Origin of the sequence: Streptomyces sp. NPDC052225 (assembly GCF_040679615.1) — a bacterium.
Classification (GTDB): domain Bacteria; phylum Actinomycetota; class Actinomycetes; order Streptomycetales; family Streptomycetaceae; genus Streptomyces.
In genome coordinates this window covers 1-48,513 of the sequence record NZ_JBFAVD010000043.1, presented here as the reverse complement: position 1 = coordinate 48,513, position 48,513 = coordinate 1, and the positions used below count along the sequence as shown (strand labels likewise).

General features: G+C 69.1%; 45 protein-coding genes, 1 tRNA gene and 2 pseudogenes. 35 read left to right on the top strand and 13 right to left on the bottom strand.

The features are described from left to right. The first annotated feature begins 230 nt into the window (after positions 1-230). Positions 231-1,412 carry a lactonase family protein gene (locus AB0L37_RS36475; protein ID WP_365515774.1) on the top strand — a complete coding sequence of 394 codons (1,182 nt, stop codon included), beginning with the start codon at positions 231-233 and terminating at the stop codon, positions 1,410-1,412. 99 nt (positions 1,413-1,511) lie between these two features. Here the strand turns inward: AB0L37_RS36475 and AB0L37_RS36470 are convergent, their stop codons facing one another. The 10 genes from AB0L37_RS36470 to AB0L37_RS36425 all read right to left on the bottom strand — a co-directional run bounded on the left by AB0L37_RS36470 (position 1,512) and on the right by AB0L37_RS36425 (position 11,551). Further along, positions 1,512-2,231, bottom strand: a complete 720-nt coding sequence (locus AB0L37_RS36470) for a hypothetical protein (RefSeq protein WP_365515772.1) — start codon at positions 2,229-2,231, stop codon at positions 1,512-1,514. Beyond that, positions 2,228-3,052: an AfsR/SARP family transcriptional regulator gene (locus AB0L37_RS36465; protein ID WP_365515769.1), complete on the bottom strand. Its 825-nt coding sequence runs from the start codon at positions 3,050-3,052 to the stop codon at positions 2,228-2,230. Before AB0L37_RS36465 ends, AB0L37_RS36470 begins: the two co-directional genes overlap by 4 nt. A 63-nt stretch (positions 3,053-3,115) precedes the next feature. Continuing rightward, entirely contained in the window at positions 3,116-4,030 is a 915-nt protein-coding gene (locus tag AB0L37_RS36460; protein ID WP_365515766.1) for a UbiA family prenyltransferase, read from the bottom strand. Positions 4,031-4,116: 86 nt separating this feature from the next. Further along, positions 4,117-4,797: a response regulator transcription factor gene (locus AB0L37_RS36455; RefSeq protein ID WP_365515763.1), complete on the bottom strand. Its 681-nt coding sequence runs from the start codon at positions 4,795-4,797 to the stop codon at positions 4,117-4,119. Then, entirely contained in the window at positions 4,754-5,917 is a 1,164-nt protein-coding gene (locus AB0L37_RS36450) for an ATP-binding protein (protein ID WP_365515761.1), read from the bottom strand. The genes AB0L37_RS36455 and AB0L37_RS36450 overlap by 44 nt, the downstream gene beginning before the upstream one ends. Before the next feature lie 209 nt (positions 5,918-6,126). Continuing rightward, positions 6,127-6,816, bottom strand: coding sequence for a MerR family transcriptional regulator (locus tag AB0L37_RS36445; protein ID WP_365515758.1), 690 nt, complete (start codon positions 6,814-6,816; stop codon positions 6,127-6,129). Positions 6,817-6,988: 172 nt separating this feature from the next. Further along, complete coding sequence (locus AB0L37_RS36440; RefSeq protein WP_365515755.1) at positions 6,989-8,122, bottom strand: acyltransferase family protein; 1,134 nt, start codon at positions 8,120-8,122, stop codon at positions 6,989-6,991. Between the two features lie 188 nt (positions 8,123-8,310). Continuing rightward, positions 8,311-9,657, bottom strand: coding sequence for a prolyl oligopeptidase family serine peptidase (locus tag AB0L37_RS36435; protein ID WP_365515752.1), 1,347 nt, complete (start codon positions 9,655-9,657; stop codon positions 8,311-8,313). After that, positions 9,654-10,985: an MFS transporter gene (locus AB0L37_RS36430; RefSeq protein WP_365515749.1), complete on the bottom strand. Its 1,332-nt coding sequence runs from the start codon at positions 10,983-10,985 to the stop codon at positions 9,654-9,656. The genes AB0L37_RS36435 and AB0L37_RS36430 overlap by 4 nt, the downstream gene beginning before the upstream one ends. A gap of 95 nt (positions 10,986-11,080) precedes the next feature. Further along, positions 11,081-11,551, bottom strand: coding sequence for a MarR family transcriptional regulator (locus AB0L37_RS36425; protein ID WP_365515746.1), 471 nt, complete (start codon positions 11,549-11,551; stop codon positions 11,081-11,083). 164 nt (positions 11,552-11,715) lie between these two features. Between AB0L37_RS36425 and AB0L37_RS36420 the strand changes: the two genes are divergently transcribed. Genes AB0L37_RS36420 through AB0L37_RS36405 form a run of 4 tightly spaced genes read left to right on the top strand, consistent with a single transcriptional unit; the run spans position 11,716 to position 15,552 of the window. After that, positions 11,716-12,642: an SDR family oxidoreductase gene (locus AB0L37_RS36420; RefSeq protein ID WP_365515743.1), complete on the top strand. Its 927-nt coding sequence runs from the start codon at positions 11,716-11,718 to the stop codon at positions 12,640-12,642. Then, positions 12,642-13,514 carry an amidohydrolase family protein gene (locus tag AB0L37_RS36415; RefSeq protein ID WP_365515741.1) on the top strand — a complete coding sequence of 291 codons (873 nt, stop codon included), beginning with the start codon at positions 12,642-12,644 and terminating at the stop codon, positions 13,512-13,514. The genes AB0L37_RS36420 and AB0L37_RS36415 overlap by 1 nt, the downstream gene beginning before the upstream one ends. A gap of 13 nt (positions 13,515-13,527) precedes the next feature. Beyond that, entirely contained in the window at positions 13,528-15,048 is a 1,521-nt protein-coding gene (gene menE, locus AB0L37_RS36410) for an o-succinylbenzoate--CoA ligase (RefSeq protein ID WP_365515738.1), read from the top strand. Between the two features lie 30 nt (positions 15,049-15,078). Next, positions 15,079-15,552 carry a MaoC family dehydratase gene (locus AB0L37_RS36405; RefSeq protein WP_365515735.1) on the top strand — a complete coding sequence of 158 codons (474 nt, stop codon included), beginning with the start codon at positions 15,079-15,081 and terminating at the stop codon, positions 15,550-15,552. Here AB0L37_RS36405 and AB0L37_RS36400 read toward each other — a convergent pair. Continuing rightward, positions 15,543-16,382 carry a PaaX family transcriptional regulator C-terminal domain-containing protein gene (locus AB0L37_RS36400; protein ID WP_365515732.1) on the bottom strand — a complete coding sequence of 280 codons (840 nt, stop codon included), beginning with the start codon at positions 16,380-16,382 and terminating at the stop codon, positions 15,543-15,545. The genes AB0L37_RS36405 and AB0L37_RS36400 overlap by 10 nt on opposite strands. A gap of 104 nt (positions 16,383-16,486) precedes the next feature. Between AB0L37_RS36400 and AB0L37_RS36395 the strand changes: the two genes are divergently transcribed. The 4 genes from AB0L37_RS36395 (at position 16,487) to AB0L37_RS36380 (ending at position 19,527) form a co-directional block, all read left to right on the top strand. Beyond that, positions 16,487-16,831: a hypothetical protein gene (locus tag AB0L37_RS36395; protein ID WP_365515729.1), complete on the top strand. Its 345-nt coding sequence runs from the start codon at positions 16,487-16,489 to the stop codon at positions 16,829-16,831. A gap of 366 nt (positions 16,832-17,197) precedes the next feature. Further along, positions 17,198-18,256, top strand: a complete 1,059-nt coding sequence (locus tag AB0L37_RS36390) for a DUF262 domain-containing protein (RefSeq protein ID WP_365515726.1) — start codon at positions 17,198-17,200, stop codon at positions 18,254-18,256. Then, positions 18,243-18,959, top strand: coding sequence for a HEPN domain-containing protein (locus AB0L37_RS36385; protein WP_365515723.1), 717 nt, complete (start codon positions 18,243-18,245; stop codon positions 18,957-18,959). The genes AB0L37_RS36390 and AB0L37_RS36385 overlap by 14 nt, the downstream gene beginning before the upstream one ends. 133 nt (positions 18,960-19,092) lie before the next feature. Next, a complete protein-coding gene (locus tag AB0L37_RS36380; protein WP_365515720.1) occupies positions 19,093-19,527 on the top strand; it encodes a hypothetical protein in 435 nt (144 codons plus the stop codon). Here AB0L37_RS36380 and AB0L37_RS36375 read toward each other — a convergent pair. Next, positions 19,522-20,352, bottom strand: a pseudogene (locus tag AB0L37_RS36375) (IS5 family transposase). The gene AB0L37_RS36380 and the pseudogene AB0L37_RS36375 overlap by 6 nt on opposite strands. Positions 20,353-20,426: 74 nt before the next feature. Between AB0L37_RS36375 and AB0L37_RS36370 the strand changes: the two are divergent. Continuing rightward, a pseudogene (locus AB0L37_RS36370) lies at positions 20,427-21,085 on the top strand (tyrosine-type recombinase/integrase); the annotation flags it as partial. 1,108 nt (positions 21,086-22,193) lie between these two features. On the opposite strand, the gene AB0L37_RS36365 reads toward AB0L37_RS36370, so the two are convergent. Continuing rightward, a tRNA-Arg gene (locus tag AB0L37_RS36365) sits at positions 22,194-22,265 on the bottom strand. A 125-nt stretch (positions 22,266-22,390) separates the two neighbouring features. Here AB0L37_RS36365 and AB0L37_RS36360 point away from each other — a divergent pair. From AB0L37_RS36360 to AB0L37_RS36240, 25 genes are all read left to right on the top strand, one after another. Then, a complete protein-coding gene (locus tag AB0L37_RS36360) occupies positions 22,391-22,888 on the top strand; it encodes a response regulator (RefSeq protein WP_365515717.1) in 498 nt (165 codons plus the stop codon). A 94-nt stretch (positions 22,889-22,982) separates the two neighbouring features. After that, positions 22,983-23,981, top strand: a complete 999-nt coding sequence (nrtL, locus tag AB0L37_RS36355) for an ArgS-related anticodon-binding protein NrtL (RefSeq protein WP_365515714.1) — start codon at positions 22,983-22,985, stop codon at positions 23,979-23,981. A 29-nt stretch (positions 23,982-24,010) separates the two neighbouring features. Continuing rightward, positions 24,011-25,402, top strand: a complete 1,392-nt coding sequence (gene lysA / locus AB0L37_RS36350; protein ID WP_365515712.1) for a diaminopimelate decarboxylase — start codon at positions 24,011-24,013, stop codon at positions 25,400-25,402. A 141-nt stretch (positions 25,403-25,543) separates the two neighbouring features. Then, a complete protein-coding gene (locus AB0L37_RS36345) occupies positions 25,544-26,833 on the top strand; it encodes a homoserine dehydrogenase (RefSeq protein WP_365515782.1) in 1,290 nt (429 codons plus the stop codon). Between the two features lie 14 nt (positions 26,834-26,847). Beyond that, positions 26,848-27,906, top strand: a complete 1,059-nt coding sequence (gene thrC, locus AB0L37_RS36340; protein ID WP_365515779.1) for a threonine synthase — start codon at positions 26,848-26,850, stop codon at positions 27,904-27,906. 364 nt (positions 27,907-28,270) lie between these two features. Beyond that, positions 28,271-29,197: a homoserine kinase gene (gene thrB, locus AB0L37_RS36335; RefSeq protein ID WP_365515709.1), complete on the top strand. Its 927-nt coding sequence runs from the start codon at positions 28,271-28,273 to the stop codon at positions 29,195-29,197. Positions 29,198-29,601: 404 nt separating this feature from the next. Next, positions 29,602-31,644, top strand: coding sequence for a transcription termination factor Rho (gene rho, locus AB0L37_RS36330; protein ID WP_365515705.1), 2,043 nt, complete (start codon positions 29,602-29,604; stop codon positions 31,642-31,644). A 284-nt stretch (positions 31,645-31,928) separates the two neighbouring features. Further along, a complete protein-coding gene (locus AB0L37_RS36325; RefSeq protein WP_365515701.1) occupies positions 31,929-33,029 on the top strand; it encodes an LCP family protein in 1,101 nt (366 codons plus the stop codon). 155 nt (positions 33,030-33,184) lie between these two features. After that, entirely contained in the window at positions 33,185-33,406 is a 222-nt protein-coding gene (gene rpmE, locus AB0L37_RS36320) for a 50S ribosomal protein L31 (protein WP_100595864.1), read from the top strand. A gap of 106 nt (positions 33,407-33,512) precedes the next feature. Next, positions 33,513-34,589: a peptide chain release factor 1 gene (prfA, locus tag AB0L37_RS36315; protein WP_365515698.1), complete on the top strand. Its 1,077-nt coding sequence runs from the start codon at positions 33,513-33,515 to the stop codon at positions 34,587-34,589. 46 nt (positions 34,590-34,635) lie between these two features. Further along, positions 34,636-35,481, top strand: a complete 846-nt coding sequence (prmC, locus tag AB0L37_RS36310) for a peptide chain release factor N(5)-glutamine methyltransferase (protein WP_365515695.1) — start codon at positions 34,636-34,638, stop codon at positions 35,479-35,481. 44 nt (positions 35,482-35,525) lie between these two features. Beyond that, positions 35,526-36,173, top strand: a complete 648-nt coding sequence (locus AB0L37_RS36305) for an L-threonylcarbamoyladenylate synthase (protein ID WP_365515692.1) — start codon at positions 35,526-35,528, stop codon at positions 36,171-36,173. A 38-nt stretch (positions 36,174-36,211) separates the two neighbouring features. Beyond that, entirely contained in the window at positions 36,212-36,841 is a 630-nt protein-coding gene (locus AB0L37_RS36300; RefSeq protein WP_365515777.1) for a protein-tyrosine-phosphatase, read from the top strand. A 134-nt stretch (positions 36,842-36,975) separates the two neighbouring features. Next, entirely contained in the window at positions 36,976-38,220 is a 1,245-nt protein-coding gene (gene glyA, locus AB0L37_RS36295) for a serine hydroxymethyltransferase (RefSeq protein WP_365515689.1), read from the top strand. 168 nt (positions 38,221-38,388) lie between these two features. Beyond that, complete coding sequence (locus AB0L37_RS36290) at positions 38,389-39,708, top strand: MraY family glycosyltransferase (RefSeq protein ID WP_365515687.1); 1,320 nt, start codon at positions 38,389-38,391, stop codon at positions 39,706-39,708. 272 nt (positions 39,709-39,980) lie between these two features. Beyond that, positions 39,981-40,430: a hypothetical protein gene (locus tag AB0L37_RS36285; RefSeq protein ID WP_365515684.1), complete on the top strand. Its 450-nt coding sequence runs from the start codon at positions 39,981-39,983 to the stop codon at positions 40,428-40,430. Between the two features lie 273 nt (positions 40,431-40,703). Then, positions 40,704-41,474, top strand: coding sequence for a F0F1 ATP synthase subunit A (gene atpB / locus AB0L37_RS36280; protein ID WP_365515681.1), 771 nt, complete (start codon positions 40,704-40,706; stop codon positions 41,472-41,474). Positions 41,475-41,552: 78 nt separating this feature from the next. Continuing rightward, positions 41,553-41,795 (top strand): ATP synthase F0 subunit C, encoded by a 243-nt coding sequence (atpE, locus tag AB0L37_RS36275; RefSeq protein WP_255975775.1) that lies wholly within the window; start codon positions 41,553-41,555, stop codon positions 41,793-41,795. 38 nt (positions 41,796-41,833) lie between these two features. Continuing rightward, complete coding sequence (locus AB0L37_RS36270; RefSeq protein WP_338700574.1) at positions 41,834-42,382, top strand: F0F1 ATP synthase subunit B; 549 nt, start codon at positions 41,834-41,836, stop codon at positions 42,380-42,382. After that, positions 42,379-43,200: a F0F1 ATP synthase subunit delta gene (locus AB0L37_RS36265; protein WP_365515676.1), complete on the top strand. Its 822-nt coding sequence runs from the start codon at positions 42,379-42,381 to the stop codon at positions 43,198-43,200. The genes AB0L37_RS36270 and AB0L37_RS36265 overlap by 4 nt, the downstream gene beginning before the upstream one ends. Positions 43,201-43,312: 112 nt before the next feature. After that, positions 43,313-44,905 (top strand): F0F1 ATP synthase subunit alpha, encoded by a 1,593-nt coding sequence (gene atpA / locus AB0L37_RS36260; protein WP_365515673.1) that lies wholly within the window; start codon positions 43,313-43,315, stop codon positions 44,903-44,905. 20 nt (positions 44,906-44,925) lie between these two features. Further along, positions 44,926-45,843, top strand: coding sequence for a F0F1 ATP synthase subunit gamma (locus AB0L37_RS36255; RefSeq protein WP_365515671.1), 918 nt, complete (start codon positions 44,926-44,928; stop codon positions 45,841-45,843). Continuing rightward, entirely contained in the window at positions 45,843-47,279 is a 1,437-nt protein-coding gene (atpD, locus tag AB0L37_RS36250) for a F0F1 ATP synthase subunit beta (protein ID WP_365515668.1), read from the top strand. Before AB0L37_RS36255 ends, atpD begins: the two co-directional genes overlap by 1 nt. 114 nt (positions 47,280-47,393) lie before the next feature. Next, positions 47,394-47,768 carry a F0F1 ATP synthase subunit epsilon gene (locus AB0L37_RS36245; protein ID WP_365515665.1) on the top strand — a complete coding sequence of 125 codons (375 nt, stop codon included), beginning with the start codon at positions 47,394-47,396 and terminating at the stop codon, positions 47,766-47,768. A gap of 147 nt (positions 47,769-47,915) precedes the next feature. Next, positions 47,916-48,371, top strand: a complete 456-nt coding sequence (locus tag AB0L37_RS36240; RefSeq protein WP_365515662.1) for a DUF2550 domain-containing protein — start codon at positions 47,916-47,918, stop codon at positions 48,369-48,371. Positions 48,372-48,513 lie beyond the last annotated feature (142 nt).

The window sequence follows — 48,513 nt, the reverse complement described above, 5'->3', positions numbered from 1 at the left end:
CGCGACGGTGTAGACGCGGACCCTTCGTCTGCGGGTGCGTGGGGGCCGGTCGCGCAGTTCCCCGCGCCCCTGAAGGCATGCGCTGCGCGCAGCCTTCATAGGGGAAATGCGACGCGAAGCGTCTGCATTTCAGGGGCGCGGGGAACTGCGCGACCAGCCCCCACCGCACCCGCACCCGGCAACGAACCCCCCACCCCACGGCGAGAAGCCACAGCACCCCCGGAGCCCCGATGAACCCCACCCGCCGAAACCTCCTCACCCTCGCAGCGACCACCGTCACCTCCACAGCCGCGTGGACCGCGACCCGCACCCTGGCCCCCCGGCCCCCCAGACCCCACGCCCGCCTCGCCTACATCGGCGGCTTCACCAAGGGCGAGTACGGCCTCCCGGGCCTCCCGGGCATCGGCATCGCCCGCGTGGGCCCCACCGGCGCACTCCGCGTCACCCGCTGGCAGCGCGACATCGAGAACCCCTCCTACCTGACCCTCTCCCCGGCCCGCGACCGCCTCTACGCCGTGAGCCAACGCCCCGCCGGAGCCCCCGGCGCCCTGCACGCCTACCGCGTCGACGGCGACGAACTGCACCCCCTCGGCACCCCCCGCTCCAGCCAGGGCGCGGCCCCCGTCCACCTCGCCGTCGCCCCCGGCGGCCGCTTCCTGCTCACGGTGAACTACGACTCCGGGCACCTGGCCGTCCTGCCGATCGCCCGCGACGGCTCCCTGGGCGAGGCCGTCCAGGTCATCCGGCACCGCGGCCGCGGCCCGCACCCCGACGAACAGCGCGGCCCGCACCCGCACATGGTCGCCTTCGACCCGAAGGGCCGCCGCGTCCTCGTCCCGGACAAGGGCAACGACCGTATCCATGTCTACGACTTCGACCAGCGCACCGGCCGTCTCGCCGAGGCCCACCGCGCGACCCTGCCGCCCGGCACGGGCCCCCGCCATCTCGTCTTCCACCCCGGCGGCCGGCTCGCCTACGTCACCAACGAGCTCGGCCACACCGTCACGACGTGGACGTACGACGAGGGGACCGGCAGGCTCGCCGCGATCGGGCACGCCTCCGTAGCCCCGGCCGGCATCAACCCGCGCAACGCGCCCTCCGCCGTGCACGTCACCGGTGACGGCGCGTTCCTGGTGACCGCGGACCGCGGGCTGGACACCGTCGAGACGTTCCGCACGGCCGACCGCGGGCGCCGGCTGCGGCTCGTGCAGTCGCAGCCGGTCACCGCGAAGGCGCCGGGCACCGTCTGGCCCCGCGACGTGGCCCTCGACGCGTCCGACCGCTACGTCTACACCGCCAACCAGGCGGGCCAGTCGGTGAGTTCGTTCCGCCTGGACCCGGCCACGGGCCGCCTCACCCCGGCCGCTGCCCCGCTCCCGGTGCCGAGCCCGAGCTGCGTCCTGCTGCGCTGACTGACCAGGCCCGTACACGCGAAGCCAGAGAAAAAAGGGGGGGGCTTCCCGACTCCGGGAAGCCCCCCAGTTCACCTCACGTCACCTCACGTCACACCCCTAAGGCCGCCACTCCCGCACCCCGACCCGCGCTCCCGCGACCCCCGCCGCCACCGAGGCCGCGTACCCCTCGGGCGACCGCACGCTGCGCACGTACCACTCGTGTCCCGAGCCCGGTACCCGCGCCGCGCGCCAGCCGCCGAAGACCTGTCCTGTGTAGCGCGGCGGCGTCCGGCTCAGGCCCGTGCCCGCCGCCTTGACCAGCGCCTCGGCCCGCGTCCACTGCTCGAAGCCGTGGGTCGTGCGGCCGCCCTCGACGCACGGGATGCGGCTCCAGTCCATCCCGGGCCGCACCCGCTCCACGTCGACCCCGACCGGTACGTCCGCGGTGTCCGAGAGCGCGATCAGCGCGTACGCCGCCGAGTGCGACAGGCTCGCCGAGAGCGTGGGTCCGCCCGGCAGGTGGGGCACCGGCTTGCCGTGCCCCTCGTCCCCGCAGCGCGCGCAGTACCGGCGGAACGCCACCTCGGCGGGCGCCGCGCCGAGCGCCTCGCCGAGCAGCAGCCGGAAGACGTGGTGCACCGCGAGGTAGCGCATCCGGTCACCGGTCCTGCGCAGCCGCGCGAACCGTTCCCGCTCCGCCGCGTCCAGGACCGCGTACGCCTCGTCGAAGTCGGCCGCGGCGGACGCGGCGGCGATCGGGACCGTCCAGATCCGGATGCCGACGGGCCCCGGCGCGGCGCCGGGACCCGCGGCGGCTGTCGTGACCGCCGTGCTCACGCCGCCGAACCGCCCGCCAGGATGTCGTGCTGGAGGCGCCGCAGATCGGCGGAGGGTTCGAGGCCCAACTCCTCGGCCAGCACGGCCCGTACGTCGTGGAAGGCGCGCAGCGCGTCCCCGCGCCGGCCGCACCGGTGCAGGGCGTCGATGAGGCGCGCGTGCAGCCACTCGTTGAGCGGGTCGACGGCGATGAGGTGGCGCAGCTCGGGCACCAGCTCGCGGTGCAGGCCGAGACCCATCGCGGCCTCGATGCGCAACTCCTGCGCCCGCACCCGTAGTTCGTCGATCCGGGCGGCGTGCCCGGCGAGCACCCGGCCCTGCGCCACATCGGCGAGCGTGCGCCCGCGCCACAGGCCGAGCGCCGCGTCGAGCCGCTCCAGGGCCCGTTCCCGGCGCCCGGCGCGCAGCTCCGCGCTGCCCTGCGCGTGCAGGCGCGTGAAGGTCTCCAGGTCGAGCATCCCGGGTTCGGTGCGCAGCGAGTAGCCGGTGGCCTCGGTGGTGATGACGCCGCGCGCGATACCGGGGCCGAGCGCCCGCTCCAGCTCCTGGCGCAGGTGGTAGATGTGTGTGCGCACGGTGCTCACCGCGGTGGGCGGCGGCGCGTCGTCCCACAACTCGTCGACCAGCGTGTCCACTTCGACGATGTCGTGGGCGCGCACCGCGAGCAGCGCCAGCAGCTTGCCGACCTTGGGGCCGCGCGGCCGGTGGGTGAGCCCGCCGGTGCCGACCGCCTCCAGGGGGCCGAGGATGCGCAGCGCGAGCGTGGGGCCGGGGGCCGGTGAGATGTCGGGTATTCGGAATCCTGCCTGGGTGTAGTGCATGTGGGGGTCCCCCGTCGTCGCTCTGGGAATCGGCTGGGCGAGCCGGTGAATCGGCTGGCCGGACTACGAGATCGGCTGGGCGAACGTGACCAGGTGCGCCGTGTACTGCGTGACCATGAAGACCCGGTACGGCACCCGGCGCCGGGTGCGTGACGCGCCCGGCCTGGTCGTCAGCGCCGCCACGGACAGCGCGAGCGCCCCGCACAGCACGGTCGCCGCGGGCGCGGCGAGACCGGGCGCGGACAGCAGCACCGCGGCGGCGGCGAGGGAGCCGCCGATGGCCAGCGAGCTGAGGGTCACCAGGACCGCGGTGCGCCGGCTGCCCCACTGGAGCGTCCAGTTGCGGCGTCCGGCCCGCGCGTCGCCCTCCGTGTCGGAGAAGTCCTTGGCGACGGCGCCGACCAGCGTCATCCACAGCGTCAGGGCGACGGCGAAGACGATCAGTTCGGGCGTGAGGCGGCCGGGCCCGTCGGCGGTGCCCGCGAGATAGGTGAGCAGCCCGCTGCCGAAGACCGCGACCATGGTGCCGGGCGTCGTCCGCTTCAGGGCGAACGCGGGCGCGGAGTACGCGTATCCGAGGGCCAGCATGCACAGGGTCAGTACGCAGGTCGTGGGGCCGAGCAGCGCCCCGCCGGTCACGGCGAGCGCCACGAGCAGCAGGCAGACGCGGCGGGCGGTCGGCACGGGCAGCGCGCCGCGGGCGATCGGCCGGACCGAGCCGTTGACCCTGTCCTCCCCGATGTCGCTGATCCCGTTGTAGAGATAGGTGAAGGCCACACAGCACAGCCAGACGGCCGCGCCGGGGACGAGCGCCGCCGCGGCGACCGTGAATCGCAGAAGGAAGATGAGCTGGACCGCGTAGCGGGATTCCTGGGCGCACAGCGCGAGAATCCGGAATGGTCCATTCTGTTTCGCGGCGGTTGTTTCGTCGGGTGTTTCGGTAGGTGCTTCAGTTCTTGTCGTTGTCGCGATGGACATACCGGTGAATCTAATCCGAGTGGCGCCCGGATAAAACGCTCTCCATGGCGCAGGGCGCATACTCCCTTAGATGTACACGCGCCCGTTCACATTCGGGGGCGCCGGATCAACTGCGCGTCAACTGCTTTGTTCACGGCGTCGATTCGGGACACCGCGCCAAGCTTCTCGAAGATGTTACGCAGATGTCGCTTCACCGTCCCTTCGGTAATGGCGAGGCGACTGGCGATCTGACGATTGCTCAGCGCGGCGGCGGCCTGTGTCAGGACTTCGCGTTCGCGCGGCGAAAGCGTCTGCTGCGGTTCACTGAATCCGGACTCTCCCATTCCGCTGAACGGCACGGCAATCGTCATGTGCGGATCGTCCGTCGCCGCGTTGCGGATCGCGGTCAGCAGGGATTCCCGCGGCACGCTCTTGTGGAGATAGCCGCGCGCCCCGCGCGCGATCAGCTCCTGAACCAACTGCGCGTCGTTGTACATCGTGAGAATCAGGATGTGCAGTCGCGGAAAGCGCCGGACCAACTCGCTGACCACGGTGGGCGCGTGGTGCTCCGGCATCTCCACGTCGAGCAGCACGACCTCGGCCCGGTGGCGCTCCACCAGGTCGCCCAGGCCCTTGGAGGTGTCGGTGTCGGCGACGACGCACAGGCCGTCCTCGGCGTTGATCAGCTCGCACAGGGCGCCGCGCAGCAGGGAGTGGTCGTCGACGGCGATGATGCGGATCGGCTCAGCGGCCGGCGGCCGGTCGTCCGTTCCCGTACTGCTCTCCATGGTTCTCCTTGTCGTCCTCGTCGTCCTCGTCGACGGGCACCGTCAGCGCGACGGTCGTGCCCTTCCCGGGCGCGCTGTCGATGGTGACCCGGCCGCCGAGCAGGCGGGCCCGCTCGGTCAGCGAGGCCAGCCCGTTCCCCGCGGCCTGCCCTGGTGAGAAGCCGATGCCGTCGTCCTGGACGGTGGCCCTCACCCCCTCGCCCGTGACGTGCACCTCGATGACGACGCGCGTAGCGGCGGCGTGCGCGAGCGCGTTGCGCAGGCACTCGCGGAGCATGAGGAAGAGGTCGTCGCCCAGCGACCGGGGCAGCAGGTCCTGCGCGTCGGCGACCCGGATCTCCACCGCGGGCTCGTCCAGGGCCATCGCCGAGACGAACGCCTGGAGCGCGAGTTGCAGCGACCGCGTGGTGTTGGTCCGCGTGCGCAGCTCGGTGACGATGTCGCGCGTCGTGTAGAGCGTCTCCAGAATGGCCTGTTTGAGGCTGCTGAGCCGGGCGTCGGCCGCGGGCGTGAGCCCCTGCGTCAGTTCGTAGAGCTCCAGTTGGCGCAGGGCGAGCGAGGAGACGGAGCCGATCCGGTCGTGGATCTCGCGGGCCATGCCGTGGCGGCCCTGCTGCTCGGCGTCGCGCACCACGTCGAGCAGGAACAGGTCGAAGCCGCCCGCCCCTTCCTCGAGCCGCCGGGTGATCGCGGTCTGCAGGCTCATGAGGGCCTTCATCAACTGGTGGGCGGCGCCCGGGTGACGTACGACGGCGTCGCTGAGCGCCTCCATGACGACCTGGAAGAGCAGCGCTCCGGCCCGTACGGAATGCACGGGCGCGATTCCCTGGGAGATGCGCGCGCCTCCTAACCGCCGGGTTTTCTGCAGCAGTTGACGACTGAGCAGAGGCTGTGTCCCGTGGCGGAGCGAGTGCATGCATTCCGCGAGGACGTGCTGGGCCTGCTGGCGGCATGTCGTCCATGCCTCCTGGTCGATTCCCAGCGGGTTGTGCTGGTCCACGAGCAGGCGCCGATATCTCTCCAGGAGTTCGGATTCCAGGTCGCTCAATTCGGCCGCGAGTGCCGCGCCTTCAGGATTCAGGGTGTCGCCCTGCGGGTCCCGCGGCGGAGTGGTGTCCATTCTTTATCAGCCCCCGTCGATGCTCGTCACCGCGCCTTCCCGGCTCGACGGCGATGTCAAGAGGAAGGGGCTCCGAAGATCGGATTGAGCATGCCTTGAGCGCCAGGGGGTGTCAAGCCGCGTCCTGCCGTACCAGCCGGTACCTGATTAACGCTCAACTAAGTGGCGTGAAACCGACGTTGAGAGAAGTCGGGGAGTTGTGTGCTGCGTCACTTTTCCCGGCGGCGGGCCTTGGGGGATTCCGCGGAATCCGCCGTCGACTCGGCTTGTTCCATGAACTCCTCGAACTTCGCGGCGTCGTCCACCGAACGTGAGAAATGTTCATGAAGAAGCCGGCGCAGTGCGCACAGCGCGATATCCCCGAGCACCGTCCCCGACACCATGCTCGTGGCCGCCGTCTCCGGATCGCCCTTGCGGCGCAGCAGTTCGACCTCCACCGCCACGAGCCGCTCCAGCGCGTCGGCGTACGCGCCGAGGAGGTCGAGGAGGTCGTGCTGGCGCAGCCACTCGCACGCCACGAGGACCTGGGTCAGCGTCTGCCAGGCGGGGTTGTCCGCGCCGACGCGCCACTGCCGCTGAGCGGCGAACTCCTCGGCCCGGCCGCGCGCCCGCTCCCACTCCTGGTCCTGCGCGGTCGACCCGCGCGCCGGGAGCGCGTACTGCACGGCGCCGAGCAGCTCCCCGAAGGTCGGCTCGGAGGTGTCGACGCGGCGCAGGAGCTGCCGGATCGCCGCGTGCGAGAGCCCGCCGACGTCGAGCAGCGCGCGCACGAACGCGACGCGCCGCACATGGCTCTCGTCGTACGCGGGAAGGTCCGGCAGCAATTCCATGCGTACGTAGAAACGCAGCATCCGCTCCGGGATCCCGGCCCGCTCGCTCAGCTCGGAGAGGTCCTGCACGTCTCACGCACCTTCGGGCCAGTTCGGAATTACCGGGGACCTTAGGCAAGGCGGAAGCGGTTCGACAAGGCGCCCGGGGAAATGCGGGCGCCCACTGTTTCCAAGGTGGTAGACGCGTCCGCCTCCCGGGAGATCCCGGGAGGCGGGCAGCGGGCGAGGAGGTGCGGCCGGGCTATTGCCGGGCGGCCTTCTGGACGTCGCGCTTGAACGCCCACTCCATCTTCGGCTCCATCGCGAACCGGAACATCCGCTGCACCGGTGGTGTGCACAGCGCGGTGATCACGCTCGCCGCGGCCAGCGTCACCACGACCTCGCCCCACGGCGTGTGCACCCAGTCCACGTCGTACCAGTCCCAGAAGCGCGAGCCCTTCGCCAGGAACCCGTGCAGCAGATACCCGTACAGCGTTCCGGCGCCCAGGGCCGTGAACCAGAGCTTGCGCCCCGGCACCCACGCGAAGAAGCACGCGGCCAGGATCACCGAGCAGCCGAACATGGCGAGCGTCATCACGGCGCCGCTCCAGCCGGGCGCCGCCAGCTCCTGCGCGCTGTCGCGCCGGTAGAACCAGGCGGCGTTCATCCGCGGCGCCGCCCAGTACGCGAAGAGCAGGGCGCCCGCGAAGACGGGCAGCGCGAGCAGCCGCGCCTCCTTGCGGCGCACCAGCTGGAAGTGCTCGGGCTTCAGGCACAGGCCCAGTACGAAGAAGGGGAGGAACTGAAGGACGCGCTGGAGGTCCAGGTCGTCGCCGATGTCCGGCGAGACCGACGCGAGTGCCGCGATGGCGAGCGCAAGGGGCAGCGGCCAGCGCACCACCTTCCACAGCGGGGTGCTCAGCCGCCACACGAAGAGCGCGACCAGGAACCAGGTCAGATACCAGGGGTCGAGCAGACTGATCGGGTACGAGGGATCGTCCCCGGCCGTCCGCTTGAAGAGGGTGTACGCCACCTCGAACAGGACGTACGGCACCGCAACCCCGGTGACCAGGCGCTTCAGCCGGTTGGGGCTCGCATCGAACGACCGCGAGAAGTAGCCGGAGATGACGATGAACGCCGGCATGTGGAACGAGTACACGGTGATGTAGAGGGCGGACGCCGCCCGGCTGTCACCGCGCAGCGGCTCCCAGGCGTGCCCCATGGCGACCAGCACGATCGCCAGATACTTCGCGTTGTCGAAGAACGCGTCCCGCGCCTTGCCGTTCTTCTGTGCCGCCGCGGGGGCCCGTACCGCCTGAGGGGGAGGGGCCGCCACGGTCCTGCGCTGCTCGGGCAGCGGCGTCCGATGCGCCGCCAGCCGTACCGGTTCGCTCACGATCCCTCCAGAAGGGAACCCCGGCGCCCGGACACACGTCTTCTCAGGTTTGCGAGGTTCATGTGGCTGCGAGACATCCAAGGCACCGTAGTCACCCATCGAGGCGCACGTAAACCTGTGCTGGTCATGGGTGGTGCCTGTCACAGCCGCGCGCCCGGGCGCGGGCGTCACCGGGAGTCAGCAGGTCGTCACGACCTGTCGTACGGACGCGGGTACGAAGCCGGGACGTACCGGACATAACGTGCGTCGCCCGTCGGATCGGCCTCCCGCGCACGGGAGTTGAGGCCGGCCGGCGACGCGTCCCAGCGGCCCGAGTCGAGCCGGTGCTCAAGCGCGTGCAGGGCGACCAGCATCTCGCCGGAGGAGAAGGTGCAGTGCCCGGGCCCGTCGACGTACGCCTGCGCGAGCAGTCGTCCCGAGCCCGCCCGGTCGGCCGCCCGGTGGTACGCGGCCTCGGACGGGACCGGGATCAGCGCGTCGCCGGTGGTGTGGATGTCGAGCTGCGGGTCGGTGAGCCGGCCCGTGAAGGTGCTGGTCTCCCGCATCCAGGCCAGCGCCCGCGGATCGGCGGAGACGCGGGGCGCGCGGTTGAGGGCGCCGAGGTCCGCGCCGAGCGAGAGCCCCGCCTTCCGGTACAACTCGTCGACCTCCTTGAACAGCGGCGAGCGGTGCAGCATCGCCGTGTAGTCGACACCCGTGTTCCACGACGGATTGCCGCCGGCCCTGCTCTCCGCCTCCTGCCGCCAGCTGAACGCGGGGAACTGGAGCAGCCCGCGCACCGCCGCGTACTGGTTGGCCTGCTGTCCGTCCCGGTCCCCGGGGGCGGGCTCGGTCTGCGACGGGTCGTTGTGGCCGGGGATGCCGTGGAGCGCCGCGGCGAGCGCGATCCGGGCCCGGCCGCGCGCCGTGGTCTGCGCCTCGTCGACCTTCGCGGTGAGGGCGCCGGCCGCCTGCTGCGCCGCGCCCTGGTCGGCGAACCCGGTCAGCGGCACATCGGAGCCGAGCAGCGTCTTCAGGGCGAAGACCGGGTCGAGCGTGCTGTTCCAGTTGGCGACACCGCCCTGTACGAGCCCGCACATCGACAGCGACCCGTCGAACCGGTCCGCGTGCCGCTCGGCGAGCATCGTCGTGACGAACCCGCCGTACGACGTCCCCCAGGCGAGCGTGCGCCGCGCCGCCCCGAATCTCTCCGTGAACAGGTCGAGCGTGGCGAGCTGGTCGGGTACCGCGTCGGTCACGGCCCAGCCGTTGCTCGCGTAGGAGGACCCGATCAGCGCGTACCCCTCGGCGAGCAGCTTCTCCCGCGCGTCCGAACTCGGCGCGTCCTCACCGGTCTTGGGCGATCCGACGGGCCGGTAGCCGTGGCTGTACAGCAGCACGGTGCCGTTCCACTGCTCCGGTACGTCCATCAAGTAGGCGGCGCCGGAGGGCAGTTGCCCCTCAAGGTGCCGGTCGGCCGTGGCCTGCGCGGGCGGCGACGCCAGCAGCCCGGTCAGGGTGACGGCGGCGGCGATGGTCAGGGCGCGGAGTCTCACAGCGAGGTCCTCTCGGGAGCGGGGGAGGTGACGGGTGCTTCCAGGGCGTCCGTGCGCGTCTCGCGCATCCGCCACACGGTCAGCGCGGTGATCGCGGCGCCCCCGCACAGCAGCAGCGACACGGGCGTGGAGCCGCCGCCGGTCGAGGCGAGCAGGCTGCTCGCGATCAGCGGCGAGAACCCGGCGCCGATCAGCGTCGCGCCCTGGTAGCCGAGCGAGGCCCCGGTGTAGCGGACCTTGGTGCCGAACATCTCGGTGAGCAGCGCGCCGAGCGGCCCGTACATCGTCGACTGGGCGACGCCGTGGCCGAGCGCGAGGGCGAGGATCAGCAGGCCGGGGGAGCCGGAGTCGACCAGCGCGAGCACCGGGAAGGCGAGCGCCGCAGAGGCGATCGCCCCGGCGAGCACGACCCGCCTGCGCCCCACCCGGTCCGAGAGCGCGGAGGCGGCGGGCAGCACGAACAGGGCCACGCAGGACGCGATCGTCACCGCGGTCAGCACCTGCGGGCGCTCGTACCCCTCGTCGACGGCGTACGAGATCATGAACCCGGTCAGCAGCGACTGCGCCGTGAACGCGCCGATCCCGACGCACGCCGCGAGCAGCACCGGCTTCGGCCGTCGCAGCACCTCAAGGACCGGCGGCCTGGCGGCGACCGGAGTGTGCCGCTCGGCCTTGGTGAACAGCGGGCTCTCCGCCACCTTCAGCCGGACGAACAGGCCCACGCCGAGCAGCACCACGCTGAACAGGAACGGCACCCGCCACCCCCACGACCGGAAGTCGTCGTCGGGCAGCGAGGAGACGAGCGTGACCGTGCCGGCGGAGAGCACCGAGCCGAGCGGGGCGCCGAGTTGGGTGAACCCGGACCACAGCCCGCGCCGGCCGCCGCCGGCGTGCTCGGCGTGCTCGACGACCATGAGCGTCGCGCCGCCCCACTCGCCGCCGATCGCGAGGCCCTGCACGACGCGCAGCGCGACGAGCAGCACCGGTGCCCACACGCCGATGGCGTCGTACGTGGGCAGGACGCCGATGAGGAAGCTGCCGCTGCCCATCAGGACCATGGTCAACAGCATCATCGACTTGCGGCCGAGCCGGTCGCCGAAGTGCCCGAAGACGATGCCGCCGAGCGGCCGGGCGACATAGCCGGCGGCGAACGTACCGAACGCCGCGATGGTGCCGACCGCGGGATCGGCGTCCGGGAAGAACAGGTCGCCGAAGACGAGCGCGGCGACCGTGCCGTACACGAGGAAGTCGTAGAACTCGACGGCGGTGCCGAGGAGTCCGGAGAACGCGACGCGCCTCAACTGAGCGGATGAGCGGGACGGCTGCACGTGGAGCTCCCAACGCCGATGTCTGTGGTCGCTGGAAGTTAGGCAGTAATCATGCGGGCGTCAATATTCTGCACAACATCAAGAGCCGCGCGGCCTCAGCCCAGACCCGCCTCCGCGACCCGCAGCAGCAGTGCGTGCAGCTCCTCGCGCTCCTTCGGGCTCAGCGGTTCGAGCAGCTCGGCGGTGACGCGCTGACCCGCCTCGTCCGAGTCGCGCAGATAGTCGCGGCCCTTGTCGGTGAGGGCGACGATGCGGCTGCGACGGTCGTCCGGCGAGGGCCGCCGCTCCGCGAACCCGGCCTTCTCCAGATCGTCGACCAGGCCCACGATCGCGCTCGGGTCGTAGCCGAGCCCGCCGCTCAACTCCCGTTGCAGCGCGCCGCGTTCGGACCCCCGCGAGGCGAGGAAGCGCAGCACGGCGTAGTGCCGCAGGCGCAGCCCCGACTCCTGGAGCGAGGCGTTGAACAGCTGCCCCGAGCGCAGGCCGAGCCGGTACAGGAGATAGCCGGTGTCGGCGTGCAGTCCGCGCATCCATGGTTCGTGCGCGTCGATGGGGGCGGGGTTCATGCGGTCTCCCTCGTTCCGGTGGGGTGCTGCGTGCGGACCCAGTCTCCCGCAAGACGAGTGTCGGCAACAACTATTGACGACAACAATTATTGCTCTTACCTTCCACTCAGTCGTACTCAGCCCCGCTCGCCCCTCAACCAGCCCGCCCCTGGAGGGACTTACTCGTGTCCACGAGCTCCGTCATCGATCTGACCGGCAAGGTCGCCGTCGTCACCGGCAGCGGCCGCGGCCTCGGTCTCGCCTACGCCCACGCCCTCGCCGCCCACGGCGCCTCGGTCGTCGTCAACGACATCGACGAGGCCGTCGCCGACGCCGCCGTGAAGTCCATCGCCGAGGCGGGCGGCACCGCCGTCGCCGAGGTCGTCCCGGTCGGCACCGCCGAGGCCGCGGACCGCCTGGTCTCCCGCGCGGTGACGGAGTTCGGCCGCCTCGACATCCTGGTCACCAACGCGGGCATCCTGCGCGACAAGGTCCTGTGGAAGATGACCGACGACGACTTCGACGCGGTGATCACCACGCACCTCAAGGGCACGTTCACCTGCGCCCGCGCCGCCGCCGTCCGGATGCGCGAGCAGGGCGAGGGCGGCACCCTCGTCCTCGTCGGCTCCCCGGCGGGCCAGCGCGGCAACTTCGGCCAGACCAACTACGCCGCCGCCAAGGCCGGCATCGCCGCCATGGCCCGTACGTGGTCGATGGAACTGGCCCGCGCCGGCATCACCGTCAACGCGATCGTGCCGGTCGCCGCCACCGCCATGACCGAGACGATCCCGGCCTTCGCGCCCTACGTCGAAGCCCTGCGCGGCGGCACCCCGCTGCCCGGCTTCCTGCGCAAGGGCGAGGGGTTCGGCACGCCCGAGGACTGCGCCGCGCTCGTCCCCTTCCTCGCCTCCGACGCGGCCCGCGACGTCACCGGGCAGGCCATCGGCATCGGCGGCGACCGCGTCACGCTCTGGTCCCACCCGCAGGAGATCAAGTCGGCCTACGCGGACGGCGGCTGGAGCCCCGACGCGCTCGCCGAGGCCTGGCCCACCTCGCTCGGCGCCGAACCGCAGACGGTCGGCATCCCCGCGCCGAAGGTCCCGGAGGCGTGATGAACATCGACGACCTGATGGCCATCGACGTCCACACCCACGCGGAGGTCTCCTCCCGGGGCCACTCCTCCCTCGCCGACGACCTGCACGACGCCTCATCGGCGTACTTCAAGGTCGAGGGCAAGCGGAAGCCGACGATCGAGGAGACCGCGGCGTACTACCGCGAGCGGAAGATGGCCGCCGTGATCTTCACGGTCGACGCCGAGTCCGCGACCGGCACGCCCCCCGTCCCCAACGACGAGGTCGCCGAGGCGGCCGCCGCCAACGCCGACGTCCTGATCCCCTTCGCCTCCCTCGACCCGTTCCGCGGCAAGGCGGCCGTCCGCGAGGCCCGCCGCCTCGTCGACGAGTACGGCGTCAAGGGCTTCAAGTTCCACCCCTCCATCCAGGGCTTCTTCCCCAACGACCGCATGGCGTACGGCCTCTACGAAGTCATCGAGGAGACGGGCGCCATCGCCCTCTTCCACACCGGCCAGACCGGCATCGGCGCGGGCGTCCCGGGCGGCGGCGGCATCCGCCTCAAGTACTCCAACCCCCTGCACGTGGACGACGTCGCCGCCGACTTCCCCCACCTGAAGATCATCCTGGCGCACCCCTCCTTCCCCTGGCAGGACGAGGCCCTCGCCGTCGCCACGCACAAGCCCGGCGTCCACATCGACCTGTCCGGCTGGTCCCCGAAGTACTTCCCGCCGCAGCTCGTCCAGTACGCGAACACGCTCCTCAAGGACAAGGTCCTGTTCGGCTCGGACTACCCGGTCCTCACCCCGGACCGCTGGCTCGCCGACTTCGCGAAGCTCGACATCAAGGAGGAGGTGCGCCCCAGGATCCTCAAGGAGAACGCGGCCCGCCTCCTGGGACTGACCAAACCCTGAAGGGGAGCCGGGAATGCGCAACGAGGGACTGGGGTCATGGCCCGCACGCCGGGCCCGCAAGACCCCGCACCGCACCGCCCTGATCCACGACGACACCCGCACCACCTACGCCGAACTGCACGCCCGCTGCACACGGTTGGCCCACGCGCTGCGCGCCCGGGGCATCCGCCGCGGCGACCGCGTCGCCTACCTCGGCCCCAACCACCCCTCCTACCTGGAGACCCTGTTCGCCGTCGGCGCACTCGGCGCGGTCTTCGTCCCGCTCAACACCCGCCTCGCGGGCCCGGAGATCGCGTACCAGCTCGCCGACTCGGGGGCGCGGGCACTCGTCCACGCCCCCGGACACGCGGCCCTCGTGGCGAGCCTCCCGCCCGACACACCGGTCCGCACCTACATCGAAGTAGGCACCGCCTACGAGGATTTGCTGAAGACCACCGCACCCGCTCCTCCGCGACCACCGATCGACGAGCCGGTCTCGGGCGACGACACCTGCATCATCATGTACACCTCGGGCACGACGGGCCGCCCCAAGGGCGCGATGCTCACCCACGCCAACCTCACGTGGAACGCCGTCAACGTCCTCGTCGACACGGACGTCGCGGCCGACGAAGTCGCCCTGGTCTCGGCCCCGTTGTTCCACACGGCGGGCCTCAACATGCTGGCGCTGCCGATCCTCCTCAAAGGCGGCACCTGCGTCATAGTCGACACCTTCGACCCAGCCCACACCCTGACCCTCATAGCCCGCCACGGCATCACGACGATGTTCGGGGTCCCGACGATGTACGACCTGGTGGCGCGGGAGCCCGCCTGGCCCACGGCCGACCTCTCCACCCTCCGCACCCTCCTGTGCGGCGGCGCCCCCGTCCCCACCTCCCTGATCGCCACGTACCAGACCCGCGGCCTCACCTTCCTCCAGGGCTACGGCATGACGGAGGCCGCCCCCGGCGTCCTCTTCCTCGACGCCGAACACGCCGAGACGAAGGCGGGCTCGGCCGGCGTCCCGCACTTCTTCACGGACGTACGGGTCGTACGCCCCGACCGCACGGATGCGGAACCGGGCGAGACCGGCGAGATCCTGGTCCGCGGCCCGCACGTGATGCCCGGCTACTGGGGCCTGCCGGACGAGTCGGCGGCGGCCTTCACGGACGGCTGGTTCCGCACCGGCGACGCGGCCCGCACGGACGACGACGGCTACGTCCACATCGTCGACCGCATCAAGGACATGATCATCTCCGGCGGCGAGAACGTGTACCCCGCCGAGATCGAGGACGCCCTCCTCGCCCACCCCGACATCGCGGAGTGCGCGGTCATCGGCGTACCCGACGAGAAGTGGGGCGAAGTCCCGAGGGCGGTGATCGTCCCACGCGAGGGCACGACACCGGACCCGTCGGAGATCCTCGCGTCCCTCGCCGACCACCTGGCCCGCTACAAGATCCCCAAATCCCTGGTGGTGGCGGACCGACTCCCGCGCACGGCTTCGGGAAAGCTCCTCAAGTCGAGAGTGCGCGAACACTACGGAACACCCACCGCCTGACCACCACGACCACCCGAAGGACCGCACCTCATGACCAACACCGTCACCGTCAACGGCCTGACCGAACTCAAGAAGCTCGCGGAGACCGACGACGGCGCTCTGGGCACGAGCGACTGGATCGAGATCACCCAGGAGCGCATCAACACGTTCGCGGACGCGACCGGCGACCACCAGTGGATCCACGTGGACCCGGAGAAGGCGGCGCAGGGCCCCTTCGGCGCCCCGATCGCCCACGGTTACCTCACCCTCTCCCTCTTCATCCCCCTCTTCACGGACCTCCTCGACGTCCAGGGCGTCACGACGAAGGTCAACTACGGCCTGAACAAGGTCCGTTTCCCGTCCCCGGTCAAGGCCGGCTCCCGCATCCGCCTGACCGCGAGGCTCGCGTCGGTGGAGGACGTCGCCGGGGGAGGGGTGCAGATCGCGGTGCAGGGCACGATCGAGATCGAGGGGGCGCAGAAGCCGGCGGCGGTCCTGGAAAGCCTCTCCCGCTTCTACGCGTAACTCTCTTCGTCCCGAACGGGCACAAGCTCGATGAGCTGTTCCGCGCCGGAGGCGGCGAGCGGGCTGAGCCGCTCGTGCACGGCGCGGAACGTCTTCTCGGCGCGCTCGGCGGGCCAGTCGTCGGGCAGATGCTTCACGGGGAGCCGGGGATCGCGCCGGATGACTTGCAGCCAGTCGGCGTGCAGGGTGAGCCGCAGAGCGAGAGCGTCCCCGGCATCGCCGGGCAGCCGCGCCCCCCGCTCCTCCCACCGGGAGCTGAACTCCTCATAGGCGTCGGCGACCTGCCCGAGCCCCCAGGTCTCTTCCACCATGGCGTCGATGTCCATCCCGTCATCGGCATGGGCCCGGAAGACCTTCACGTGCGCGCCGAGCCCCAACTCGGCGACGAGCGCGGTCACATCGACGACCCCGGGCGCGATCCACAGCCCGCTGAACAACGGCCCGAACCCGCTCCACGTCAACTGGGCCCGCAGATCGTGCCGTTGACGCTGCCACGACTCCGGCAACGAGAACCCCAGCAGCGTCCAGGACCCGTCCCACTCCCGGTTCACGGCCCCGACGCGCCAGACCCGCCGCTCCCCGTCCCGCAGCACACCCTCGGACCGCTCGGTGAGCCCGAAGTACATCCGCCGCCCCTCGCGCTGCTTCCTGAGCAGCCCCCGCTGCACCATCCGAGCAAGGGTCGACCGAGTGGCCTGCTCCCCGACCCCCACCCTCCCGAAAACCTCGATGACACTCCCCGAGTACACGCAAACCCCCCGCCCGAGCACCTGATCCCCGAGGAAGGACAGCAGCAGAGACTGCGGCCGCACCACATCATCCGAGCTCACGACTTCACGGTACAGCGCGCCATGGAGGCGGCGAGCTCAGCGGGCAGGTGCCGCTCGGACGGCCGACGGGACCCGCGATCGCCGCGATACGGCACCATCCACACGTGGACCTATCCGACGGCGGCCAGAACCTCGCCCCCCAATGGGCCGACCTGGCCAACAACGTCAGCGGCGTCGCCCAAGCCTGCCAAGACGCCTCCCCCGTCGCGGCCGCCTTCGTCCGAGCCGGCTGGTCGTCCCGATCCTCCTCCTGGCACGGCTACGAGGTGGAGACGAGCTGGGCGCGACTGGAGCTGGATCCGACCGCCGAGCGAGAGGTACTCCTCAACGGTGTCATCGACCCGCACCGCCTCGACGACCTCGCCACCCTGCTCAGCCGCTTCGGCCTCCGCTTCACCTTGGAACTGTGCGACGACGACAACGCCTTGCTGCGGGAGATACGGACCTGAGCCGTCCACCCGGCACACGGCGGCACCCGCCGGCACACACAAGAAGACCCCGCACTCAGCATCACTGCTGGCTACGGGGTCTTTAGGCACCCAATTCAAGGTGCCCCCGGCAGGATTCGAACCTGCGCACACGGCTCCGGAGTGATTGTGCTGATCGAAGCTCGTACGGCCTCTGACCTGCGGCGGAGCCAGTCTGTTGTGGGACGGGGACGTGCACTGTGTCGGAGCTGTGGCGCAGGACTCACAGCCAGGCGCGGTTGGGCACCGCGTCGTGCTCAAGGCCCTGGAAGCTTGGCGCGGCCCATGAGAGTTGCGGGTTTGTGTATCACCCGCTGCGAAAGGCAGGAAGCCCACTAGACTGCGCCCATGTCTGCTGGCGCACTTGAAAACCTGGAAGAACAGCTCCGAGGAGAGCGCGGAAAAGTTGATGTAGCCGTACACAACTTCTCTGTTCGTGAACTGGTGCGGATGATTTCCGATGAAGAGCTTAACGCCTCGCCGAATTATCAGAGGAAATTTCGCTGGGAAGAGTCGGACGAAGCCCTTTTCGTGGAGTCTGTATTTCTCGGACTCCCCATTCCGCCGATTTTTGTAGCCACCAATGTTGGGTTCCAATGGGAAGTTGTCGACGGGCTTCAACGTCTCTCAACTCTTGCCCATTTTATTGCAAAAGACGACGATGAAGCGAGCCTTATCGGCAGGAAGAGGCCGCTGAGGCTAGACGGCCTGGAAAAACTTACGGAACTCAATGACCAGACTTTCGCCGACCTGCCAAAGAATCTCCAAGTGTATTTCGGTAGGCAGCCGCTCCAGGTCATCTCGCTCACTGATAAAAGTGACCGGCAAGTGCGTTTTGATGTGTTTGAGCGTCTGAATCGGGGTGGAATTCAACTCACTGCGCAAGAGGTTCGCGCTTGCGTCTATATGGGCGCTTTCAATGACTTCATTGAAGAGCTGGCCGAAGATCCACGCCTGAAGAAACTCGTGAAGCTGCAGCGAAGTCACGAAAATGATGGCACGCGCGCTGAGCAGGTTCTGAAATTCTTCGCCTACAAGAATAACAGGGATGAGTTCGATGGTAAGGTCGAACGATTTCTGAACCAGTACATGGGAATTGCGGACGAAGGCTTTGATTACAAGGCTGAGCGCAGGATCTTCGACCAGGCGCTTAGCATTCTCTATGAGGCCTGTGAGGAACGGCCGTTCCTGCGCAGGCAGACAAAGGTGACCCCCCTGGTTCAGTTCGAGGCATGCTTGGTTGCGGCCGGTGACCTGGCGGCAGAGGGTGTATGCGCAGCTGATGTGGACCCGGCTTGGCTTGAAGACCAAGAGCTCAGGAATTCCAGCGGGGCAGGTTCGAACACGAAGTCCATGCTGCGGCGCCGCCTGAAGAGGGCTAAGGAACTACTCAGTGGCAATTCATGAGGCTCTGGTTCTCGACGCCCAGTTGCAAGGGGAACGTCTTCTCAGGCGTTGCGATGATCTGAAGAAATTCCTCGCGCTCGTGAGGAATTCCCCTCAGGGCGCACAAACGGACGCGCGTTGGGAGTCTGAGGCAAGAGATGCGCGGGCTCTTTCTGTGGTCTGTAGCATGGCGGAGCTCGAAGCGTTCACCAAATTCCTCATCCAAGAGACTCACCGGGAGCTTAATTCTTCCGGCTTGTCTGTGCGGAGCTTTCGCTCCAGTATTCGCCAGCTTGCAGCGCATACAACATTTGAGAGCCTTCGTAGCCTTTCTGATCATTCCAAGCTCTGGGATAAGCGGATGTACGCCACGACGCTAGAGGTGTGTGGCGACCCGATAGCGTTGCCAGTCGAGATTAAGCATGCTCAACCGCCGCTAGATGGCAGAACGTTGAAGCCCGAGCACTTCAACCGCATCTGGGCGATCTATGGACTTCCCGGTGCAGCCTTTCCTTTCGCTACATGGGGTGCCTCGCTACAGAAAATGGCACTCTTCAGAAATGATGTCGCACACGGCAATATTCCGTACGTGGAGATCTTTCAGCAAGCAGGGAGATCAGTTGCTGACGTAGAGCGCTATGTTAATGACATTGGCGAGTTTACTATCCATTTAGTTGCTGCTTGGGTTGAATACTTGGAGGTGCAAGGGTACCTAACGCCCTAAGAGCTCATAACAGGTTCTTGGGTGGGCCTTCTTGGGCCGCTTTCGTGTCGATGGGGAGCCGTTGACGGAGTGGGGCGGTTGGCACAGTCTTGGTCGGCTTGGAGCCGTCGAGAGGGGCCACAGGCGTGACTGAGTGCGGGAACGTTTACGTCGACATGGCCGGGGACCTGTTTCATCCGGGGCACGTCGCCCTGCTCAGGGCCCGCGAGCTTTCGGGGAACGGCTGATCGTTGGAGTGCTCTCCGACGAGGACGTGGCCAAGTACAAGCGCAAGCCCATCATGACGCTGGCGGAGCGGGTGGTGGTGATCGAGGCATGCCGGTACGTCGACGTGGTTCTTCCGAACGCGCCCTACCGTGTCACGAACGAGTTCCTGGACCGGCACGGCATCGACGTGGTCGTGCACGGGGACGACCTCACGGCTGACGCGCTCACAGAAGTCTTCGATCCGGTGGCCGACGCGGGGAAGCTGCGCCTTGTGCGGTACACCGTCGGCGTCTCCACGGCCGAGCTCATCCGACGGTGTCGCGCGGCGCCCCCTGTATCAGGAGGCACGGCGTTCTCATAACCCTGTAGGGCGGTCCTTCGATCCAGCCTTCTTCAGCCGCCTGAAGCAGATGAGGCTGCAGGCCAATGCGAGAAAGGCGTCGTGCAGTTCGAGTCGTCGCTCCCAGCGGACGGCGAGGCGTTGAACTGGTGGAGCAGGGCGAACGTTTGCTCCACGACGTAGCGGAGCTTGCCCAGGCCCTTGATGTCCGAGGAGCCCTTGCGGGAGATCACGGGCAAGATCCGGCGTTTGCGCAGTTCACGGCGGATAGCTTTCGCGTCGTAGGCCTTGTCGCCGAGCACGCTGTCGGGGCGTCGGCGGGGACGGCCGGGCCGTCCGGCCACTGGCGGGATGCCGTCGACCAGCACGAGGGTCTGTGCTTGATGTCGTTGACGTTCGCGGCGGTGGTGTGGACGTGTAGCGGGGTGCCCTTTCCGTCGCAGATCAGGTGGTGTTTGCTGCCCGTCTTGCGCCGGTCGACCGGCGACGGACCGGTCGCGGCTCCCCCTTGTTCGCGCGGACGTGGGAGCCGTCCACGCATGCGCGGGACCAGTCAAGTTCGCCGGCCGCGTTCAGTTCCGCGAGGAGGATTCGGTGCAGCCGGTCGAAGACACCCGCCTGCTGCCGGCGGTCCAGGCGGCGCCAGCAAGTCTGCCCCGAGCCGAACCCCAGCTCCAGAGGCAGGAGTTGCCAGGCGATGTCCTGGTGGAGGACGTACAGGATCCCCTGCAAGCAGAGCCGGTAGTCCACCGGTTTCGGCCCCGGTGACCGCTCAGGCCAGGGCGGGAGCAGCGGCTCGATCAGCTCCCACAGGTCATCGTCCACGATCCACGGCCGAGTATTCACACGGCCATCAACGTCCAGATCATCACACCGGACACGCCCGACCAGCACACTCACTCAAGATCGCGTTACGAGCTCTTACGGCTGTCTCCTGTGTCGGTTCGTGGGATCGCTGCCGTGGGCGGCGGCTGGTGGCGTTCTACGCGGTCCTCTACTACGCGGGGCTTCGGCCTGCGGAAGCGGTCGGGCTCCGGTTGTCGGACTGCCATCTGCCGGAGAAAGGGATGGGGCACGCTGACGCTCCGGGAGACCCGCCCCGTCTCGGGCAAGCAGTGGACTGATTCTGGCGAGCGGCACGACCGCCGGGGCCTGAAGGCGCGCGATACTTCCGCCGATCGCGGTCCCTATCCCACCGCTCCTCGTTGCTGTTCTTCAGGCACACGTGAAGGAGTTCGGGACTGCCGGAGAAGGGCGCATGTTCGGTAACGAGCGCGGGGAAGTGGTTGGTTCGTCCACGTACTGGCGAGTGTGGGAGGAGGCGCGCGAGTATGCGCTACCTGCCGATCGCGTCGGCACACCGTTGGCGGGTCGCCCTTACGACCTGCGCCACGCATGCATCACCACGTGGCTGAACGCGGGCGTACCCATTGCTGAAGTGGCCCGTAGGGTCGGCAACTCGCCGGAAGTAATTCACCGTCGCTATCACGGATGTATCGATGGTCACGAGGAAGCTGCGAACGCCAAGATCTTGAAGGCGTTGGGCGAAGAGAGCTCAGGGCAGGGTCACAGTTCGTGATGCATGCCGATGGAGGCCCGGCAGCCTGCCGGGCCTCCATCGGCATTAGCTGTGAGAGGCAGTTGCGACCTGCGGGCCAAATGCGTCCCCGGAGTGGTATGTTGCTAACGAACAGGGATAGCTCCTAGGAGGGGCTTCCTTCGTTTCCTATCTGGAGGGTTACAGGCCAGGTGCCTGAACAGCCAGGACCTACCTGGAGGAATCGACCGGGAGTCGGTTAACCAGGACGAGCATTGCGAAGGACGCCTTGCGTACGGGCTCCGCATCACGTCGATCATCGGTAGGGGTCGGCTCGGGCGGACGCTAGATCGCATTCGCGTAGCGCAGACGCTCCGCCTCATTCACTTCACCCACAAGTTCGGCATCTTTCGTTGGGTGCCCATCTCAATCGGGCCTCTGGCCTGCGCGTAAGTCGCGGATCTCGAAGATCCGCTGCTGAGCTCTGACTACCGGCAGGGTCTCGGTTTCAACCATCACTTCTGTGGTTGAACTGAGCCTGCCGTGTGCAAGCGGTTCAACCACCTGTCAGAAGGGGCTGGACCGATGAGACTCGGTTCTACTCAGATCCTGCTACTCATGCTGGGATTCGCGCTCTCCCTCGTGGTTGGTCTTGTTGCCGGAATTCTGGTCGGTATCTCGGGTCCGACCTCCGTGGATGCCGTATTCAAGAGTGGAGGCGCGTTCACGGCGTGCATGATGATGTGGCTCGGAGCGATGGCACTTTTCGGGCGGCCGTAGATCAGCGAAGCGATCTTGGTGTCTCGCTGATCTACGGCCGCCCGTCGGCATGTGACGGTCTGGTGGTCGGCGAGCTGAGGCGAACGCTACGGGCGCGGGGCTGGCGGACTGCATCCCATCTCGGCGCCCCGGGCCTGCCTCGACATCGGGATGGCTCGCCATCGCCCCGTTGGTGACGGCCTATTGCTGGGCCACCATCCCTCCGGCGAGGAGGGAGGGCTCCGCGGTAGTCGTCGAGGGGGTGTGTCGGAGGTGTGTCGCGACCACCGATAGACAACGAGAGAGGGCGGGAGTCAGTGAGACTGACTCCCGCCCTCTGTCATAGGCATCCGCCCTGGTCAGCGCTTGATACTTGCTGATCCTTGGCGAGTGCCCCCGGCAGGATTCGAACCTGCGCACACGGCTCCGGAGGCCGTTGCTCTATCCCCTGAGCTACGGGGGCGTGGCCACGTGGTGCGTGGCGACGGGTAGAACCCTACCAGCTCACCCGGGGTCCTCATGAACAGGTATTTCGGGGGAGCGGGAGAAGGAGGGGAGTGGGGTCGACGTCCCCTGTACGGGGCGGAAGTGGGGAAAACCCGGACGCGGTGGCCGGTGCCGACCTACTCTCGAGTTGTGCCAGGCGCGTCCGGCCGGGTCCTTGTCGTGGACGACAACAAGGTCATCCGGCAGCTGATCAGGGTCAATCTCGAGCTGGAGGGCTTCGAGGTCGTGACCGCGGCCGATGGTGCCGAATGCCTGGACGTGGTGCACGAGGTCAGGCCCGACGTGGTCACCCTGGACGTCGTGATGCCGCGCCTCGACGGCCTGCGCACCGCCGCCTGGCTGCGCGGGGACGAGCGCACCAGCGGACTGCCGATCGTCGTGGTGAGCGCATGCACCCAGTACGAGGTGGAGAACGGGCTGGATGTAGGGGTCGACGCCTTCCTGGCCAAGCCCTTCGAGCCGAACGAACTGGTGCGGGTCGTACGGCAGTTGAGCGAGCGCGGGCGTGCGCAGGCCGTTGCCGAGGACGCAGCCCAGGACGCCGAGCGCGCTGAGCGGGCCGGGCGCACCAGCGGCTGACAGGCTCCGTACGAGCCGGGCGCCCCGTCCGTATCGCGGACCATCCGCTAAACCGGCTCGCCTACCCACCCCCCTCCTCCCATACGCTGGTCCCGTGACCCCCGCCGAGCTCTCCCGCACCGTCCTGCGCGCCGTCCGCCGCGCGGTCGACGACGGTGAGCTCGGTGCGGCCGTGGCCGACGGTGTCGCGGCCGGGACCGCGCGGATCGTCGTCGAGCGGCCCCGCCCCGGCGGCCACGGCGACTACGCCACGAACGTCGCGTTGCAGCTCGCGGGCCCCGCCGGCCGCCCCCCGCGCCAGGTCGCCGAGATTTTGTCGAGGCGCCTCGTCGAAGCCCCCGGCATCGCCTCCGTCGACGTCACCGGGCCCGGTTTCCTCAATCTCACCTTGAGCAGTGGTACGGCAGGCCCGGGCCCCGACCCGGACAGCCACGACTCGCTCCGCGGCCACCGCATCGACCTGTGCGTCCCGCACGAGCTGCGCGCCGCCACCGTCGCCGAGGCCCTCGCCCGGATCGGCCGCGACCAGGGCGCCGACGTGCGCGTCACGTACGCCGAGCACCCGGCCGACGTCACCTTCCGCCCCGTACCGGCCCGCCCGCAGAACCTCGTCGAGCTCCTCGGCCCGGACGCCGCCCGCTGGGCGATGCTCCACCCCGCCCCGCACGATCACCCCCGCACCGCCACCCCCGAGGACCGCGCCGCGCACCTCGCCCAGCGCGCCTCGAACCCCCTCTTCCGCGTCCGCTACGCCCACGCCCGCAGCCGCGCCCTCACCCGCAACGCCGCGGACCTCGGCTTCACCGGCGCCCCCGGCGTCGTACCCGGCGGCGAAGCCCTCGCGGCGGCGCTCGGCGACCACCCCCGGATCCTGCTCGCCGCGGCCCGCCACCGCGCCCCGGACCGGCTCGCCCGGCACCTGGTCGACGTCGCGGACCTCTTCCTCACCGACCTGCACCCGACGGTGCTGCCCCTGGGCGAGGAGAAACCCTCGGCCGCCCACCGCGCCCGGCTCGCGCTCGCCGAAGCCACCGGGACGGTGCTCGCAGGCGGCCTGACCCTGCTCGGCATCGACGCCCCGGAATATCTGTAGAACGCAGAAGAAGAGAGCCCACCGCAGTCATGAGCCGTTCCGCACACCCCGCAGGTCCCCGCCACGCAGACGTCCTGCCGGAGGGTCACTACAGCGCGCCGCCCGCCGACCTCAACACCCTCGACCCGAAGGTGTGGTCGCAGACGGTGGCCCGCGCGGCCGACGGCACCGTCACCGTCGGCGGCATCGAAGTCGCCCGCCTGGCCGAGGAGTTCGGCACCCCGGCCTACTTCCTGGACGAGGCCGACTTCCGTGCCCGCTGCGCCGCCTGGCGCGATGCCTTCGGGCCCGACGCCGACGTCTTCTACGCCGGCAAGGCCTTCCTGAGCCGCGCCGTCGTGCGGTGGCTGCACGAGGAAGGGCTCAACCTGGATGTCTGTTCCGGTGGGGAACTCGCCACCGCCCTCTCCGCCGGCATGCCCGCCGACCGCATCGCCTTCCACGGCAACAACAAGACCGAGGACGAGATCGAGCGGGCCATCGAGGCCGGCGTCGGCCGGATCGTGCTCGACTCCTTCCAGGAGATCGTGCGCGTCGCCCACATCGCCGAGCGGCTCGGCAAGCGCCAGCGCGTGCAGATCCGGGTGACCGTCGGCGTCGAGGCCCACACCCACGAGTTCATCGCCACCGCGCACGAGGACCAGAAGTTCGGCATCGCCCTCGCGGGCGGGCAGGCCGCCGAAGCCGTGCGGCGCGCCCTCAAGCTCGACGGGATCGAGCTCATCGGGATCCACTCGCACATCGGGTCGCAGATCTTCGACATGGCGGGCTTCGAGGTCGCCGCACGCCGCGTCGTCGGACTGCTCGCCGAGGTGCGCGACGAGCACGGCATCGAGCTTCCCGAGATCGACCTCGGCGGTGGTCTCGGTATCGCGTACACCAGCGACGACGACCCCCGTGAGCCGCACGAGATCGCCAAGGCGCTGAGCGAGATCGTCACGAGGGAGTGCGAGGCCGCGAAGCTGCGGACCCCCCGGATCTCCGTCGAGCCGGGGCGCGCCATCGTCGGCCCGACCGCCTTCACGCTCTACACCGTCGGCACCGTCAAGCCGCTGGAGAGCCTGCGGACGTACGTCTCCGTCGACGGCGGCATGTCCGACAACATTCGGACCGCCCTGTACGACGCCGAGTACACCGTCGCCCTCGTCTCGCGCCGCTCCGACGCCGAGCCCATGCTGGTCCGCGTCGTCGGCAAGCACTGCGAGAGCGGCGACATCGTGGTCAAGGACGCGTTCCTGCCCGCGGACGTCGCCCCGGGCGACCTCATCGCCGTACCGGCCACCGGCGCGTACTGCCGCTCCATGGCCAGCAATTACAACCACGCGCTTCGCCCGCCCGTCGTCGCCGTGCGCGACGGCGAGGCCCGGGTGATCGTCCGGCGTGAGACGGAGGAAGATCTCCTGCGCCTCGACGTCGGATAAATGAAATCTACGTCTCACCATCCGGACCCGGGGCGGAATCCCCGGTCCGGTGGGTGAGACTGGTTCCACCGTGGACAGGTGAGAACCGTGGACACGTAAGACTCGTAGCAGAGAAGTAGCAGAGGGAAACGAGGTCGGATGATGCGTACGCGTCCGCTGAAGGTGGCGCTGCTGGGCTGTGGGGTTGTCGGCTCAGAGGTGGCGCGCATCATGACGACGCACGCCGACGACCTCGCCGCCCGGATCGGCGCCCCCGTCGAGCTCGCGGGGGTGGCCGTCCGGCGCCCGTCCAAGGTCCGTGAGGGCATCGACCCGGACCTGGTCACCACCGACGCGACCGCCCTCGTGAAACGCGGCGACATCGACGTGATCGTCGAAGTCATCGGAGGGATCGAGCCCGCGCGCACCCTCATCACCACTGCCTTCGAGCACGGCGCCTCCGTCGTCTCGGCCAACAAGGCGCTCGTCGCCCAGGACGGCGAGGCCCTGCACGCCGCCGCCGAGGAGCACGGCCGCGACCTGTACTACGAAGCCGCCGTGGCCGGCGCGATCCCGCTCGTACGCCCCCTGCGGGAGTCCCTCGCGGGCGACAAGGTCAACCGTGTGCTCGGCATCGTCAACGGCACGACGAACTTCATCCTCGACAAGATGGACTCGACCGGCGCCGGCTACCAGGAAGCGCTCGACGAGGCCACCGCCCTCGGGTACGCCGAAGCCGACCCGACCGCCGACGTCGAGGGCTTCGACGCCGCCGCCAAGGCCGCCATCCTCGCCGGGATCGCCTTCCACACCCGGGTCCGCCTCGACGACGTGTACCGCGAGGGCATGAGCGAGGTCACCGCCGCCGACTTCGCGTCCGCGAAGGAGATGGGCTGCACCATCAAGCTCCTCGCGATCTGCGAGCGCGCCGCCGACGGAGGTTCCGTCACGGCGCGCGTGCACCCCGCGATGATCCCGCTCGACCACCCGCTGGCCTCCGTCCGCGGCGCGTACAACGCCGTGTTCGTCGAGGCCGAGGCCGCGGGTCAGTTGATGTTCTACGGACCCGGTGCCGGCGGCTCGCCGACCGCGTCCGCCGTTCTCGGCGACCTCGTCGCCGTCTGCCGCAACCGCCTCAACGGCGCGACGGGACCCGGCGATTCCGCGTACACGCAGCTGCCCGTCTCCCCGATGGGCGACGTCGTGACGCGGTACCACATCAGCCTCGACGTGGCCGACAAGCCGGGTGTTCTCGCCCAGGTCGCGACGGTCTTCGCCGAGCACGGGGTCTCCATCGACACCGTGCGGCAGTCGGGGAAGGACGGCGAGGCCTCCCTCGTCGTCGTCACCCACCGCGCGGCGGACGCGGCCCTCACCGGGACCGTGGACGCGCTGCGTCAGCTCGACACCGTGCGCGGTGTCGCCAGCATCATGCGTGTTGAAGGGGAGTAGCAGGGATGACCGGAATGACCCACCAGTGGCGCGGCATCATCGAGGAGTACCGGGACCGGCTCCCGGTGACGGGCACCACGCCGGTCGTGACGCTGCGCGAGGGCGGCACGCCGCTCGTGCCCGCGCAGGTCCTCTCCGAGCGCCTGGGCTGCGAGGTCCACCTGAAGGTGGAGGGCGCCAACCCCACCGGCTCCTTCAAGGACCGCGGCATGACCATGGCCATCACCAAGGCCAAGGAGGAGGGCGCGCAGGCCGTCATCTGCGCCTCCACCGGCAACACGTCGGCGTCCGCCGCGGCCTACGCCGTGCGCGCCGGCATGGTCTGCGCGGTGCTCGTGCCGCGCGGCAAGATCGCGCTCGGCAAGATGGGCCAGGCGCTCGTCTACGGCTCGAAGATCCTCCAGGTCGACGGCAACTTCGACGACTGCCTGAACCTGGCGCGCGGCCTCTCCGAGAACTACCCGGTGGCGCTGGTCAACTCCGTCAACCCGTTCCGTATCGAGGGCCAGAAGACGGCCTCGTTCGAGATCGTGGACGCCCTCGGCGACGCGCCCGACATCCACGTGCTGCCCGTCGGCAACGCCGGCAACATCACGGCCTACTGGAAGGGCTACAAGGAGTACGCCGCCGACAGCGTGTCGACGCACACTCCGCGCATGTGGGGTTTCCAGGCCTCCGGTTCCGCGCCGATCGTGCGCGGCGAGGTCGTCAAGGACCCGTCGACGATCGCGACCGCAATCCGCATCGGGAACCCGGCGTCGTGGCAGCAGGCCGAGGCCGCGCGCGACGAGTCCGGCGGGTTCATCGACGAGGTGACGGACCGTGAGATCCTGCGCGCCTACAAGCTGTTGGCGTCCCAGGAGGGTGTCTTCGTCGAGCCCGCGTCCGCCGCTTCGGTGGCCGGTCTGCTGAAGGCCGCCGAGCAGGGCAAGGTCGACAAGGGCCAGAAGATCGTCTGCACCGTCACGGGCAACGGCCTCAAGGACCCCGACTGGGCCGTCGCCGGCGCCCCGCAGCCCGTCACCGTCCCGGTCGACGCCGCCGCGGCCGCCGAGCGCCTCGGTCTCGCCTGATCCCGGTTCCGCGCCGCGACTGATACCCCGTCAACTGGGCGTATCCGTACAGGGGGTGCACAGGGGGCTTACGACACGCATCGTGCGCCTCCTGTGCGCCCTATGTCGCCACAGAACCTTCCTTCGATAGGCTGTACCGAACCCGCCCGCCGCATATGCCGCGGTGCCGCCGCCGTTCCGTCGTTCTCCGGCGAATTTCCGCCGTGTTTCCGACGATCGTGGCCCGGGTGTCGACGTACGCATCACAAGACATCGGAAGTCTCGGAAGTTCTCGAAAGCCTCGAAAGTCTCGACCGTCATCAGTCTGTCGTCAGTCTTCGGAAGTTCTCGAAACATCCCGCAGCTCAAGGAGAGTCATCGAGCGATGGCCGGTCCCGCGTTCCGCGCCGCCGCCGTCAGGGTGCGCGTCCCCGCCACCAGCGCCAACCTCGGCCCGGGCTTCGACAGCCTCGGCCTGTCGCTGGGGCTCTACGACGACGTCGTCGTCAGGGTCGCCGACTCCGGGCTGAACATCGACATCGCGGGTGAGGGCTCCGAGACCCTGCCGCGCGACGAGTCGCACCTTCTCGTACGTTCCCTGCGCACCGCCTTCGACCTGCTCGGCGGGCAGCCGCGTGGCCTCGAGATCGTGTGCGCCAACCGGATCCCGCACGGCCGTGGCCTGGGCTCCTCCTCCGCCGCCATCGTCGCCGCCGTCGTCGCCGCGCGCGCCGTGACCATAGGCGGCGACTCCCGGCTCGACGACGCCGCGCTCCTCGAACTCGCCACCGAGATCGAGGGCCACCCCGACAACGTCGCGCCGTGTCTGCTCGGCGGTTTCACCATCGCGTGGATGGAGGCCGGCGCGGGACGTGCCGTCCGCCTGGAGGCCGCGCGTTCCGTCGTTCCGGTGGTCTTCGTCCCCGGAAAGCCCGTCCTCACCGAAATGGCGCGAGGACTGCTGCCGCGCACCGTCCCCCATGTGGACGCAGCGGCCAACGCGGGCCGGGCGGCCCTGCTCGTCGAGGCGCTGACCAGGCGCCCCGAGCTGCTGCTCCCGGCCACCGAGGACCGTCTCCACCAGGAGTACCGCGCTCCCGCGATGCCGGAGAGCGCCGCACTGGTGGAGCGGCTGCGGGCCGACGGGGTGCCCGCGATGATCTCCGGGGCGGGGCCGACGGTCATCGCCCTGGTGGAGGACGGAGCGGCCGACAAGGTCGCCCGGCTGGCCGGAGAGGGATGGGCGGCCAATCGCCTGGCCCTCGACGTCGACGGAGCGAGCGTCCTGCCGCTCGGCTCCCAAGCCGTCTGATCAAAAGCATCCGGTTGCCGGATTGAGAGAGGGGGAATGTTTGTTGGATCCGGTAGTGTTAACCTCAAGTCTGCACCCGACCCCACCATGGCGAGGTGCTGTGTGTCCCCGTCCGGGACAACCATTCTTCCGGGAGCCTCCCCAGCAATTCCGTGCATCGTCCTCGTATGCCGAGACGCGGCGCTGAATGTTGTCGAGCATGCTCCGGAACCGGCGTGACCGAGCCGCGTGACACAGAAATCCCGTGCACCCGTGGAATCCGGAATCGCTGCCACCAATGAATTCTTCCGCCTCTTCGGCGGACAACCGCCCCGGCACGGTCCGTACAGGCAGGACCACCGCCGGACAGCACGACCGGTCGCCGAGCCAGACAGGCCGACGTCCGCTCCAGGGAAGGACCCTTCGTGAGCGACACCACCGATCTGATGGGCGTGACTGCCGACAGCTCTGCTGCCGCGCCCGCCGCGTCCACGGACTCTGCTGCGCCGGCCGCCGGTGCTTCGGGCTCCCGGCGGCGCCGCGGTACCGGCCTCGACGGCATGGTGCTGGCCGAGCTGCAGCAGGTCGCATCGGGCCTCGGCATCAGGGGCACTGCGCGGATGCGCAAGAGCCAGCTGATCGAGGTCATCAAGGAGGCGCAGGCGGGCGGCGGTGCCCCCGCGAAGAGCGCCGACGCCGCCGAGGCGAAGCCGAAGCGCCGGGCCACCTCGAAGGCCCGTACGGGTGACGAGGCCGTCGTCGACGCCGCGCCCGCGAAGAAGGCGGACGCCAAGGCGGAGAAGGCGGAGGCCAAGGCCACCGCGCAGCAGCAGATCGAGATCCCCGGCCAGGGCGCCGGGGACGAGCAGCCGGCCGGTGAGCGTCGTCGCCGCCGTGCCACCGCCGACGCGGGCAGCCCGGAGACCGTCACGGCCGAGGCCAAGTCCGAGTCGAAGCAGGACGCCCAGGGCGCCGAGAACAAGGGCGACGGCGGCCAGGAGAACAGCAACGACGGCCGTCGTGAGCGCCGTGACCGGCGTGACCGCGGGGGCCGCGACCGTGACCGCCGCGGCGGCAAGGGCGACGACCAGGGCCAGGGCCAGGGCAACAAGGACCAGGGCGGCCGCCAGGACCGTCAGGACCGCCAGCAGGGCCAGGGCGGCGGTGGTCGCCAGGACCGTGACCGCGACCGCAACAACGGTCCGCAGGACGACGACGACTTCGAGGGCGGCCGGCGCGGCCGTCGGGGCCGTTACCGCGACCGCCGCGGGCGCCGCGGGCGTGACGAGGGCGGCTTCGGCAACGAGCCGCAGGTCTCCGACGACGACGTCCTGATCCCCGTCGCGGGCATCCTCGACATCCTCGACAACTACGCCTTCATCCGTACGTCGGGCTACCTCCCGGGCCCCAACGACGTCTACGTCTCCCTCGCCCAGGTCCGCAAGAACGGCCTGCGCAAGGGCGACCACGTCACCGGTGCCGTGCGTCAGCCGAAGGAAGGCGAGCGCCGCGAGAAGTTCAACGCGCTCGTCCGCCTCGACTCGGCGAACGGCATGGCGGCCGAATCCGGCCGCGGACGCCCGGAGTTCAACAAGCTGACGCCGCTGTACCCGCAGGACCGCCTCCGCCTGGAGACGGACCCGGGCGTGCTCACCACCCGCATCATCGACCTCGTGTCGCCGATCGGTAAGGGCCAGCGCGGTCTGATCGTGGCCCCGCCGAAGACCGGCAAGACCATGATCATGCAGGCGGTCGCCAACGCGATCACGCACAACAACCCCGAGTGCCACCTGATGGTCGTCCTGGTCGACGAGCGTCCGGAAGAGGTCACCGACATGCAGCGGTCGGTCAAGGGCGAGGTCATCTCCTCGACCTTCGACCGTCCGGCCGAGGACCACACCACGGTCGCCGAGCTCGCCATCGAGCGTGCGAAGCGCCTGGTCGAGCTGGGCCACGACGTCGTCGTGCTGCTCGACTCCATCACGCGTCTGGGCCGCGCCTACAACCTGGCGGCGCCGGCCTCCGGCCGCATCCTGTCCGGTGGTGTCGACTCGACCGCCCTGTACCCCCCGAAGCGCTTCTTCGGCGCCGCGCGCAACATCGAGGACGGCGGCTCGCTGACCATCCTCGCCACCGCGCTCGTCGACACCGGGTCCCGCATGGACGAGGTGATCTTCGAGGAGTTCAAGGGCACCGGCAACATGGAGCTCAAGCTCGACCGCAAGCTCGCCGACAAGCGCATCTTCCCGGCGGTGGACGTCGACGCGTCCGGTACCCGTAAGGAAGAGATCCTGCTCGGCAGCGACGAGCTCGCCGTCACCTGGAAGCTGCGTCGCGTGCTGCACGCGCTCGACCAGCAGCAGGCGATCGAGCTGCTGCTCGACAAGATGAAGCAGACGAAGTCGAACGGCGAGTTCCTGCTCCAGATCCAGAAGACGACGCCGACGCCGGGCAACGGCAACGACTGACGCTTCGCCGCGGGTTTCTCGTAAGGGCTGAGCCCCGTCGCAGGGATGCGACGGGGCTCAGCCCTTTGCCGTGCGCGTTCGTGGGCACTCGGTCCCCCGAGACCTTCACCACATGTATAAGAATTCGCGGCCTCTGTGAAGCATGCGGCTCATGAGGCCAAAAGCGCAGGTGGGAGGGGTACGGGACCTTGGTCCCGTTACGTTCCGTGTCCGGTGCGCTCCGCTGCGGGCACAGGCTGCTGTGCAACGCTTCATGGCGATCAGAACGAACCTGCGAGGAGCACATGCCGGACAGTGACAGCAAGCCCGGGCGCCACCGCGCCAAGGGCCGCCGCCGCAAGCCGCGGGACGGGCGCGGCAAGGCGCTGCGCATCGTGGCGTGGAGCGCCGCGGGCGTCGTCGTCCTCGGCGGCACGGGCCTCGGGTACGTCTACTTCAAGCTCAACGGCAACATCAAGAGCGTCGACATCAACGCGGCCCTGGGCACGGACCGTCCCGAGAACGTCGACAACGGCTCGCAGGACATCCTGGTGCTCGGCTCCGACAGCCGCGCCGGCAACAACAAGAAGGTCGGCGGCGGCACGGACGAGGGCTCGGCCCGCTCCGACACCGCGATGGTGGTCCACATCTACAAGGGCCACAAGAAGGCGAGCATCGTCTCCATACCCAGGGACACGCTCATAGACCGGCCGTCGTGCACCGACAAGAACGGCACGGAGTACCCCGCGGCGAACGACGTCATGTTCAACTCCGCGTACTCCACCGGGGGCGCGGCCTGCGCGGTCAAGACCGTCGAGTCCATGAGCGGCATCCGCATGGACCACTACGTCGAGGTCGACTTCAGCGGCTTCCAGGAGCTGATCGACGACCTCGGCGGCGTCGAGGTCACCACCAGCAAGGCGATCAAGGACCCCGACAGCCATCTGGACCTCGACGCCGGCACCCACAAGCTCGACGGCGAGCAGGCGCTCGGCCTCGTCCGCACCCGGCACGGCGTCGGCGACGGCAGCGACCTCGGCCGCATCCAGCTTCAGCAGGCGTTCATGAAGGCCCTGATGGACCAGATCAAGGACGTCGGCGTCTTCACCAGCCCGAAGAAGCTGTACAACCTGGCGAACACGGCCACCAAGTCGGTGACGACGGACTCGGACCTCGCCTCGGTCACCGACCTCACCTCGTTCGCGAACGGGCTCAAGGGCATCGGCTCCAACGACATGAACATGGTCACGATGCCGGTGCAGTACGACCCGAACGACGCCAACCGCGTCCTGGTCGACCAGACCAAGTCCGACGCGGTCTGGAAGGCGCTGAAGGCCGACAGGGCGGTCCCGAAGACCGCGACGAAGGGCACCGCGACCGGCACCGCCGAGGGCGTCGTCCACTAGCCCCGGACCGGCCCCGACACCCGCCGGGAATAGTTCCGGCCCGACCCCGGTTTTGGGGGATACGGCCAGTCCTGGCAGACTGGTACGTCGGCTCCGGTTCACGCTCCCGTATCCCGCGGTTGCGACCCGGCGCCCTCCCGAAACTAGGAGACACCTTGAAGCGCGACATCCACCCCGAGTACGTCGAGACGCAGGTCAGCTGCACCTGTGGCGCGTCGTTCACCACCCGTAGCACCATCTCGTCCGGCACTGTCCGTGCCGAGGTCTGCTCCGAGTGCCACCCGTTCTACACGGGCAAGCAGAAGATCCTCGACACCGGTGGCCGCGTGGCCCGCTTCGAGGCCCGCTTCGGCAAGGCTGCCGCTGCCAACAAGTAGCGAGGCTTCAGCGCCGGTCTTCGGTGCCCCTGGTCACACGGGGGCACCGGGACCGGCGCTTTGCGGTGCAGCCCCTTTTCCACACCCGTAAGACCAGGAGCCGGAGATGTTCGAGGCCGTCGAGGACCTGATCGGTGAGCACGCCGATCTGGAGAAGAAGCTCGCTGACCCGTCGGTCCATGCCGACCAGGCCAACGCGCGCAAGCTGAACAAGCGCTACGCCGAGCTGACCCCGATCGTCGCGACGTACCGCTCCTGGAAGCAGAACGGGGAGGACATCGAGACGGCGAAGGAGTTCGCCGCCGACGACCCCGACTTCGCCGCCGAGGTCAAGGAACTCGAGAAGGCGCGCGAGGAGATCACCGAGAAGCTGCGGCTTCTCCTGGTGCCCCGCGACCCGTCCGACGACAAGGACGTGATCCTCGAGATCAAGGCCGGCGCGGGCGGCGACGAGTCCGCCCTGTTCGCCGGCGACCTGCTGCGCATGTACCTGCGGTACGCGGAGCGCGTCGGCTGGAAGACCGAGATCATCGACGCCACCGAGTCCGAGCTGGGCGGCTACAAGGACGTCCAGGTCGCCGTGAAGACCAAGGGCGGCAACGGCGCGACCGAGCCCGGCCAGGGCGTGTGGGCCCGCCTCAAGTACGAGGGCGGCGTGCACCGCGTGCAGCGCGTGCCCGCGACCGAGTCGCAGGGCCGCATCCACACCTCCGCCGCCGGCGTGCTCGTCACGCCCGAGGCCGAGGAGGTCGACGTCGAGATCAACATGAACGATCTCCGTATCGACGTGTACCGCTCCTCGGGCCCCGGCGGCCAGTCCGTCAACACGACCGACTCCGCCGTGCGCATCACGCACATTCCCACCGGAGTCGTCGCGTCCTGCCAGAACGAGAAGAGCCAGCTGCAGAACAAGGAGCAGGCGATGCGTATCCTGCGCTCCAGGCTCCTCGCAGCGGCGCAGGAGAAGGCCGAGGCCGAAGCGGCCGACGCCCGTCGCAGCCAGGTCCGCACCGTCGACCGCTCCGAGAAGATCCGTACGTACAACTTCCCGGAGAACCGCATCTCGGACCACCGCGTCGGCTTCAAGGCGTACAACTTGGACCAGGTGCTCGACGGCGACCTCGACGCCATGATCCAGGCGTGCGTCGACGCGGACTCGGCCGCCAAGCTCGCCGCCGCGTAAGCCTTCTGTACGCCCGTACGTCCACAGCTCAGCCCGGAGGACCAGCGTGAACCTGCTGCTCGCGGAAGTGGCCCAGGCCACCCAGCGGCTGGCCGACGCCGGCGTGCCCTCGCCGCGCAACGACGCGGAGGAGCTCGCCGCGTTCGTGCACGGCGTCAAGCGGGGCGAGCTGCACACCGTCAAGGACGCGGACTTCGACGCCCGGTACTGGGAGGTGACCGCGCGCCGCGAGGCCCGCGAGCCGCTCCAGCACATCACCGGCCGCGCCTACTTCCGCTACCTGGAGCTCCAGGTCGGACCCGGTGTCTTCGTGCCGCGCCCGGAGACCGAGTCGGTCGTCGGCTGGGCCATAGACGCCGTGCGCGCGATGGACGTCGTCGAGCCGCTCATCGTCGACCTGTGCACCGGCTCCGGCGCCATCGCGCTCGCTCTCGCCCAGGAAGTCCCGCGCTCGCGTGTCCACGCCGTGGAGCTGTCCGAGGACGCCCTGAAGTGGACGCGCAAGAACGTCGAGGGGTCCAGGGTCGACCTGCGCCAGGGCGACGCCCTCGACGCCTTCCCCGACCTCGACGGCCAGGTCGACCTCGTCGTCTCCAACCCGCCGTACATCCCGCTCACCGAGTGGGAGTACGTGGCTCCCGAGGCCCGCGACTACGACCCGGACATGGCGCTGTTCTCCGGCGAGGACGGCCTCGACCTGATCCGCGGCATCGAGCGCACCGCCCACCGGCTGCTCCGTCCCGGCGGCGTCGTCGTCATCGAGCACGCCGACACCCAGGGCGGCCTGGTGCCGTGGATCTTCACCGAGGAGCGGGGCTGGGCCGACGCGGCCGACCACCCGGACCTCAACAACCGGCCGAGGTTCGCGACCGCCCGCAAGGCGATGCCGTGACCCACTTCTTCCACGTATACGTACCTGAGCAGGAGGCCCGCTAAATGGCACGGCGTTACGACACCAACGACGCGACCGACCGCGCAACCGGTCTGCGTGAAGCCGCGTCCGCCGTCCGCCGCGGCGAACTCGTCGTGCTGCCCACCGACACCGTCTACGGGATCGGCGCCGACGCGTTCACGCCCGAGGCGGTCGGTGACCTCCTGGAGGCCAAGGGCCGCGGCCGCAACATGCCCAGCCCCGTCCTGATCGGCTCGCCGAACACCCTGCACGGCCTCGTCACGGACTTCTCCGAGATGGCCTGGGAGCTCGTCGACGCGTTCTGGCCCGGCGCCCTGACGATCGTCGCCAAGCACCAGCCGTCCCTCCAGTGGGACCTGGGGGAGACCCGCGGCACCGTCGCCGTGCGCATGCCGCTGCACCCGGTCGCCATCGAGCTGCTCACCGAGGTCGGCCCGATGGCCGTGTCCTCCGCGAACCTGACCGGCCACGCCGCCCCCGAGGACTGCGACGCCGCGCAGGAGATGCTCGGCGACTCCGTCTCCGTGTACCTCGACGGCGGTCCCACCCCGGGCATCGTCCCGTCGTCCATCGTCGACGTGACGGGCAAGGTGCCGGTGCTGCTGCGCGCGGGCTCGCTCAGCGCCGAGGAGCTGCGCAAGGTGGTACCCGACCTCGAGGTGGCGAATTGACAGCCCCTGAGACGGGGCGTGGCATAGGCAACGAGGCCATCGAGTACGCGGAGCCCCTGGTGCTCCCCGGCGATTCCTTCCGCATCCTCCACGTCAGCACCGGCAACGTGTGCCGCTCGCCGATCACCGAGCGGCTGACCAGGCATGCCCTGGCGGACCGCCTCGGCGACCCGCTGGCCGGCGGCCTCGTCGTGGAGAGCGCGGGCACCTGGGGCCACGAGGGCGCCCCCATGGAGGCCAACGCGGAGCAGGTCCTGGCCGACTTCGGCGCCGACCCCTCCGGCTTCGTCGGGCGCGAGCTCCTCGACGACCACGTCATAAGGGCCGACCTGGTCCTGACCGCGACCCGGGACCACCGGGCGCAGGTCATCTCCATGGGCCACAGCGCGGGCCTGCGCACGTTCACCCTGAAGGAGTTCACGCGCCTCGTACGGGCCATAGACCCGGCGACCCTCCCGGACCCGCTGGAGGGCGGCGTGGTGGAGCGTGCGCGGGCCCTGGTGCGCGCCGCGGCGGCTCTACGCGGGTGGCTCCTGGCCCCGTCGGTGGAGGCGGACGAGGTGTACGACCCGTACGGCGCACCGCTGCCGTTCTTCCGCTCGGTGGGCTCCGAGATCAACGAGGCCCTCGACCCGGTCGTCGCGGCCCTGACGGGCGTCACCAAGTAGCCCCATCAAGCCCCTCCGGCGATTGAGGAGCGGGGCCCGGGGCGGAGCCCCGTGACAGCAACCTCAGGCGCCCCGAAGCTCCCGGACCTACATTGGAAGGCACCTACCTCCCACCGCGAGGCCCGGAGCCCAAGATGCCGGTCACCACAGCACCCGCACCCCTGGCGGAGCTACTGCGTCAGGACCCCGAACTGGCCGAGGTCATCCTCGGGGAGACGGCCCGCCAGGCCGACTCGCTCCAGCTGATCGCGGCCGAGAACTTCACGTCCCCCGCCGTCCTGGCCGCCCTCGGCTCCCCGCTGGCCAACAAGTACGCGGAGGGCTACCCCGGAGCCCGCCACCACGGCGGCTGCGAACTGGTCGACGTGGCCGAGCGCATCGCCGTGGACCGCGCGCAGGCCCTCTTCGGGGCCGAACACGTCAACGTCCAGGCGCACAGCGGCTCTTCGGCCGTCCTGGCGGCGTACGCGGTCCTCCTCAAGCCCGGCGACACCGTCCTCGCCATGGGCCTGCCGTCCGGCGGCCACCTCACGCACGGCTCCCCGGCGAACTTCTCGGGCCGCTGGTTCGACTTCGTGCCCTACGGCGTCGACCCGGAGAGCGGTCTCATCGACCACGACGAGGTCCTCGCCCTGGCCCGCGCGCACCGCCCCAAGGCGATCGTGTGCGGCTCGATCTCGTACCCCCGGCACATCGACTACGCGGCCTTCCGCGCCATCGCCGACGACGTGGGCGCGTACCTCATCGCGGACGCCGCGCACCCCATCGGGCTCGTCGCCGGGGGAGCGGCCCCGAACCCGGTCCCGTACGCGGACATCGTCTGCGCCACCACCCACAAGGTCCTGCGCGGCCCGCGCGGCGGCATGCTGCTGTGCTCCGCCGAGCTCGCGGACCGCGTCGACCGGGCGGTCTTCCCGTTCACGCAGGGCGGCGCGCAGATGCACACCATCGCCGCGAAGGCCGTCGCGTTCGGCGAGGCGGCGGCGCCCGCGTTCACCGCGTACGCCCATCAGGTGGTCGCCAACGCGCGCATGCTGGCCGGAACGCTCGCGGCGGAAGGCTTCGGCGTCACGACCGGCGGCACGGACACCCACCTCGTCACCGTCGACCCGGCGCCCCTCGGCGTACCCGGCCGAACGGCCCGCGGCCGGCTGGCCTCCGCCGGCATGGTCCTCGACACCTGCGCGCTTCCGTACGGGGACGAGCGCGGGCTGCGGCTGGGCACCGCCGCGATCACCACACAGGGCATGGGCGAGCCGGAGGCGGCCCGGATCGCGGTGCTCTTCTCGGGTGTCGTACGCGGCGATCTGGACCCGCGCGCGGCCCGCGAGGAGGTCAGTGATCTGGCCGGAAGATTTCCCCCGTACCCCGCCGGATAACGGGTAGGCGGCCCCCGGGGACCGGTCCGGAACACTCGCGGTACGTCACCACGGCGCAACCGGAACGTCACTCGTGCAACCATCGTCGCTACCCGGAAGTCCTCAACCTCAACCACGCGAAGCTAGGGTGTGGGGCTGAGATGGCCAGCGATACCTGTGGGGAAGCCCGTGCGTGAATATCTGCTGACGCTCTGCATCACGGCCGCGGTGACCTATCTGCTCACAGGCCCGGTGCGGAAGTTCGCGATCGTGGCCGGCGCCATGCCGGAAATCCGGGCACGTGACGTGCACCGGGAGCCCACACCGCGGCTCGGCGGTATCGCCATGTTCTTCGGCCTGTGCGCGGGTCTCCTGGTCGCCGACCACCTGGCCAACCTGGACCAGGTCTTCGAGTCGTCGAACGAGCCGCGCGCGCTGCTGTCCGGCGCCGCCCTGATCTGGCTGATCGGCGTCCTGGACGACAAGTTCGAGATCGACGCGCTCATCAAGCTCGGCGGCCAGATGATCGCCGCGGGCGTCATGGTCATGCAGGGCCTGACGATCCTCTGGCTGCCGGTACCGGGCGTGGGGACCGTGTCCCTGACCCAGTGGCAGGGCACGCTCCTGACCGTCGCCCTCGTCGTCATCACCATCAACGCCGTGAACTTCGTCGACGGTCTCGACGGTCTCGCGGCGGGCATGGTGTGCATCGCCGCCGCCGCGTTCTTCCTGTACGCGTACCGGATCTGGTACGGCTACGGCATCGAGGCCGCCGCCCCCGCGACGCTGTTCGCCGCGATCCTCATGGGCATGTGCCTGGGCTTCCTGCCGCACAACATGCACCCCGCGCGGATCTTCATGGGCGACTCGGGCTCGATGCTCATCGGTCTGGTCCTCGCGGCGGGCGCCATCTCCATGACGGGGCAGATCGACCCCGACGCCATGGCCCTCAACTTCGGCGGCTCGACCCGCGACACCACGCACGCGATGCTCCCGGTCTTCATCCCGCTGGTGATGCCGCTGACGATCATCGCGATCCCGTTCGCGGACCTCGTGCTCGCCATCGTGCGCCGCACCTGGAACGGCCAGTCGCCGTTCGCCGCCGACCGCGGGCACCTGCACCACCGGCTCCTGGAGATCGGCCACTCGCACTCCCGCGCGGTGCTGATCATGTACTTCTGGTCGGCGCTCATCGCCTTCGGCGCGGTCGCGTACTCGGTGCACTCGGCGTCGGGGATGTGGGTCGTGCTCACGATCGTCGCGCTCAGCTTCGTCGGTCTGGTGCTGCTCCTGCTGCCGCGCTTCACACCCCACGCGCCGCGCTGGGCCGAGCACTTGGTGCCGCCGCGCTACCGGCGCCGCAAGGCTGGGGCCGAGGAGTCGCACGAGGCCGGGGAGGCCGTCGACGAACCGGACCGCACGCCGATCCCCGCAGGAGTCAACGGAGCGACGGCAATTGGCGCCCGATCTCGCTTCACGGATCGGCGTAAGGCCGGATCGTCACGTTGACTCGGGTCCGCACCGCGGGTTGAAATGGCTCCAATACCAGACAAGTTGACCCCGTGGACGCACAGACGCGCAGGTTCCCTCTCACGTGTGACGGTTGGCACACCATCTAGGTAAAGACCGCATCAAATAGTTTGTGATACCGTTCACGAGACCCGGGGATAGAGCCGAAGGACCGTAGTGCGACGGTCTATTGGCCCGAAGTTCCCTCTCGGCCCCGGACTACGCTCGTCCATGACGACACCCTGCCCCCATCAAAAAGCGGAGCTGCCGCCATGCCGTCCAACGACGCACGGACCCTTCTTCAGGCCCTCGTACCCACCGCCATCGCCGGCGTGATTGCCGCGGTGATCAGTGGTGTGGTTGCGGGTGGCAAGGGGGCCGTCGGTGCGGTCGTCGGGACGCTGCTGGTCATCGCTTTCATGGGACTTGGGCAGTTCGTCCTTTATCGGACGGCAAAATCGCTTCCGCAGCTCTTCCAGGCGATGGGCATGATGCTCTACGTCGCCCAGCTGCTGCTGCTCCTCATCTTCGTGGCTGTCTTCAAGAACACCACGCTGTTCAACCCCCGGGCCTTCGCCGCCACCCTCGTGGCCACGACCGTCGTGTGGATGGGCTTCCAGGCCCGCGCGCACCTCAAGGCGAAGGTCTTCTACGTCGATCCCGATTCGGCGACCGCCTCCACCACCAGCGAGAACCCCGAGAAGACCGGGTCTTCGTCGTGAGGGGTAGGGGCGGGATAAAGGGGCGATCGGGATACTGCTATCGTCCGGTGCCAACTGCGGCATCGCTGGCGCGGGCATCTGAGCTGACGCCTGCACGATCGCGAGGCTCATTGCCTGCCCGCCGCCCCCACACCCGAAACACCAGACCGGTGCCGATCCGCGGCTGCGCGCCGCACCGACACAACGAGGTTGCCGTACTTATGCGTCACGCCGAAGGAGCCCGCGGTGAGTGCTGACACGACCCAGCTCGCGTTTGACTGGAGCTGTCGGATCATGTCCGACAACGGGTGTGGCTTCCCGGCGCCGGGCCTGCACTCCTTCCTGTTCCAGCCGATCTTCACCATCGGCGGGTTCGAGTTCAACAAGGTGATGCTGCTCGCCCTGCTGACCTCGCTCGTGGTCGTGAGCTTCTTCTACGCCGCGTTCGGTCGCGCGAAGGTCGTCCCGGGCAAGACCCAGATGATCGCCGAGGCCGGCTACGACTTCGTGCGCCGCAGCATCGTCTACGAGACGCTCGGCAAGCGCGAGGGCGAGAAGTACGTCCCGCTGATGGTCTCGCTGTTCTTCTTCGTCTGGATCATGAACGTCTGGTCCGTGATCCCGCTGGCGCAGTTCCCGGTCGCCTCGGTCATCGCCTACCCGGCGGTCCTCGCGATCATCGTCTACGTGCTGTGGGTCTCGCTGACCTTCAAGCGCCACGGTTTCGTGGGCGGTTGGAAGAACATCGTCGGTTACGACCCGTCGCTCGGCCCGATCAAGTGGCTGGTCTCGTTCATCGAGTTCTTCTCGAACCTGCTGGTGCGCCCGTTCACGCACGCGGTGCGACTCTTCGCCAACATGTTCGCCGGTCACCTCATGCTGGTCATGTTCACGGTCGCCTCCTGGTACCTGCTGAACAGCTACATGATCCCGGCCGCGGGCGTCTCGTTCGTCATGACCGTCGTCATGATCCTCTTCGAGCTTTTCGTGCAGGCCGTCCAGGCGTACGTCTTCGTGCTCCTCGCCTGCTCGTACATCCAGGGCGCGCTCGCCGAGCACCACTGAGCCAGCCCGCTCCGCTTCACCCCCGATTCGTCCGGTGGCCAACCCCCACCGGCCCTTGAAAGAGAAGGAAGAACCGGCATGTCCGCTCTCCAGACCCTCGCCGCCGAAGGCCTCCACGGCTCCACTGGTTCGATCGGTTACGGCCTTGCCGCCATCGGCCCCGGCATCGGCGTCGGCATCGTGTTCGGTAAGGGCACCGAGGCTCTCGCCCGTCAGCCCGAAGCCGCTGGTCTGATCCGCGCCAACCAGATCCTTGGTTTCGCCTTCTGTGAGGCGCTCGCCCTCATCGGCATCGTTATGCCGTTCGTGTTCGGTAAGTAATCACCTCTTACTGACACGATTCGACGAAAGGCACTGATGTGATCGCCAACCTGGTTGCACTCGCGGCCGAGGAGGAGCAGAACCCGCTCATCCCGCCCGGCCCCGAGCTGCTCGTCGGCACCCTTGCCTTCGCCATCGTCTTCTTCTTCTTCGCCAAGAAGCTTCTTCCGCGTATCAACAAGACGCTGGAAGAGCGCCGCGAGCTGATCGAAGGCGGTATCGAGAAGGCCGAGGCCGCTCAGACCGAGGCACAGAGCGTTCTTGAGCAGTACAAGGCTCAGCTCGCCGAGGCCCGGCACGAGGCCGCGCGGCTGCGCCAGGAGGCGCAGGAGCAGGGCGCCACGCTCATCGCGGAGATGCGCGCGGAAGGCCAGCGGCAGCGTGAGGAGATCATCGCCGCCGGTCACGCCCAGATCGAGGCCGACCGCAAGGCCGCCTCTCAGGCGCTGCGCCAGGACGTCGGCCAGCTGGCCACCGACCTGGCCGGCAAGCTGGTCGGCGAGTCCCTCGACGACTACGCCCGGCAGTCGCGCACCATCGACCGCTTCCTCGACGAGCTCGAGGAGAAGGCCGAGGCTGCTCGATGACCGCCCACGGAGCGAGCCGCGAGGCCCTCGCCGCCGCGCGTGAGCGTCTGGACGCGCTGACCGACTCCACGTCGGTCGACGCCGAGGCGCTCGCCGGCGACCTGGCCGCGGTGACCGCGCTGTTCGACCGCGAGGTGTCGCTGCGTCGGGTCCTGACCGACCCGGCGCAGGCCGGCGACGCCAAGGCCGAGCTTGCGAACCGCCTGCTCGGCGGTCAGGTCGGCGGCGAAGCCGTCGACCTGGTCTCCGGTCTGGTCCGCTCCCGCTGGTCGGCCTCGCGCGACCTGGTCGACTCCCTCGAGGAGCTGGCCAACACCGCGGACCTCACCGCGGCGCAGAAGAGCGGCGAGCTGGACGACGTCGAGGACGAGCTGTTCCGGTTCGACCGGATCGTCTCCTCCAGCGCCGAGCTGCGCGCTGCGCTGACCGACAAGGGTGCCTCGGCCTCGGCCAAGGGCTCCCTGGTCAAGGAGCTCCTGGGTGGCCGGGCCAAGCCCACCACCGAGCGGCTCGTCGCGCGTCTTGTGACCGCGCCCCGGGGACGTAGCCTGGAAGCGGGACTCGAGTCCCTCTCCAAGCTCGCCGCCGAGCGCAGGCAGCGCATGGTGGCGACCGTCACCACCGCGGTGCCGCTGACCGACACGCAGAAGCAGCGCCTGGGTGCGTCCCTGGCGAAGCTCTACGGGCGTCAGATGCACCTGAACCTGGACGTGGACCCCGAGGTCCTCGGCGGGATCAAGGTGCAGGTGGGCGACGAGGTCATCAACGGCTCCATCGCGGACCGCATCGAGGACGCCAGCCGCCGTATGGCCGGCTGACACCTCAACCACGTACGACTACGGCCCTAGTTGGGCCGTGCAGAGGATTCCTGGGGGCTGACCCCAGACCCCAAGAACACTTCGGGCCCAACAAGGAGAGCAGGGAACCCAGATGGCGGAGCTCACGATCCGGCCGGAGGAGATCCGGGACGCGCTGGAGAACTTTGTCCAGGCGTACAAGCCGGACGCGGCCTCGCGCGAGGAGGTCGGTACGGTCACCCTTGCCGGCGACGGCATCGCGAAGGTCGAGGGTCTTCCCTCGGCCATGGCCAACGAACTGCTGAAGTTCGAGGACGGCACCCTCGGCCTCGCGCTCAACCTCGAAGAGCGCGAGATCGGTGCCATCGTCCTCGGCGAGTTCAGTGGCATCGAGGAGGGTCAGCCGGTCACGCGTACCGGTGAGGTCCTCTCCGTCGGTGTCGGCGAGGGCTACCTCGGCCGCGTCGTCGACCCGCTCGGCAACCCGATCGACGGCCTCGGCGAGATCGAGACCAGCGGCCGACGCGCCCTTGAGCTGCAGGCCCCGGGCGTCATGGCCCGTAAGTCGGTGCACGAGCCGATGGAGACCGGCTACAAGGCCGTCGACGCGATGACCCCCGTCGGCCGTGGTCAGCGTCAGCTGATCATCGGTGACCGCCAGACCGGCAAGACCGCCCTGGCTGTCGACACGATCATCAACCAGCGTGACAACTGGCGCACCGGCGACCCGTCGAAGCAGGTCCGCTGCGTCTACGTCGCCATCGGTCAGAAGGGCTCCACCATCGCCTCCGTGCGTGGTGCGCTCGAAGAGGCCGGTGCCCTGGAGTACACGACCATCGTCGCCGCCCCGGCGTCCGACCCGGCCGGCTTCAAGTACCTGGCGCCGTACACCGGTTCGGCCATCGGCCAGCAGTGGATGTACGAGGGCAAGCACGTCCTCATCATCTTCGACGACCTCTCGAAGCAGGCCGACGCCTACCGCGCCGTGTCCCTGCTGCTCCGCCGCCCGCCGGGGCGCGAGGCCTACCCGGGTGACGTCTTCTACCTGCACTCGCGTCTGCTCGAGCGCTGCGCGAAGCTCTCGGACGAGCTCGGTGCCGGTTCGATGACGGGTCTGCCGATCGTCGAGACCAAGGCGAACGACGTGTCGGCGTTCATCCCGACCAACGTCATCTCCATCACCGACGGTCAGTGCTTCCTCGAGTCCGACCTGTTCAACGCCGGTCAGCGCCCCGCGCTGAACGTCGGTATCTCGGTCTCCCGCGTGGGTGGTTCCGCCCAGCACAAGGCCATGAAGCAGGTCTCCGGCCGTCTCCGTCTCGACCTGGCCCAGTACCGCGAGCTGGAGGCGTTCGCCGCCTTCGGTTCCGACCTGGACGCCGCGTCGAAGGCGCAGCTGGAGCGCGGTCAGCGTCTGGTCGAGCTGCTCAAGCAGGCTCAGTACCAGCCGATGCCGACCGAGGACCAGGTCGTCTCCGTGTGGGCCGGCACCACCGGCAAGATGGACGACGTGCCGGTCGCCGACATCCGCCGCTTCGAGAAGGAGCTCCTCGAGCACCTGCACCGCAAGGAGCAGGGCCTGATGACCTCCATCAAGGAGGGCGGCAAGATGTCCGACGACACGCTCACCGCCGTCGCCGACGCCATCGCGGAGTTCAAGAAGCAGTTCGAGACCTCGGACGGGAAGCTTCTCGGCGAGGACGCTCCGGCCGCCGCCGGTAAGTGACGACGGAAGGGACCTGACTCATGGGAGCCCAGCTCCGGGTCTACAAGCGTCGCATCCGATCCGTCACCGCGACCAAGAAGATCACCAAGGCGATGGAGATGATCGCCGCCTCGCGCGTCGTCAAGGCGCAGCGCAAGGTGGCGGCCTCCGCGCCGTACGCGACCGAGCTCACGCGCGCGGTCACGGCGGTGGGGACCGGGTCGAACACGAAGCACCCGCTGACGACCGAGGCCGAGACGGCGACCCGTTCCGCGGTTCTGCTCCTCACGAGCGACCGCGGTCTGGCCGGCGCCTTCAACTCGAACGCGATCAAGGCCGCCGAGCAGCTCACCGAGCGGCTCGTGGCCGAGGGCAAGGAGGTCGACACGTACATCGTCGGCCGCCGTGGTCTGGCTCACTACAACTTCCGCGAGCGCAAGGTCGTGGAGTCGTGGTCGGGCTTCACCGACGAGCCCACGTACGCGGACGCCAAGAAGGTCGCGGGCCCGCTGATCGAGGCCATCGAGAAGGAGACGGCGGAGGGCGGCGTGGATGAACTCCACATCGTCTACACCGAGTTCGTCTCGATGATGACGCAGTCGGCGGTCGACAGCCGGCTGCTGCCGCTCAGCCTCGAAGAGGTGGCGGAGGAGTCGTCGTCCAAGGACGAGATCCTTCCGCTGTACGACTTCGAGCCGTCGGCGGAGGACGTCCTCGACGCCCTTCTGCCGCGCTACGTCGAGAGCCGTATCTACAACGCGATGCTCCAGTCGGCTGCCTCCAAGCACGCCGCCACGCGCCGCGCGATGAAGTCGGCGACCGACAACGCGGGAGAGCTCATCAACACGCTCTCCCGACTTGCCAACGCGGCCCGCCAGGCCGAAATCACCCAGGAAATCAGCGAGATCGTCGGTGGCGCCAGCGCCCTGGCCGACGCGAACGCGGGGAGTGACAAGTAATGACGACCACTGTTGAGACCGCGACGGCCACGGGCCGCGTCGCCCGGGTCATCGGCCCGGTCGTCGACGTGGAGTTCCCCGTCGACGCGATGCCGGAGATCTACAACGCTCTGCACGTCGAGGTCAGCGACCCGGCCGAGGACGGCAAGAAGAAGACCCTGACGCTCGAGGTCGCTCAGCACCTCGGTGACGGCCTGGTCCGTGCCATCTCGATGCAGCCGACCGACGGTCTGGTCCGCCAGGCCCCGGTGACCGACACGGGTACCTCCATCACCGTGCCGGTCGGCGACTTCACCAAGGGCAAGGTGTTCAACACCCTCGGCGAGGTCCTGAACGTCGACGAGAAGTACGAGGGCGAGCGCTGGGGCATCCACCGCAAGGCCCCGAACTTCGACGAGCTCGAGTCGAAGACCGAGATGTTCGAGACCGGCATCAAGGTCGTCGACCTTCTCACCCCGTACGTCAAGGGTGGAAAGATCGGCCTGTTCGGCGGTGCCGGCGTCGGCAAGACGGTGCTCATCCAGGAGATGATCTACCGCGTCGCCAACAACCACGACGGTGTCTCCGTGTTCGCCGGTGTCGGTGAGCGCACCCGTGAGGGCAACGACCTCATCGAGGAAATGGCCGACTCGGGCGTCATCGACAAGACCGCGCTTGTCTTCGGTCAGATGGACGAGCCGCCGGGCACCCGTCTGCGCGTGGCCCTCGCGGGCCTGACCATGGCGGAGTACTTCCGCGATGTGCAGAAGCAGGACGTGCTGTTCTTCATCGACAACATCTTCCGCTTCACGCAGGCCGGTTCCGAGGTCTCCACGCTGCTCGGCCGTATGCCGTCCGCCGTGGGTTACCAGCCGAACCTGGCCGACGAGATGGGTCTCCTCCAGGAGCGCATCACGTCGACCCGTGGTCACTCGATCACGTCCATGCAGGCCATTTACGTGCCCGCGGACGACCTGACCGACCCGGCCCCGGCGACGACCTTCGCCCACCTCGACGCGACGACGGTTCTGTCCCGTCCGATCTCCGAGAAGGGCATCTACCCGGCCGTGGACCCGCTGGACTCCACGTCCCGCATCCTGGACCCCCGCTACATCGCGGCGGACCACTACAACACGGCCATGCGTGTCAAGACGGTCCTCCAGAAGTACAAGGACCTTCAGGACATCATCGCGATCCTCGGTATCGACGAGCTCGGCGAGGAGGACAAGCTCACTGTCCACCGCGCCCGTCGTGTGGAGCGCTTCCTGTCCCAGAACACCCACGTCGCCAAGCAGTTCACCGGCGTCGACGGTTCGGACGTGCCGCTGGACGAGTCGATCGTGGCGTTCAACGCGATCATCGACGGCGAGTACGACCACTTCCCGGAGCAGGCGTTCTTCCTCTGCGGTGGCATTGAGGACCTCAAGGCCAACGCCAAGGAGCTCGGCGTCTCCTGAAGTCGTTGACTTCATGACGGGGGGCGGGTGTCCCGCCCCCCGTCGTACGCCCACTAGACTTTGACCCAACACCCGGCAGCGGATGCCGCCGGGTGGTGACCCGAGGAGCCCACCTTGGCTGCTGAGCTGCACGTCGAGCTCGTCGCCGCGGACCGCAGTGTCTGGTCCGGCGAGGCCACCCTGGTCGTCGCGCGCACCACGTCCGGCGACATCGGCGTCATGCCCGGTCACCAGCCGCTGCTCGGTGTGCTGGAGTCGGGCCCGGTGACGATCCGTACGAGCGACGGTGACACGATCGTGGCGGCTGTCCACGGCGGTTTCATCTCGTTCGCGGACAACAAGCTGTCGCTGCTGGCCGAGATCGCCGAGCTGTCGGACGAGATCGACGTCCAGCGTGCGGAGCGGGCGCTGGACCGTGCCAAGTCGGACGCCGACGCGTCCGCCGAGCGGCGCGCCGATGTCCGTCTGCGTGCGGTGGCGGCTCGCTGACCCCAGCGAGCCCTATGACGTACCTCAGCCGCGGCCCAGGCCGGAGATGACCTCCGGACCGGGTCGCGGCTGAGGCGATCTACAACTGTTTTTGCTGTTCCGTTATCAGGCGTTTGAATCCGTCGCGAAGCGAGGAGGTCGGTGCAGATGGTCCTCGTTCTCGTGCTGTGCGTAGTCGCGGTCGTCGTACTCGTACTGCTGGGGCTGTTCGTCTTCGGTCTCCGGCGCCGGCTGATCCAGCGCTCGGGCGGCACGTTCGACTGCTCGCTGCGGTGGGACGCGCCCGGGCCGGACGACGACGACACCTCCGGCAAGGGCTGGGGCTACGGCATCGCCCGCTACAACGGCGACCGCATCGAGTGGTTCCGCGTCTTCTCGTACGCGCCCCGGCCGCGGCGGGTCCTGGAACGGGCGGCGATCGAGGTCACCGGGCGCCGTGCGCCCGAGGGCGAGGAGGAGCTCGCGCTCCTGTCGGACGCGATCGTCCTTGCCTGTACGCATCGGGGCTCGCGGCTCGAACTGGCCATGAGCGAGGACGCGTTGACGGGGTTCCTGGCCTGGCTGGAGGCGGCGCCTCCTGGCCAGCGGGTGAATGTGGCTTGACGGTCGGCTGCGGGTGCGTGGGGGCTGGTCGCGCAGTTCCCCGCGCCCCTGAAATGCCTGCGCTGCGCGCGCATTTCCCCGATAAAGGCTGAGCGGCGAAGCCGCTCGCCTTCAGGGGCCGCCTCGCCTTCGACGTGGCGCT

Excerpts from the sequence above, each read along its gene's own strand:
- AB0L37_RS36345 (WP_365515782.1), top strand. The coding sequence starts at position 25,544 with ATGCGTACGCGTCCGCTGAAGGTGGCGCTGCTGGGCTGTGGGGTTGTC.
- lysA (WP_365515712.1), top strand. The coding sequence starts at position 24,011 with ATGAGCCGTTCCGCACACCCCGCAGGTCCCCGCCACGCAGACGTCCTG.
- atpD (WP_365515668.1), top strand. The coding sequence starts at position 45,843 with ATGACGACCACTGTTGAGACCGCGACGGCCACGGGCCGCGTCGCCCGG.
- prfA (WP_365515698.1), top strand. The coding sequence starts at position 33,513 with ATGTTCGAGGCCGTCGAGGACCTGATCGGTGAGCACGCCGATCTGGAG.
- menE (WP_365515738.1), top strand. The coding sequence starts at position 13,528 with ATGCGCAACGAGGGACTGGGGTCATGGCCCGCACGCCGGGCCCGCAAG.
- AB0L37_RS36390 (WP_365515726.1), top strand. The coding sequence starts at position 17,198 with ATGTCTGCTGGCGCACTTGAAAACCTGGAAGAACAGCTCCGAGGAGAG.
- atpE (WP_255975775.1), top strand. The coding sequence starts at position 41,553 with ATGTCCGCTCTCCAGACCCTCGCCGCCGAAGGCCTCCACGGCTCCACT.
- AB0L37_RS36285 (WP_365515684.1), top strand. The coding sequence starts at position 39,981 with ATGCCGTCCAACGACGCACGGACCCTTCTTCAGGCCCTCGTACCCACC.
- AB0L37_RS36405 (WP_365515735.1), top strand. The coding sequence starts at position 15,079 with ATGACCAACACCGTCACCGTCAACGGCCTGACCGAACTCAAGAAGCTC.
- AB0L37_RS36415 (WP_365515741.1), top strand. The coding sequence starts at position 12,642 with ATGAACATCGACGACCTGATGGCCATCGACGTCCACACCCACGCGGAG.
- glyA (WP_365515689.1), top strand. The coding sequence starts at position 36,976 with ATGCCGGTCACCACAGCACCCGCACCCCTGGCGGAGCTACTGCGTCAG.
- AB0L37_RS36265 (WP_365515676.1), top strand. The coding sequence starts at position 42,379 with ATGACCGCCCACGGAGCGAGCCGCGAGGCCCTCGCCGCCGCGCGTGAG.
- atpB (WP_365515681.1), top strand. The coding sequence starts at position 40,704 with ATGTCCGACAACGGGTGTGGCTTCCCGGCGCCGGGCCTGCACTCCTTC.
- AB0L37_RS36425 (WP_365515746.1), bottom strand. The coding sequence starts at position 11,551 with ATGAACCCCGCCCCCATCGACGCGCACGAACCATGGATGCGCGGACTG.
- AB0L37_RS36450 (WP_365515761.1), bottom strand. The coding sequence starts at position 5,917 with ATGGACACCACTCCGCCGCGGGACCCGCAGGGCGACACCCTGAATCCT.
- AB0L37_RS36455 (WP_365515763.1), bottom strand. The coding sequence starts at position 4,797 with ATGGAGAGCAGTACGGGAACGGACGACCGGCCGCCGGCCGCTGAGCCG.
- AB0L37_RS36460 (WP_365515766.1), bottom strand. The coding sequence starts at position 4,030 with ATGTCCATCGCGACAACGACAAGAACTGAAGCACCTACCGAAACACCC.
- AB0L37_RS36305 (WP_365515692.1), top strand. The coding sequence starts at position 35,526 with ATGGCACGGCGTTACGACACCAACGACGCGACCGACCGCGCAACCGGT.
- AB0L37_RS36255 (WP_365515671.1), top strand. The coding sequence starts at position 44,926 with ATGGGAGCCCAGCTCCGGGTCTACAAGCGTCGCATCCGATCCGTCACC.
- AB0L37_RS36475 (WP_365515774.1), top strand. The coding sequence starts at position 231 with ATGAACCCCACCCGCCGAAACCTCCTCACCCTCGCAGCGACCACCGTC.
- AB0L37_RS36465 (WP_365515769.1), bottom strand. The coding sequence starts at position 3,052 with ATGCACTACACCCAGGCAGGATTCCGAATACCCGACATCTCACCGGCC.
- AB0L37_RS36325 (WP_365515701.1), top strand. The coding sequence starts at position 31,929 with ATGCCGGACAGTGACAGCAAGCCCGGGCGCCACCGCGCCAAGGGCCGC.
- atpA (WP_365515673.1), top strand. The coding sequence starts at position 43,313 with ATGGCGGAGCTCACGATCCGGCCGGAGGAGATCCGGGACGCGCTGGAG.
- AB0L37_RS36240 (WP_365515662.1), top strand. The coding sequence starts at position 47,916 with ATGGTCCTCGTTCTCGTGCTGTGCGTAGTCGCGGTCGTCGTACTCGTA.
- thrB (WP_365515709.1), top strand. The coding sequence starts at position 28,271 with ATGGCCGGTCCCGCGTTCCGCGCCGCCGCCGTCAGGGTGCGCGTCCCC.
- thrC (WP_365515779.1), top strand. The coding sequence starts at position 26,848 with ATGACCCACCAGTGGCGCGGCATCATCGAGGAGTACCGGGACCGGCTC.